Origin of the sequence: Roseburia sp. AM23-20, assembly GCF_003470905.1 — a bacterium.
Lineage (GTDB): Bacteria > Bacillota > Clostridia > Lachnospirales > Lachnospiraceae > Roseburia > Roseburia rectibacter.
Genome location: NZ_QRHS01000017.1, coordinates 1 through 57,671, shown reverse-complemented (window position 1 = coordinate 57,671; position 57,671 = coordinate 1). Strand labels below are relative to the sequence as shown.

At 41.9% G+C, this 57,671-nt stretch carries 49 protein-coding genes (1 of these 49 running past the window's edge); 41 read left to right on the top strand and 8 right to left on the bottom strand.

Annotated features, from left to right (window positions below):
- Nucleotides 1-224, top strand: partial view of a class I SAM-dependent methyltransferase gene (locus DW650_RS13060; protein ID WP_118210165.1) — the end only. Its footprint begins 940 nt before the window's first position; 224 of the gene's 1,164 nt are visible here — the last part of the coding sequence; its start codon lies beyond the left edge, outside the window; its stop codon occupies nt 222-224.
- Nucleotides 225-283: 59 nt separating this feature from the next.
- Here DW650_RS13060 and DW650_RS13055 read toward each other — a convergent pair whose 3' ends face one another.
- The gene (locus tag DW650_RS13055; RefSeq protein WP_118210164.1) at nt 284-730 is read right to left on the bottom strand and encodes a CYTH domain-containing protein; all 447 of its coding nucleotides are present in this window, start codon (nt 728-730) and stop codon (nt 284-286) included.
- Nucleotides 731-1,388: 658 nt separating this feature from the next.
- Between DW650_RS13055 and DW650_RS13050 the strand changes: the two genes are divergently transcribed.
- A complete protein-coding gene (locus tag DW650_RS13050) occupies nt 1,389-1,949 on the top strand; it encodes a DJ-1 family glyoxalase III (RefSeq protein ID WP_118210163.1) in 561 nt (186 codons plus the stop codon).
- A 107-nt stretch (nt 1,950-2,056) separates the two neighbouring features.
- Here DW650_RS13050 and DW650_RS13045 read toward each other — a convergent pair whose 3' ends face one another.
- The gene (locus DW650_RS13045; RefSeq protein ID WP_015559764.1) at nt 2,057-2,278 is read right to left on the bottom strand and encodes an alpha/beta-type small acid-soluble spore protein; all 222 of its coding nucleotides are present in this window, start codon (nt 2,276-2,278) and stop codon (nt 2,057-2,059) included.
- Between the two features lie 250 nt (nt 2,279-2,528).
- On the opposite strand from DW650_RS13045, the gene DW650_RS13040 reads away from it, so the two are divergent.
- The 9 genes from DW650_RS13040 to DW650_RS13000 all read left to right on the top strand — a co-directional run bounded on the left by DW650_RS13040 (nt 2,529) and on the right by DW650_RS13000 (nt 12,423).
- Nucleotides 2,529-2,990 (top strand): GtrA family protein, encoded by a 462-nt coding sequence (locus DW650_RS13040; RefSeq protein WP_117921003.1) that lies wholly within the window; start codon nt 2,529-2,531, stop codon nt 2,988-2,990.
- Nucleotides 2,991-3,057: 67 nt separating this feature from the next.
- The gene (locus tag DW650_RS13035) at nt 3,058-4,035 is read left to right on the top strand and encodes a glycosyltransferase family 2 protein (RefSeq protein WP_118210162.1); all 978 of its coding nucleotides are present in this window, start codon (nt 3,058-3,060) and stop codon (nt 4,033-4,035) included.
- A gap of 8 nt (nt 4,036-4,043) precedes the next feature.
- Nucleotides 4,044-4,988: a glycosyltransferase family 2 protein gene (locus tag DW650_RS13030; RefSeq protein ID WP_118210161.1), complete on the top strand. Its 945-nt coding sequence runs from the start codon at nt 4,044-4,046 to the stop codon at nt 4,986-4,988.
- A 26-nt stretch (nt 4,989-5,014) separates the two neighbouring features.
- Nucleotides 5,015-7,048, top strand: coding sequence for an InlB B-repeat-containing protein (locus DW650_RS13025; protein WP_118210160.1), 2,034 nt, complete (start codon nt 5,015-5,017; stop codon nt 7,046-7,048).
- A gap of 135 nt (nt 7,049-7,183) precedes the next feature.
- Nucleotides 7,184-8,278, top strand: a complete 1,095-nt coding sequence (locus tag DW650_RS13020) for a DUF3048 domain-containing protein (protein WP_243102959.1) — start codon at nt 7,184-7,186, stop codon at nt 8,276-8,278.
- 121 nt (nt 8,279-8,399) lie between these two features.
- On the top strand, nt 8,400-9,131 hold the full coding sequence (locus tag DW650_RS13015; protein WP_243102958.1) for a toxin-antitoxin system, toxin component: 732 nt from the start codon (nt 8,400-8,402) through the stop codon (nt 9,129-9,131).
- Between the two features lie 11 nt (nt 9,132-9,142).
- A complete protein-coding gene (locus DW650_RS13010; protein ID WP_117920998.1) occupies nt 9,143-10,276 on the top strand; it encodes a hypothetical protein in 1,134 nt (377 codons plus the stop codon).
- A complete protein-coding gene (locus DW650_RS13005) occupies nt 10,266-11,345 on the top strand; it encodes a hypothetical protein (RefSeq protein WP_117920997.1) in 1,080 nt (359 codons plus the stop codon). Before DW650_RS13010 ends, DW650_RS13005 begins: the two co-directional genes overlap by 11 nt.
- Nucleotides 11,346-11,388: 43 nt before the next feature.
- Nucleotides 11,389-12,423: an acyltransferase gene (locus DW650_RS13000; RefSeq protein ID WP_118210158.1), complete on the top strand. Its 1,035-nt coding sequence runs from the start codon at nt 11,389-11,391 to the stop codon at nt 12,421-12,423.
- Nucleotides 12,424-12,507: 84 nt separating this feature from the next.
- Here DW650_RS13000 and DW650_RS12995 read toward each other — a convergent pair whose 3' ends face one another.
- The 3 genes from DW650_RS12995 to DW650_RS12985 all read right to left on the bottom strand — a co-directional run bounded on the left by DW650_RS12995 (nt 12,508) and on the right by DW650_RS12985 (nt 15,658).
- Nucleotides 12,508-13,554, bottom strand: a complete 1,047-nt coding sequence (locus DW650_RS12995; protein ID WP_118210157.1) for an acyltransferase family protein — start codon at nt 13,552-13,554, stop codon at nt 12,508-12,510.
- 113 nt (nt 13,555-13,667) lie between these two features.
- Complete coding sequence (locus DW650_RS12990; protein ID WP_117920995.1) at nt 13,668-14,687, bottom strand: hypothetical protein; 1,020 nt, start codon at nt 14,685-14,687, stop codon at nt 13,668-13,670.
- 17 nt (nt 14,688-14,704) lie between these two features.
- Nucleotides 14,705-15,658, bottom strand: coding sequence for a GT-D fold domain-containing protein (locus tag DW650_RS12985; protein WP_117920994.1), 954 nt, complete (start codon nt 15,656-15,658; stop codon nt 14,705-14,707).
- Between the two features lie 177 nt (nt 15,659-15,835).
- Here DW650_RS12985 and DW650_RS12980 point away from each other — a divergent pair, with 177 nt between their 5' ends.
- The 9 genes from DW650_RS12980 to DW650_RS12940 all read left to right on the top strand — a co-directional run bounded on the left by DW650_RS12980 (nt 15,836) and on the right by DW650_RS12940 (nt 27,445).
- Nucleotides 15,836-17,446 carry a glucosyltransferase domain-containing protein gene (locus DW650_RS12980; RefSeq protein ID WP_118210156.1) on the top strand — a complete coding sequence of 537 codons (1,611 nt, stop codon included), beginning with the start codon at nt 15,836-15,838 and terminating at the stop codon, nt 17,444-17,446.
- An 11-nt stretch (nt 17,447-17,457) separates the two neighbouring features.
- Nucleotides 17,458-18,318, top strand: a complete 861-nt coding sequence (locus tag DW650_RS12975; protein WP_118210155.1) for a UbiA prenyltransferase family protein — start codon at nt 17,458-17,460, stop codon at nt 18,316-18,318.
- 61 nt (nt 18,319-18,379) lie between these two features.
- Nucleotides 18,380-20,080 (top strand): hypothetical protein, encoded by a 1,701-nt coding sequence (locus DW650_RS12970; RefSeq protein WP_118210154.1) that lies wholly within the window; start codon nt 18,380-18,382, stop codon nt 20,078-20,080.
- Between the two features lie 56 nt (nt 20,081-20,136).
- On the top strand, nt 20,137-21,039 hold the full coding sequence (locus tag DW650_RS12965; RefSeq protein ID WP_118210153.1) for an alpha-1,2-fucosyltransferase: 903 nt from the start codon (nt 20,137-20,139) through the stop codon (nt 21,037-21,039).
- Nucleotides 21,040-21,052: 13 nt separating this feature from the next.
- On the top strand, nt 21,053-22,798 hold the full coding sequence (locus DW650_RS12960) for an ABC transporter ATP-binding protein (RefSeq protein WP_117920989.1): 1,746 nt from the start codon (nt 21,053-21,055) through the stop codon (nt 22,796-22,798).
- A complete protein-coding gene (locus DW650_RS12955; RefSeq protein WP_117920988.1) occupies nt 22,795-23,628 on the top strand; it encodes a Nodulation protein Z (NodZ) in 834 nt (277 codons plus the stop codon). Before DW650_RS12960 ends, DW650_RS12955 begins: the two co-directional genes overlap by 4 nt.
- Nucleotides 23,629-23,692: 64 nt before the next feature.
- A complete protein-coding gene (locus DW650_RS12950; protein ID WP_118210152.1) occupies nt 23,693-24,421 on the top strand; it encodes a WecB/TagA/CpsF family glycosyltransferase in 729 nt (242 codons plus the stop codon).
- A 117-nt stretch (nt 24,422-24,538) separates the two neighbouring features.
- Nucleotides 24,539-26,413, top strand: coding sequence for an asparagine synthase (glutamine-hydrolyzing) (gene asnB, locus DW650_RS12945; protein ID WP_117920986.1), 1,875 nt, complete (start codon nt 24,539-24,541; stop codon nt 26,411-26,413).
- A gap of 3 nt (nt 26,414-26,416) precedes the next feature.
- On the top strand, nt 26,417-27,445 hold the full coding sequence (locus tag DW650_RS12940) for an acyltransferase family protein (RefSeq protein WP_118210151.1): 1,029 nt from the start codon (nt 26,417-26,419) through the stop codon (nt 27,443-27,445).
- 397 nt (nt 27,446-27,842) lie between these two features.
- On the opposite strand, the gene DW650_RS12935 is transcribed toward DW650_RS12940, so the two are convergent.
- Complete coding sequence (locus DW650_RS12935) at nt 27,843-28,721, bottom strand: helix-turn-helix transcriptional regulator (RefSeq protein WP_118210150.1); 879 nt, start codon at nt 28,719-28,721, stop codon at nt 27,843-27,845.
- Nucleotides 28,722-28,849: 128 nt separating this feature from the next.
- On the opposite strand from DW650_RS12935, the gene gmd reads away from it, so the two are divergent.
- From gmd to DW650_RS12910, 5 genes are all read left to right on the top strand, one after another.
- Nucleotides 28,850-29,884, top strand: a complete 1,035-nt coding sequence (gmd, locus tag DW650_RS12930) for a GDP-mannose 4,6-dehydratase (protein WP_117920983.1) — start codon at nt 28,850-28,852, stop codon at nt 29,882-29,884.
- 105 nt (nt 29,885-29,989) lie between these two features.
- Nucleotides 29,990-30,931: a GDP-L-fucose synthase gene (gene fcl, locus DW650_RS12925; RefSeq protein ID WP_118210149.1), complete on the top strand. Its 942-nt coding sequence runs from the start codon at nt 29,990-29,992 to the stop codon at nt 30,929-30,931.
- A gap of 116 nt (nt 30,932-31,047) precedes the next feature.
- Nucleotides 31,048-32,385 carry a sugar phosphate nucleotidyltransferase gene (locus DW650_RS12920; RefSeq protein WP_117920981.1) on the top strand — a complete coding sequence of 446 codons (1,338 nt, stop codon included), beginning with the start codon at nt 31,048-31,050 and terminating at the stop codon, nt 32,383-32,385.
- A 373-nt stretch (nt 32,386-32,758) separates the two neighbouring features.
- Complete coding sequence (locus DW650_RS12915; protein ID WP_117920980.1) at nt 32,759-33,133, top strand: BlaI/MecI/CopY family transcriptional regulator; 375 nt, start codon at nt 32,759-32,761, stop codon at nt 33,131-33,133.
- Complete coding sequence (locus DW650_RS12910) at nt 33,120-34,532, top strand: M56 family metallopeptidase (protein WP_118210148.1); 1,413 nt, start codon at nt 33,120-33,122, stop codon at nt 34,530-34,532. The genes DW650_RS12915 and DW650_RS12910 overlap by 14 nt, the downstream gene beginning before the upstream one ends.
- A 137-nt stretch (nt 34,533-34,669) precedes the next feature.
- On the opposite strand, the gene DW650_RS12905 is transcribed toward DW650_RS12910, so the two are convergent.
- The gene (locus tag DW650_RS12905; protein WP_118210147.1) at nt 34,670-35,593 is read right to left on the bottom strand and encodes a ComEC/Rec2 family competence protein; all 924 of its coding nucleotides are present in this window, start codon (nt 35,591-35,593) and stop codon (nt 34,670-34,672) included.
- Between the two features lie 171 nt (nt 35,594-35,764).
- Here DW650_RS12905 and DW650_RS12900 point away from each other — a divergent pair, with 171 nt between their 5' ends.
- From DW650_RS12900 to DW650_RS12835, 14 genes are all read left to right on the top strand, one after another.
- On the top strand, nt 35,765-36,949 hold the full coding sequence (locus tag DW650_RS12900) for a nucleotide sugar dehydrogenase (protein WP_118210146.1): 1,185 nt from the start codon (nt 35,765-35,767) through the stop codon (nt 36,947-36,949).
- Between the two features lie 15 nt (nt 36,950-36,964).
- Nucleotides 36,965-39,448, top strand: a complete 2,484-nt coding sequence (locus DW650_RS12895; protein ID WP_118210145.1) for a glycosyltransferase family 2 protein — start codon at nt 36,965-36,967, stop codon at nt 39,446-39,448.
- A gap of 31 nt (nt 39,449-39,479) precedes the next feature.
- Nucleotides 39,480-39,680 carry a hypothetical protein gene (locus DW650_RS12890; protein WP_006855882.1) on the top strand — a complete coding sequence of 67 codons (201 nt, stop codon included), beginning with the start codon at nt 39,480-39,482 and terminating at the stop codon, nt 39,678-39,680.
- Nucleotides 39,681-39,682: 2 nt separating this feature from the next.
- Complete coding sequence (locus tag DW650_RS12885; RefSeq protein WP_118210183.1) at nt 39,683-41,623, top strand: glycosyltransferase family 2 protein; 1,941 nt, start codon at nt 39,683-39,685, stop codon at nt 41,621-41,623.
- Between the two features lie 11 nt (nt 41,624-41,634).
- Complete coding sequence (locus DW650_RS12880; protein WP_118210144.1) at nt 41,635-42,591, top strand: glycosyltransferase family 2 protein; 957 nt, start codon at nt 41,635-41,637, stop codon at nt 42,589-42,591.
- A 147-nt stretch (nt 42,592-42,738) separates the two neighbouring features.
- The gene (locus DW650_RS12875; RefSeq protein WP_118210143.1) at nt 42,739-44,157 is read left to right on the top strand and encodes an undecaprenyl-phosphate glucose phosphotransferase; all 1,419 of its coding nucleotides are present in this window, start codon (nt 42,739-42,741) and stop codon (nt 44,155-44,157) included.
- A gap of 12 nt (nt 44,158-44,169) precedes the next feature.
- Nucleotides 44,170-45,273 carry an LCP family protein gene (locus tag DW650_RS12870; RefSeq protein ID WP_118210142.1) on the top strand — a complete coding sequence of 368 codons (1,104 nt, stop codon included), beginning with the start codon at nt 44,170-44,172 and terminating at the stop codon, nt 45,271-45,273.
- On the top strand, nt 45,273-46,244 hold the full coding sequence (locus tag DW650_RS12865) for a glycosyltransferase family 2 protein (RefSeq protein WP_118210141.1): 972 nt from the start codon (nt 45,273-45,275) through the stop codon (nt 46,242-46,244). Before DW650_RS12870 ends, DW650_RS12865 begins: the two co-directional genes overlap by 1 nt.
- 3 nt (nt 46,245-46,247) lie before the next feature.
- Nucleotides 46,248-47,630 (top strand): DUF6056 family protein, encoded by a 1,383-nt coding sequence (locus tag DW650_RS12860; protein ID WP_118210140.1) that lies wholly within the window; start codon nt 46,248-46,250, stop codon nt 47,628-47,630.
- 110 nt (nt 47,631-47,740) lie between these two features.
- Nucleotides 47,741-49,297 (top strand): S1C family serine protease, encoded by a 1,557-nt coding sequence (locus DW650_RS12855; RefSeq protein WP_118210139.1) that lies wholly within the window; start codon nt 47,741-47,743, stop codon nt 49,295-49,297.
- Nucleotides 49,298-49,503: 206 nt separating this feature from the next.
- Nucleotides 49,504-50,829, top strand: a complete 1,326-nt coding sequence (locus DW650_RS12850; RefSeq protein ID WP_243102957.1) for a hypothetical protein — start codon at nt 49,504-49,506, stop codon at nt 50,827-50,829.
- Nucleotides 50,830-50,921: 92 nt separating this feature from the next.
- Entirely contained in the window at nt 50,922-52,115 is a 1,194-nt protein-coding gene (locus DW650_RS12845) for a Mur ligase family protein (protein WP_243102956.1), read from the top strand.
- A gap of 229 nt (nt 52,116-52,344) precedes the next feature.
- Complete coding sequence (locus DW650_RS12840) at nt 52,345-53,682, top strand: replication-associated recombination protein A (protein ID WP_118210136.1); 1,338 nt, start codon at nt 52,345-52,347, stop codon at nt 53,680-53,682.
- 31 nt (nt 53,683-53,713) lie between these two features.
- Nucleotides 53,714-55,000, top strand: coding sequence for an aminotransferase class I/II-fold pyridoxal phosphate-dependent enzyme (locus tag DW650_RS12835; protein ID WP_118210135.1), 1,287 nt, complete (start codon nt 53,714-53,716; stop codon nt 54,998-55,000).
- Between the two features lie 140 nt (nt 55,001-55,140).
- Here the strand turns inward: DW650_RS12835 and DW650_RS12830 are convergent, their stop codons facing one another.
- On the bottom strand, nt 55,141-55,779 hold the full coding sequence (locus tag DW650_RS12830) for a hypothetical protein (protein ID WP_117921040.1): 639 nt from the start codon (nt 55,777-55,779) through the stop codon (nt 55,141-55,143).
- Between the two features lie 154 nt (nt 55,780-55,933).
- On the opposite strand from DW650_RS12830, the gene ispE reads away from it, so the two are divergent.
- Together ispE and DW650_RS12820 are read left to right on the top strand one after the other, a co-directional pair.
- A complete protein-coding gene (gene ispE / locus DW650_RS12825) occupies nt 55,934-56,812 on the top strand; it encodes a 4-(cytidine 5'-diphospho)-2-C-methyl-D-erythritol kinase (RefSeq protein ID WP_118210134.1) in 879 nt (292 codons plus the stop codon).
- Nucleotides 56,813-56,838: 26 nt separating this feature from the next.
- Nucleotides 56,839-57,513, top strand: a complete 675-nt coding sequence (locus tag DW650_RS12820; protein WP_186900142.1) for a GntR family transcriptional regulator — start codon at nt 56,839-56,841, stop codon at nt 57,511-57,513.
- Nucleotides 57,514-57,671: the final 158 nt, after the last annotated feature.

Below are 57,671 nucleotides of genomic sequence, written 5' to 3'. Positions count from 1 at the left end.
CGATCCGTGCAAACCTGTTAGAGGCATGCGGATACAAAACACAGCTTTTAGAGTTTGTCGATTTTGCGCATACGCCAAAGAATATTCTGATCCGTGCAGTACAGAAGAAAGTTGTGCCGCGTGCGGTAAAACAAAATTATCTCACAGAAGTGGAAAATATGATGGAGGAGTTTCATTTTACACCGACGTTGTACAGACTGCTCAAAGACAGCAAAAAAATATAAAAAGTAAAAATGGGTGTGGCTGTTTTGCCACACCCATTTTAAATGCAGATAACGAAGTGTCAGGAAAGTCTGCTTAACTGGCTGTTATGATATTTGCCGGAGAATGTTACATCTTCCCCAAACCATTCCGGGGGAGTAAAGCTGTTTGCTTCTTCTTCAGTCTCAAACTCTACTTCTGCGAGCAGCAGTGGGGCTAAATCTCCTTCAAATACATCCAGTTCGATCGTGTATTTTGGTGCAAGCGGGATCAGATAGCGGCGCTTTTTGATCAGCCTGCCATCAATTTTTTCTTTCAGATGAAGAAATGCTTCCTCATTCAAAGGCAGATTATATTCTTCGCGCACCATCATTCCCTTGCCTTTGTAGGTTAGAATATAATCGTCATTGGAACGGCGGATACGCACGACCGGGTTAGTGTTTAAGTAGCCCTGTTCGATCACTTTACAGGCATACTGTTCTAAGTGGTCAGGTAAGGTTTTTACCAGATATTTGCGTTCGATTTCCATGGTAGAGAACTCCTTTTTGTTATTTGTGAAATGATTTTAAAGGGATGTAGGAAAACAACATCGCTGTATATTATTATACCAGTTGTGCAGGTAAGAAAAAAGAAGATTTCGATAGAGGTTACAAAGAGACAAAGAAAAATATTTACAAATATAATAGTTGATTTCGCATGAAAGTGGAAGGCTTTCAATTGGGTGGCACGCACCTAAATAAACCAGTAGCAGTATTAACAAAGATAAAGGTCTTGCGTAAGCAGGACCTTTTTACGTAGGAGAAAAATGACAGTTAATTCAAGACTTTCTGATAGTGAACTATTGGATGCAATTTATAGAGCTGCATATGAGTACTCTAAATTAATTGGTAATTCCTAAAAATATAGATGAGTTTATGAAACGAAAATATAAGATAGTATTAGTATTACAAAAAAGTAAGTCACAGGAAAAGTACGGAATGGTTACAGCAGAGATAAAAGGAGGGACTTTTAAAAGATATGCATAAGGAGTTTCCAGATAATTTGAAGGAATTAATTACTATAGATAAATAAGAGCATACATGCAGAAAACAGGTAGCCATTGACCACAAAAAAACAGTTTGTTATACTTTATTTAAATTATTAAGCTGAATGTGATACCGTACATAAAAGAAAGGCAGGCAATATTTATGAGTAAAATTGGAATTTTCATGGCAGACGGCTGTGAGGAAATTGAAGGACTTACCGTAGTTGATATTGTGCGTCGTGCAAAAATGGAGATCGTTATGATCTCTGTCACCGGGAAAAAAGAAGTAACAAGCTCCCACGGAGTTACTTTTTTAGCAGATGTACTTGCAGAAGAAACAGGATATGAGGATTTGGATGGAATCGTGCTTCCGGGTGGAATGCCGGGAACTATACATCTGCTGGAAAATGAAACTGTCAATGCGGTGATCCGCAAGTTCGCAGATGAAGGAAAGTTAGTTGCCGCAATCTGTGCAGCTCCGAGTGTATTAGGTGCAGCAGGGCTGTTAGAAGGAAAGCATGCAACCTGTCATCCTGGATTTGAAGAAAAATTAACCGGTGCGACAACCAGCGAGGACGAGGTCGTAGTAGACGGCAACATCATCACAAGCCGCGGCATGGGAACAGCGATTCCATTTGCATTTGAGATCGTGCGTTACTTTACCGATGATGAAACGGTAGAGCATGTCCGTCAGGGGCTTGTGTACCGTGCAAATGAAAAATAACGGATCGCAGGCATCAGGCACAGAACAGATCATCGTGAATAAATAGAAAAAGTCTCCACATCACGCCATGGATGTGGAGGCTTTTTTACTTCCGGCAAGTTGTTTTTTTACTTGCCTGACATCTGCTCTTCCTGTTTCATGATCATTTTTTTGACCATCTCGCCGCCGATGCTTCCTGCCTGTGCAGAAGTAAGGTCACCGTTGTAACCTTCTTTTAACGGCACACCGATCTCGCTTGCTACTTCCTGTTTAAAACGGTTCATAGCTTCTTTTGCCTGTGGTACAGCCATTTTGCTGGTGTTAGAACCAGAATTGTTAGATCCACTCATGGATTTCACCTCCGTAAATTAATCTGTTGTTTGTTGTAACTATTTAGAATAGTTACTGTTTGGTATTAGGATTTACAAGTAAGAATTACTGTATGTCCTAATCCTATTATTTACAAAGAGAGGAAAAATATGATGGAAAATTCTGAGAAAATCGGGAACCTGCAAATGATTCAGGTTCGTTGACAGCAGACCATGAATACTCTATAATTAAAAAGTTATGATAGAGCTGCACGAAAGAACGGAGGAATATATGGATACAAAGAAACAGGATATATTTGACCGGCTGATGCATCTGCCTGTTTTAAATATTTTTGAACCATTTTATAAAAAACATAAGGAAATGCTATTATATTTATTTTTTGGCGGATTGACATTTGTGATAAGTGTTATCACATATGCCTTTTTTAATGTTTCACTTGGAATGAATGAGCTTGTTGCCAACATTTTTTCCTGGATCTTAGCAGTTTTATTTGCTTTTTTTACGAACCGTATCTGGGTATTTGATGGAAAGACGAATGGAGCAAAAGAATTTTTTGTACAGATGATGAACTTTTTTGGCGGACGTGTTGCAACGCTGCTTGTGGAAGAAGTGATACTTTTTGTGTTTATCACAGAGCTTGGATTTGGAAGTATGGCGGTTAAGATAGCGGCACAGATTATTGTAATCATATTGAATTATGTGATCAGTAAATTGTGGGTTTTCCGGAAATAAAAAGGTATATCCGGGTAAGGAGCAGAATCGAAGGGTATGTCTGTGCAGAGAAAAAGGGAGAATGTCAATGAAGGCAATCTTATATATTGTAATTCCGTGCTATAATGAAGAAGAAGTTTTACCGGTAACTTCCGGTCTTTTTTTAGAGGAATTATTGTTGTTGATTAAGAAGGAAAAGATAAGTCAAAAGAGCCGTATCCTTTTTGTGAATGACGGGAGCAGGGATCGCACATGGGAGATCATAGAGAAACTTGCCAGAGAAAATCCTTATTTTATCGGAATAAGCCAGAGCCGCAACAGGGGACATCAGAATGCGGTTCTTGCGGGACTGATGGAGGCAAAAGATGTCGCTGACATCACAATCTCAATTGACTGTGATGGACAGGATGATATTGCGACAATGGAAGCAATGGTAGATGCTTATTATGATGGTGCAGAAGTGGTTTATGGAGTCAGAAGTAAGCGCGATACGGATACTTTCTTCAAGAGGCTTACGGCACAGGCATTTTATAAAATTTTAATATGGATGGGGGTGGAGACCATTTACAATCATGCGGATTACCGCCTGGTTTCGGCGAGGGTTTTAAAAGAATTTGCCGGATTTAAGGAGGTAAATCTGTTTTTACGGGGAATGATCCCTCTGGTTGGATTTAAGAGCACAAGTGTTTTTTATGAGAGGCACGCGCGGATTGCGGGCAGATCACATTACCCACTTGCAAAGATGGTCAATCTCGCGATTGATGGAATCACAAGTTTAAGTGTAAAACCGCTGCGTCTTATTTCTGGTATTGGTATCGGAGTATCTGTATTAAGTTTTATTGGCGTTTTGTGGGCGGTCATTACACAGATCTGCGGCAGAACTGTGACCGGATGGGCAAGTACGATCTGTGTGATCTGTTTTATGGGAGGTGTACAGCTCGTCTGTCTTGGCGTGCTGGGTGAATATATTGGAAAAATCTATATGGAAGTCAAGGCGAGACCACGTTATATCATCAGCGAACGAACATGGATCAAACAAGATAAGAATGAGGAAAAAGGAGAATAGAGAAACATATGAAAATTTCATTGATTATTCCGTGTTATAACGAGCAGGAAGCGTTACCGATTTTTTATCGGGAAACAAAAAAAGTGATGCAGTCCATGGACTGTGATTATGAGATGATTTTTGTCAATGATGGATCAAAGGATGGTACACTGGGGCTTTTGAAAGAGTTCGCAAAAGAAGATGATCATGTGACTTATATCGGATTTTCCAGAAATTTTGGCAAGGAAGCTGCAATGTATGCCGGATTTTGTAATGTGACCGGTGATTATGCAGCCGTGATGGATGCAGATATGCAGGATCCACCGGCATTATTGCCGCAGATGCTCGATATTTTGGAGAATCAGGAATATGACAGTGTGGCAACACGCCGTGCAACAAGAAAAGGAGAGCCGGTGATCAGAAGCTGGTTTGCAAGAAGATTTTACAGTCTGATCAATAAGATCTCAGATGCAGACATTGTAGATGGTGCGAGAGATTTCCGGCTGATGAAACGCAGTATGGTTGATGCGATCGTTGAGATGGGAGAGTATAACCGTTTTTCGAAAGGTATTTTCGGGTGGATAGGGTTTAAGACATACTGGCTTCCATACGAAAATGTCAATCGCGTTGCCGGAGAAACAAAATGGAGTTTCTGGAAGTTATTTAAATATGCGATCGATGGTGTGATTAATTTTTCACAGGCTCCGCTTTCCATAGCATCCTGGTTTGGGATGTTTATGACATTTGTATCGTTTGTAGCAGTTGTGTTTATCGTTATCCGAAAACTGGTCTTTGGAGATCCGGTGGATGGCTGGGCGTCAACGGTATGTATTATCACGTTGATCGGCGGCATACAGTTATTCTGTATGGGGATTATGGGACAGTATATCGCAAAGACATATCTGGAAGTCAAAAAAAGACCGCACTATATCGTTTCGGATACGAACCGTGAGGATATGGAAAAGGTTAAATAAGGTATAAACGAAACAGGAGGTCAGGTATGAAAAAAAGAGTATTGGCAATGTTTATGGCTGCCTTAGTCTCTGTGGGGACTGTGCTTGCACCGGCAGACATGGGGAGTGCTTACGCAGCAGAGGTAACGCAGGAAGAAACGGAGGAAAGTGCTGCCGAGGCTTTGCTTGAGAATGAAACACCGGGAGTAACAGTCGAAACAGAAACCTCTGAAACGGAAGAAATACAGACGACAGAGGGGAAAGAAATACCGGAAACACAGATGGTTGAAGAAACATCTGAAACCAAAGAAGCAGCAGAGACACAGACAGTCGAAGTAATTGCTGAAACCGAAGAAACGGTGGATGTGCAGACAACAGGGGAGAATGAAGCAAGATCAGCCACACTTTCGGAGATGCCGACGGGTCTTCTGCCGTTTGAAGCAGTTGGTGAAATCACACTGGATCGCGAAACTGCGGAAGAGGAAGAAGCAGAAAATATTTTAAAATCATCTGCTTATTATAACAGTACCTGGGAAAAATATGGAAGTTATTATTTTTATAATCAGTTAAGCAGTAAGGAAAAGGCATACTGGGATGCTTTGAATAAAGTTTGTTTAAAGTATATGACAACACAGGCAGATGCAGCAAAATACAATATCAGTGGGACAACTTACTATTATATTGATATAGTAGGCAGCAGTTCGCTGTCATTATCGCAGATGGAGGAGGTATATCAGATCTTCCGTTATTCAAATCCACAGTACTATTTCTTAAAGAGTGCATACTTAAAAAATGGAACTTATGGTATTGCAGGCTGTGTTTATCCTGCATTTGCAAATGGTTCCGCACGTGCAGCTGCAACAAAAAAAGTGCAGAGTCAGGTTTCATCCTGGCAGAAGAAGATCGATGCATGTTCAACAGATGAGAAAAAGGTAAAAATGATCCATGATCTGATCATTGATAAAGTGGAATATAACCAGACCTTATATGATAATAATTTTAAAGATGAGGATACGGCATATTCCCAGTCTGCCTACAGTGTATTTTGCACAGATCTGACGGTATGTGCGGGATATTCACAGGCATTTGAGATGATGTGCAATGGCTCAGGAATCGATGCCGTAGCAGTAACAAGTTACTATCACGAGTGGAATAAAGTGCGTCTTAACGATTCCTGGTACAATGTAGACTGTACATGGGATGATGCGGACGGAACCATTTACTATGGTTATTTTGAAAGAAGCGATAATTATTATGATACAGTAAATTATAGTTCCTATGTTTTCCATGCGGAAGAAGATATCTGGGAGGGGTACCTGCCGGCATGTACGATCGATTCCGGGGCGACATCCACAGCACCGGGAACGATTGCCGCAATCACTCAGACAGTAGCAAAGCCAGTTATTTCAGCGTCGGTAAGCGGTACCTCCTATAAAGTAAAAATAACATCGAAAACATCTGGGGCAGTTATTTATTATACCACAGACGGAAGTGAGCCAAATGCGGCATATTCAAAGGGCACACGTTATACGGGAGCATTTACAGTTTCCCCTGGTAAGACGGTGAAGGCAGTTGCAGTCTGCAATAAATATGCGGACAGCAGTGTTTCATCGAAGAAACTCGCAAAGCTGACAACTTATAAGATCACATTCAAGAGCAATGGCGGCAAGGGAAGCATGAGCAAGCAGAGCATGGCAAAAGGTGTTTCCACCGCGATCTCAAAAAATAAGTTTTCAAAAAAATATTACACGTTTGCGGGCTGGAAGACCAAGGCGAACGGAAAAGGAAAGTCTTATAAAAATAAACAGAAGATCAAGCTCACAAAGAACATTACCCTGTACGCACAGTGGAAACTCACAAAATATAAGATCACCTATAAGCTAAACGGTGGAAAAAATGCGAAGAAGAATCCGACTGCATATACATACAAGACCTCGACGATCAAACTGAAAAATCCGACAAGAAAAGGGTATGTATTTAAGGGATGGTATTTAGATAAGAAATTTAAAAAGAAAGTTACTGTCATCAATAAAGGAAGCAGCGGAAATAAGACACTGTATGCAAAGTGGAAAAAGAAGTAATTTATGAATTACAGCTTTTTACCTTAAGGTTTTCTTAAAACGTGAAAATAAGATGGTAAAAAAGTCTTAAAGGGTGGTATAATAACAGAAACGGTGCGCAAAATGCACAAATAATTACTTTGAGAGGTATTTAGTTTGAAGAGAAGAGCGATTTTAATGCTGACTGCACTTGCAATGACAGTATCCATTACAGCATGCGGCAGCAAAAACACAGACGAGACGGCAGCTGATTCGACAGAGGTTGCCATGACAGAAGCAGGAACAGAGGAAACCGAGACTGAAAGTGAGGAAGTGCTTCCAGAGGGGATGTATCGCAGCGAGCTGACAAACGAACTGATCGATGAGAGTCTTAAAAATCAGAGACCGATCGCAGTTATGGTGGACAATGAGTCTATTGCATTGCCACATTATGGATTATCCCAGGCAGATGTTGTTTATGAGATGATGAACAGTACATTAAACGGCAGGATCACCAGATTTATGGTACTTGTCAAAGACTGGGAGAATATCAAACAGTTAGGAAGCATCCGGAGTGTGCGCCCGACGAATATACTGATCGCATCTGAGTGGAATGCAGTCATCTGTCATGACGGAGGTCCTTTCTATATTGATGAATATATGGCAGATCCGAGTGTAGATAATTTTAGTGGTACTTTCTCCCGTGTGGATAACGGTAAATCAAGAGAGTATACCGAATATATCTTACCGGGCGATCTGGACAAGAACTTTGAGAACAGCGGTGTGTCCAAAGAATATACCTCCTATTATGAGGGACCACATTATCAGTTCGCAAGTGAGAGCAATCCGGTAGATCTTTCTTCTGCATCCGATGCAATCGATGCCAATACCGTGGATCTTCCGTTCCCACACAATGGTTCTTATTTAGAGTACAATGCGGATGACCAGCTTTACTACTACTCAGAGTATGGTAAAGCACATGTAGATCCGGGCAATGACAACAAACAGCTTTGCTTTAAGAATCTTCTGATCCAGAGCTGCGGATATACACAGTATGATGAACACGGTTATCTGATCTTTGACTGTGTCAGTCAGGGTGGAGGATATTATGTGACCAACGGAAAAGCAATTCCGGTTACATGGAAAAAAGAGAAAATGACTTCCCCGACACGTTATTATGATGCGGCAGGTAATGAGATTAAGATCAATACAGGTAAGACTTATGTCGGATTTGTTCCGGTAGATGACTGGCTTGATCTTGTAATTGAATAAGCAGATTGAAAAAATCCGTATTTCAGAAATGAAGTACGGATTTTTTTATATTGTTTTTAGGCTTTTAAAATCATGTGTTTTGCGGTAAAATGAAAAATATATGTAGTCAGAAAGCAGAATTTTGGCAGAAGCAAATGAATGGAAAGAAAACGGAGAAGCTGTAGTGGATAAAAGTACATTTGAGACGGACAGAGAATATACGGTATGGGAGATACTGAAGGGAAACCTTAAAGTATGGTGGCTGATGCTTGTTGGAGCACTGGCAGGAGCAATGCTTTTGGGTGGGTATAAATATTATTCAAACCGTTCTTATATTTCTGAAAAAAATTATGAGGATGATTACCGTGTTATGGCATCTTTATTTGTGGAGGAATACAGTACAGAGAGTGCTGCAGAGCGTGTTGGAACCGTGATCACAGTGGCAGGCAGCCGCAGTACCTATGAGAAGATGAAACAGTTAAGCGGATATGATATGGAATATCTGGCATATCAGGATATGTTTGATTTAGAGCAGAATACTTCTTCGGCTGTGATCACAGTGCATGTGAAATACCCAAGAACCTATGGAACATTTTCATTGGAAAATGAAAGTGATGCCCTGAAATTTGCCGGATATCTGTTAGAGGCAATAGAAGATACGGTACAGGAGAGTATTGGTAAAAACGGAGTACATGTATTAGATGCGCCATATGTGGCAGATGTTCAGCAGAGATATCTTGCTTATGCGCCTACTATACAGGAATTTAAACAGGAAGTTGCAAAAGCAGCAGTGGCGGGGATATTTTTCGGAATCCTAATAGAGGTGGCAATTTATGCAGGAATATGTGTGTCTGGCAAAAAGAGAGGAATATAGAGGGATAGCAAATGAATACGGTAAGAACATTTTTAAAAAATGCTGACGTAAAAAAAATCGGAGTTGTCTCTTTTTATGCCTATTTTGCAATCAACGTACTGATGAAAGCATTTTCCTACGATCATGGTGACAATATCTATAAATATTTTTTTTATACAGCGATCTTGTTCTGGGGCATCAAAATGATATTTACGACATATACCATGCGGGAAGTATTCTGGATCGCAGGTATGATGGGAATCGGAGTGATGCTTTCCGTGATCACAAGACAGAACATGTGGCTGCTGTCGATCATGACGGTGGCAGCGATGAAGAACTGTCGTTTTTCTGTGATTGCACAGATCGCAGTGTGGATCCGTTGTGTGGCAGCAGTGATACTGGTGGGAGGTTCTTTGATTGGAATTTTTAATATCGGAGAACAGACTAAACTTGATTCGGGCTATGTGGAACAGCATGTTTACGGATTTGCAATGGGGGAACCGAATACAGCGTTTCTGACGATATTTTTGGCGTTACTTCTGGTATTGTATTATAATTATGAAAGATTAAATATACTGTGGTTTGCTGTGACTTCGCTGATCGCACTTGTTTTTTACAAGATGACATTTTGCAGGACGGGTGTGCTTGTATTCTTTTTCTGCTGGGGGCTGATCTTATTTGAAAAGATTGTAAAAAATAAAAAAATAAAGTCTGTACTGGTGTGCTCTGTGTCGGTCGGTGCAGCATTTTCCCTGCTTACAACACTTTTTTATGATGGAAATAATGCATTGCTTTATAAGATCAATCATCTCGTTTCGGGAAGAGTTTATATCATGAATACTTATTATAAAGATCAGGGATTGTCTCTGTTTCCACGTACGCAGGCAGTTTTTTATACGAGTTATCATGGACTGATCGACAACAGCTATATGAATGTGACATTTTACGCAGGTATTCTTGTGGCGGTACTGTTCTTTGTGATCATCTTTAAAACTATGATAAGACTGTACCGGATGGAGTGCTATAAAGAACTTGTAATGATAGGAACTTTAGCATTGTATGGCGTGTTAGAGCAGTTTGTGTTAAATGGATTTATGAATATATTTTTACTTCTGTGCGGAATGTTATTATATCCGGGCATAGTGGAGGAAAAACATGAAAAATAATATTTATGTGTTAAATCAAAGACAGGATGAGACATTTGATGCAGCAGGCAAAGCAATGCGGGATGTGTTTTCTGTGCTTGCAGATAAAAATGCAAAGATTATCTGGAGCGTACCAAAACACTGCAGTAAATATTTAAAGCTGTTAGATCTGCCATATCTGGTTTTGTTTTTACTGTTTCACGTGAACAAAAACGACAATGTATTTTATTCGATTCCGGAGAATCATTTAAAAATCCGTCTGTTAAAAAGCCTGCAGCGTGTAAAAAAATACCGGATCATCTGTTTTGTCAACGATCTGAATGCATTCCGCTATGACGGACAGACCGATGGAGATCCCGGTGAGGTAAGGGCGCTTGCAGCAGCAGATAAAATTCTTGCACCGAATGTCAATACTGTTTCCATGTTAAAGAAAAACGGTATTTCTTCGGACATGATACCGGTCGGAATCTGGGATTACCGGATGAATGAGACACAGATCGCTAAAATCCGTGAAATATCGCATGCACACAAAAAAGAAAATGAAGTAAAAATTGCATTTGCCGGCAATTTAAACAAATCAGAATTTTTATCTGTCATGGAGATACCTTCTGATGTCAGAATGGAATTATGGGGAAAACTTGATCCGGAGCGTGAAAAAACGCTGGCAGATGGGTGTTATTATCACGGAATATTGTCTTCCGATGAGATACCGTTCGCAGTTGCGGAGATGGATTATGGATTAGTCTGGGATGGCAGCGGAAAAGATGAGATCGAAGGCGGCCTGGGTGAATACCTTCGATACAACAATTCACACAAATGTGCACTTTACCTTGCGTCAGGTCTTCCTGTTATCGTATGGAGTCAGTCAGGAATGGCATATTTTGTAAAAGAGCATGCCTGCGGTATCGTTATTGACCGTCTCAGCGATCTGGATCAGGTACTCCGTGAAGCAGATTATGAAAAAGTGAAAGAGGCAGCACTTACCGTTGCCCCGAAACTGTGGGAGGGCTATTACTTAAGCAAAGCGATAGATACAGCTTCATCAAAGCACAGGATTGAAGCAACCGGGAAGGCGGATAAGGATATGTAAGTGTTTTGTTTATTCCATTATACACAAAGGAGAAAAGTTAGTTATGAAAAAGAAATATTACCTTGAAGCCATCCGCATTGCTGCGATCCTGATGGTCATGTACAATCATTCTGCAGCATTTATGTCATTTTCTGTTCAAAGTGGCGTCGAATATGCAATATCGTTTTTCCTTTCCATGATATGCAAAGGTGCGGTACCACTGTTTTTCATGGTATCCGGTGCACTTCTGCTCGGAAAAAATGAGAGTGGAAAAGACTTATTCCAAAAAAGGATTCTTCGCATGATTTTCGTAATCGTGCTGTTTTCATTTTTATATTATCTGAAACTGGTATTAAAAGGAGAGCGTCCGTTTACACCGTTTTCTTTCCTTTTATCCCTGCCATCAGATCTTGTTTATCTGCCATACTGGTTTTTATACAGTTATCTTGGCGTGCTCACTATTTTACCGATATTACGTCCGCTGGCACAGAATATGACAAAAAATACCTTCTGGTATCTGATCATTCTGCAGTTATTGCTTGATTGCCTGAAAACTACAGCGTGGGTATTGTGGGGATATGGACTCTGCGGATACTATAATTTCGGCGGACTGTTCCAGTATGTTATTTTTTATCCGCTGATCGGATATGGGTTAGATCAGTATTTCAGTGAGAAAAAATTTGTGACGCCGCAGAATATAGGAAGAAACCTGGCTGTGATCGCTGCGGCAGTTTTCACGCAGATGATGGTATATAAAGATTACCTTTCCGTTGGAAATTACCAGGAAGTATATCTTGGCACATGGCTGTCTGTCCCGGTCATTGTGATCTTCTTAAATGCAAAACTTCTCTTTCAGGAAGAACGTCTGTCTGAGCACACGAAAAAAGTTCTGGGATGTGTCGGAAGCTGTGTATTCGGATGTTATCTTTTAGGTGGATTTATCGGAACAGGGGGAAGACTGGATATCATTGCAAATACATTAACCCCTGTGATCGGAATGCTGCCGGCGTACATCATTGAGATCCTGATTGCTTTTCTGATCGAAGTGGCAGTTACGCTGGTTTTGAAGAAATTACCGGTATTCCGGAAATTATTGTAGGAAATGTAATTAGCAGGATTTTGGAAAAAAGAGGTGTGCCGGGAAATTCCGGAACACCTCTTTTTGTCTTTTAAGTGAACATCATCAGGCAAGAAAATACGCCATTAACTTTTCTGCTACAGTTCTTACCACATTTGCACCCCACATTACCACGCGGTTGACCACATCCACGATCCATGGCTCTAAATGTCCGATCGTCGCTTTACGTACTTCATTGAGCAGACATGCAATTCCCATGATCGCAAGCACATAACCGATCGCAGGAAATACTAAAAACCATGATCCTGCATAAGGTTTAAGATCGATCCATTTCAGCAGAAATGTCTGTACCGTTCCGTCTAACACATAAATGGCAAGTACATTTCCTGCAGCACGGTTGATAAAACGGCTGTGAAAATGAATCTCCCGAAACAGCAGCAATACCATGACAGAACCGAATATAATGAAGATCGAGCAGTCACGGCAGAAGGTCGTATAGAGTTTTCCACGAAGAAATGTCAGCGAACTGTCCGCAAGGAAAATAAAGCCAATGCTAAGAAGCAGCCCTGAAAGAAGGCGATGAACATTGTGGCTGCGGTTATGATAGAGTGAAAGGTAACGTCCGAGCAGATAGATCATAACCATGTGAACTAACCCTTTTCCACCGTCCTGCATGATCTCAAAAAATCCGAAAGTAGGGATCACAGAGAAAAGAAGCAGCAATATGGCAAGCAGCTTCCTAAAGTTTTCCTTTGATAGTTTTTCCGGGATCTGGTTTAAAAACGGTGTTAAAAAGCAGAGGAAAAAGTAGCAGCTGATAAACCAGTAATATCTTGAAATTACAGGAATACAGGATTTAATCAGTGATTTTATGCCAAAATTGCCGACGGCGATCGTACCAAATACCGTAAAAAAGATGATCATGAGATCAAGCCGGATCAGTTTTTTGAAATCAAAACGGATACCAAAATAACCGGAAATTAATATAAAACAGGTAACTCCCATGTTAAAAATGGAATTGACCAGTACATGGATCTCTGTGTTAAGCAGTGATACAGATGTATCAATACCTCCGAAAGTGTGCATCATCAGGATACCAAAGATGCATAATAAACGTAATAATTCAAAATTCGAAGAACGTTCTTTGGACATGATGTCTCCATTTCTGCCCGTGCTGCGGGGCATTAGAAATTTTTGCACAGATTATGTTTTGTATGGTGTTCTGTGCATTTTTTGCAGCAGAGTATTACAGATCTATACAAAGATCATGCTTTCTGGCTGCGTCTGATCTTTAGTTTCTGCTGCCACTTTGTATTGCCGTGTTTGATATCCGCAAGTCTGCCGCGGCATTTTAACATATAGGTCACAAACTTGGCATGTGCGGAATAAGACTGGTTTTCATAGATTCCTTCCATGAAGATTTTTGTGATATCAACAAAGTGAAGATTCAAAAACCAGGTTTTTTCGTGTCCGTCGATCGTATAACAATAAGGTCTGCCGTTTTCCCAGTGAAGATTTTTCACACTTAAGCGTTTGATATATTCATACTGGTGTTCTAAGTAGCCGGAAGATTCGCCGACAGAATTATCAAATACGCTGTGGTTCGCATCGTCTTGTAACAGGTTTAAATATTCGCCTTCCGGAAGAGATGAAACCCAAAGGTGCAGCAATGCCATCTCGCCGACACCACCGTACATGCCGAATTTGCGGTGGACATCCCATTTTTTCATCAGGATATCTTTATGATTTGCATACATATCGATACAGAAATCCGTAAATTCACGAAGACCTTCCGTGGTAAAATAGGAAAATCCTGCGCAGGTTTTCCATTTTAGACCGTTACCTTCTTCAAGCATTGCAAAATCCTGTAAAAGCGGAGTCTCGGCAGCTACCTTGCAGTGACGGAACGGTTCATATTCACTGACATTTAAATAAAGCAGAACATCACTGTCGATGATGACACATTCTTCAAAGGAGTTGCGCTCTAAATACTCTAATATAAGGAAGAAACGTTTGAAGATTCCTTCTGCCCACGCAGTCGGATAGGTAGAAAGATTTTCAAAAACAGAGTGGAACTTTGTCCATTTTTCAGTGATGAAATCATTCGCATTATGCCAGTCGTCACACCAGGCTTTGTTGTATTCATCGCCTAACAAAACAACTTTTTCATTATATTTTTTTGCCTGTGCAATACAGTATTTTAAATATTCCTGGTTCTTTTTTCCGGCAGCCTGTGCCTTTTCTCCGGTTTCATGGTGAACCATAACAGGAATAATCTTACTCATAATAATTGTCCCCCTTATTATTCTTTTTTCCAGTAAGTGCCGCCTTCTACGTCGCTGCTTCCGGTCGGTACTTCGCTTGCCATCGGATAATGCCAGTAATCGTTATACATGGCAACGATATCCGGTTCTTCCTCGTCCCAGCGTCTTCCTTTTAAACCAAACAATATCTGCAGGCATCCACCGAGATGAATTGCCTGTTTTCCCATTTTTTTGATATGGGCAGCTAATGGATAACCGTAAGCTCCACAGCCGAGCAGGGCGATGTCAAAATCGATTTTTTCGCATTCCCTGCACATATAATCGAGCGCGTCAAACCATGTGGCAAAACGTGCATCTGTAGCATTGCCTGCGGTCTGCACTGCTTTTAAAGTTTTTAATTCAAATTCAGGCAGAATGTCTGTACCAGGAAAGAGTTTATCAAAGTGTTTATACTGGTTTTGAATTGACTCTTCAAATGGATGAATGACAAGTACCTTTTTCCCGGCAAGGGCAGCAGACCATGGATTATTGCTGCGCCATGGTTCTAAGGAGATCAGCCGGCAGGTTGCAGATAAATCTTTACAGTATCTGCGGATATAATAATCCTCACAGGCATTCTGCCACAAACCTAGGATATCCGTCTGCCTGCAGGCATCTTTCATGATATCGTTAAAACGGGGAAGAAGTGCAGGATCATTTGGGAAAAAGCCGGCGCAGGTAAAAAGCTGTTCGCAGGCTTTTTCTTTTTTGGATTCCATGTGAAATTCATCCACGCGCATGTTAAAAAGCTCGACAGCACCAAAACGTCCCATCATAAATGGCTTGCCGGAACCAATCAGGTCTGCCGTATATTTATTTAATGTATCCGTATCATAGAACGGTTTGCCGACATAATGCCGGTAAAGAAAATCTGAGTCATCTGTTGCCTGCCGCAGTTTGTTGCGCAGACAGTATTTTAACTGATAATAAGAGGCTCCGAGGATCGTACCCATCTTAAGAACACTCCTTTCTGATTGCAGTACATAGATATAAACATCATAAACAATGCTTCCTGCGGTGTCAAGAAAAATGGAACAGGCAGAGGAATCTACTGTTTGACACTCACTATATATATTTGATACAATAAAGAGTAAATGAAGTTGAGAAAGTAACAGATAGAGGAAAACGTTATGAATACGATTAAATGGAAAATGCCGGATCAGTATCTGACCGAGTGGTACCGGAATCTTTCGGGAGCGGTAAAGACAGCTTTTTATGCTGCGTTTGTGGCAGGGCTTGCAGCACATTTGTATCAGTTCACCAATAAATTATATAACTATGATGAACTTGCAAATACACCCGGAGGTATCGGACTTAGCACAGAACAGGGAAGATGGCTGTTAAACTGGATGGGACAGTTTATGCATTCGGTATTTGGAGGTTCTTATTCACTGCCTCTTTTTAACGGGATCTTTGCACTTTTGTTCCTTGCATTATCAGCAGGAATGATCGTTTCCATCTTTCAGGTGAAAAACAGGCTGACCGCAGGACTTATCGGAGGACTTATGACGGTATTTCCGGCAGTTGTGTCCATGTATTTTTTTATGTTTCTGTCACTTTATTATGCGATCGGTATATTTTTCAGCGTGCTTGCTGCGTGGCTGACTGTGAAATATCCGAAAAATATCATTGCAGACATAGCAGCAGTTTTAATGGCTGCCTGTTCACTGGGTGTATATCAGGCATATTTTCCGGATACTGTATGTATCCTGCTTATGGTAGTGATCTTAAAGGCAGGATTTGGCGGCGTAAAAGAGAAAACACAATGGAAAGAATTTTTTCTTATGGTCGTCCGATTTTTAGTTGTGATGGCAGCAGGTATTGTAGTTTATTTTCTTATTAATAAGGCAGTACTTGCAGTAACGCATATACAGCTTACGAGTTATCAGGGTGGCGATACGATGGGAAAGATCACGTTTACGCAGCTCATTGATGCAGTGAAGCAGTGTTATACTTCGTTTTTTGATCTGGGATATTCGGATGTTATGGGGATTAACTATAACCGGACCATAAAACGTCTGATCAAAGTGATGTGGCTGTTATTTGCAGCTGGTATCGGAGCATATCTGGTTTTAAAGAAAAAGGAATATTTAAATAAGGTAATTGCTCTGTGCGGCATATTGGTATTTCCGGCAGCAATGTTTTTGATCTATGTGATGGCACCGAATTCTTATTGTTATACACTGATGGCATATCCGGTTGTATTTTTCTTTATATTTTTCCTGCTCTGGATGGATGCATGTTTGTGGAACCTGAAACTGCAGGCACCGGTTAAGAGTATAGCAGGCTGGGTATCGGCACTGCTTACAGCAGCATTGGTAATTGTGTTTGTCTGGTATGCAAATGGAAATTATATGGCACTTGAATATACGAAATATCATGATTTTTCCTATGTACAGACTTTGATCACAAAAATACGCAGTGTGGAGGATTATTCCCAGGATAAAGCTGTGATCGTGGTTGGAACACAGATCTCAGACAGCACAGGCAGTATGGGAAGCCTGATCGGTGATACGTTTATCGTTGGTGGAAAAGCAGATACTAATTTAGGGTATAATTCACTGCTGTATCTGATGTCTGACTACCTTGGATTTTCACCATATTATGGCACTTATGAGGAGATTCAGAGCTGGATGCAGAGAGAAGCGGTGAAAGAAATGCCGGCTTATCCTGCAGATGGCTCCATTCAGGTTATCGACGATACGATCATTGTAAAATTGTCTGATTATGAAATGAATTAAGGAACGATTGGATGAAAAAATATTTATATCTTATGAGAGTACATCATTATATCAAAAACATACTGATTTTTATGCCGCTGATCTTCAGCGGCAATCTCACAGACCGCCGGAAATTTATGGCAACATTACTTGGAATGATCGCATTTTCGCTGGTCACATCCGCTGTCTATATTATTAATGATATCAGGGATGCGGAAAAAGACCGGATGCATCCGACGAAGAAAAAACGTCCGATCGCTTCCGGCGCAGTCACACCGGTGCATGCTGTGATACTGATGGCAGTCATTCTGATCGTGGCAATGGTTTTACTGGCAGTATCAGATGCAACAGCAGGCAGTTATACACTTGTGCTGTTATATCTGTTTATTAATGTGGCATACAGTATGGGACTTAAGGATGTACCGCTTTTGGATGTGACCATCCTTGCTTCCGGATTTTTGCTCCGTGTACTCTTTGGTGCAGTGCTGACTGGAACGGAAGTATCTGAATGGCAGTATCTGACTGTACTTTCCGGCGCATTTTATTTCAGCCTTGGAAAGAGACGAAACGAACTGCAGAAGAAAAAAGACGGGGATACGAGGAAGGTACTTAAATATTATACGAGAGATTTTCTTGACAAGAACATGTATATGTGTCTTGCCCTGCTCAATACATTTTATGCTCTATGGTGTAAGGATATTACCAATGCAGGAATGAAATATGCAATGTGGACTGTACCGATCGTGATCTTAATCTGCATGAAATATAGTCTGACGGTTGAGGGCAATTCTGAGGGAGATCCGGTTGAGGTGCTTTTACATGATAAGGTGCTGATGGCGCTCTGTGTTGTTTACGGTATTGTAATGGTAGCTATGCTTTATTCCGGAGTATAGTCTGCAGGCTGTTGAAAAAGTATGGTTAGTTAGTAGAAAAGAGCTTGGAAATGAGGTTTTTATGAAACGAACATATAAATTTGGCTGGATCATTTTGATCGCACTGATTCCGCTGTTGCCATTATCGGGCTGGAATTACAGCATTGATGTCAGCGATGTCGGTTTTAATCTGAATCAGTATCGTTTTTGTTTTACAGATATGGACAGTACTTATCTTCCTTTGTTTCTGACGAATATTTTAGGCGGCTGTCTGTTAAGATTATTTGAAGTGCTGCATATACCGGCATATATCGGTATGGAGGCTGCATGGGCAGCAGTCTGTTTTTATCTTTGCTTCTTATCTTACCGGCTCTATGTAAGATATCGCAGGGATACATTGATACTTCCGGCACTTGCGTTTGCTATGGTGTTTGCAAAATGTAATTTTCATTTCTTTATTTATAATACGGCAGTTGCATTTATGGCACTGACGGGATTGTATTTTCTCATCCGGGCGGTCAATGATAAAAAGTCATGGATGCTCTTTTTTGCAGCAGCATTTTTTATGCTGGCTTCTTTCTGCAAGATATCTTCCCTATTGCAATTTGCTGTATTTGCAGTTCTTTTTTATGATCTTTATCGGAAAAAGGATGTGGCATATTTTGTACGTCAGGTGTTATGGTGCGTGGCAGGTGTTTTGTGCAGTTTTGCAGCAGGACTTGTGCTCATGTACAAAACATGTGGGATCAGCACTTATTTTCAGATGGTTGCAGACATGTTTCTCTATGCGGGAAACTCAAATGACGGACATACAATCGGCAACATGGTGGTGATCAATTTCAAGGGAACTGTGCGTGGAATGTTGTTACTTGCCGTGATCTATGTTATTTATCTGGCAGCAGCAAAAATAAAAAGGCTTGCGCCGGTTATTGGATATGGTATGATCGCTGTGGCAGTGCTTTTGCTGGCAGGAGCAGTTTTAGGCGCAGATCAGATTGCAGGATTATCGATCCTGTACCGTGTGCTTGGAGATTATCTGAATGCAGTTGCAGTGATAAAAGCCATGATGTATGTATGTGCAGTTCTGATCTTAAGAGACAAAGAAACTTCGGAAGAATTTAAAATACTTACATTAGCATCCTGTGCGCTTGCAGTCCTGATGCCGATCGGTTCAAATGTGGGAATCACACATCTGTGTAATGAAGCGTTTTATATTCTGCCATATATTTTGATCTGTGCTGGAGAGAAAATCAGAAAGTCAGAGAACAATAGAAAAATTGTTGTGATTATATTCACAATATGGTGCGTGATATTAACTGCGTCACAGAGTCTATATATGACAAAGGCATACGTAAGAGATAAAGAACAAAAGCAGCAGTTTACACTTGATGAACTGCGTGGCATCAGGTATGATACAGCTATTGTCCTGCCAATGGAAGAAGTGGTAAACTTTATAAAATCATATGGCGGGGAAAGCGATAAAATGGTTGCCTGTGGTGCAATTCCGATATTACATTATCTGACAGGAAGAGCACCATATATTACAGGCTGCGGCGGCTGGATCGAGACAGATTATGTCACGGCAGAAGAGATAAAACAGCAGCTTGATGCATCGGCAGAGTCAGACAGCGGCGGAAAAACAATGCCGCTTGTGGTTTTTAATAAAACAGCGCTTGACAAACCGTCGGAAAAGACGGACGTGGTTTTGTCATTTGTAAAGAAATATTCTTACCAGCAGGTATTTGAAAATGAAGAATATAAAGTGTATGCAAAGAAAAATTGAAGTATATGGGCAGTTGAACCACCGGATATTACAGAAAAGTATGAGGTAACAGAGAAATGATAGCAGTAAAAATTGGAGACGGCATGGGTAACCAGCTGTTTAATTATGCCTGCGGCTATGCCCAGGCAAGGCGGGAGAACGATTCACTGCTTCTTGATATTTCGGAATGTGATAATTCCACTCTGCGGGATTTTGAGCTTGACAAGTTTCATCTGAAATATGATAAAAAGGAATCATTTCCAAATCATAATTTAGGTCAGAAGATTTACAAGAACATAAGACGTGCGTTAAAATATCATGTGATCAAAGAACGCGAGGTGTATCATAACCGTGGCCACCGTTATGATGTGAATGATATTGATCCGGGAGTATATAAGAAAAAATTTATACGTGATAAATATCTGTATGGTTATTGGCAGCATCTTGCTTATTTTGAAGAATATTTAGACGAGATCACTGCGATGATGACGCCGGCTTATGAGCAGAGTGAGACAGTGAAAAAGTTACAGGAAGAGTTCAAAAAGATGCCAACCTGCGCCGTGCACGTCAGAGGCGGGGATATCATGGGACCTGCCGGTATTTATTTTAAACATGCCATAGAGCGGATGGAACAGGAAAAACCGGGTGTGCGGTATATCGTGTTTACCAATGATATGGAGCGTGCAAGGGAAGCACTTGCCTCCATATTAGAAAGTCAGAAACAGGAAGCAGGCGGGGATCAGCTGAAAAATGAAGTGTGTCAGATGGAAAACAGGCTGAAGTTTGTCACGCAGCTTGGAAAATTTTCTGACGTGGACGAATTTTTCCTGATGGCAGCATGCCAGAACCAGATATTGTCAAACAGTACATTTTCGACATGGGCAGCTTATCTGAATCAGAATCCGGATAAGACGGTCATTATGCCGGATGATCTTTTAAGTGAGCGGATGTGTCAGAAAAACTGGATAATTTTAAAATAAGAAAGGCAAAAGAATGAAAGATTTGGTAAAAAGTGTATTAAAAGTTTTTGACGGAAAACAGAAGCGGAAACTTGTCGGAATGATGTTTCTGATACTGATCAATTCCGGCGTCAGCCTGCTTGGTGTTTCTGTGTTATCCCCGTTTATCACAGCGGTAATGAATCCGGAACAGTTATTAAAAAATGATATCATACGTTCTGTTTATGATGGATTTCATATGCAGAATACAAATCAGCTGATCACATTTTTATGTGTGCTGATCATTATTGTGTATATTGCCAAAAATGCATTTATTATTTTCATCAATAATATGCTGTATTGTTTTTCCTATTATGGAAAGCGCGAGATGCAGGATCGTATGATGAAATATTATATCAGCAGGGATTATACATTTTTTCTGAATCATAACAGTGCAGAGCTGATGCGTGATATCAATACAGATCCGGAAATGTTTTATGCGGCGGTATTAAATATGCTTCAGCTTATGTCAGAGCTCTGTGTCAGCCTGATCTTAGTCGGATATCTACTGGTAAAAGATGCCCTGCTTACTTTAGGTGTTGCATTTGCAATGGTTATTATGGTGTTTATCTTTATGAAAAAACTGCGCCGTACCTTAGCGCGTTTCGGTGATGACAGAAGAAAATACAATGCCAATATCTTACAGTGCATGCAGCAGGCGTTTGGTGGCATCAAAGAGATCAAGATTGCAAACCGTGAGGCATATTTTGAAGGGGAATTTGTAAAGCAGAACGGTCTTTATACGTATGTGATCAAACAGAACTCTTTCTTAAGTTCCATTCCAAAGCCGATCATGGAAGCACTCTGCATCACAGGACTGATGGCAGCGATCGTTGTCCGTATCAATGCAACTTCCACAAGCCCGGAGCAGTTTGTCGGAACACTTGCGGTGTTTGCAGCGGCAGCATTTGCCCTGCTTCCTTCGGCAAATAAAATGTCAGAATATTTAGGATCGATCATCCATAATGGTGTCGTGATCCACAAGATCGGCGAGGAGTACGCAGCGATCCGTGACATGGAGATCCAGACAGAAAAAGAAGAAAACTACAAAAAAGTAACCTTGGACAAAGAAATCAAAGTCGAAGACATGACCTTCCATTACCCGGACACAGAGGATGCTGTATTATCCCATGTAAATGTGACAATTCCAAAGAACAAGTCCGTTGCATTTATTGGACCATCCGGTGCAGGAAAGACCACGATGGTCGATCTGATCCTTGGAGTTTTAAAACCACAGGCAGGAAAAATCACGGTAGATGGAATGGATATCAAAGAATCTTATCGTGGATGGCATGACAAAATCGGTTATATTCCGCAGACAATCTATATGTTAGACGATACGATCCGCAACAATATTGCATTTGGAAGGACAGAAGGCATTGATGATGCAGATATCTGGGAAGCCTTAAAACAGGCGCAGCTGGATGAATTTGTGAAGTCACTGGATGAAGGGCTTGATACAATGATCGGAGAAGCAGGTGTCCGCTTATCCGGTGGACAGCGTCAGCGTATCGGTATTGCGCGGGCACTTTACCGCAGACCGGAAGTGCTTGTCCTTGACGAGGCAACTTCCGCACTGGATACGGAAACAGAGGCTGCTGTCATGGAAGCAATCGACAGCCTGCAGGGAAAAATGACAATGCTTATCATTGCACACCGTCTGTCTACCATTAAAAACTGTGATATGGTATATCAGGTAGAGGGCGGAAGTGTGACAAGGAAAGAAAAGGAAAGCGTATGAGTAGTGAACCGATGATAATTATAGAACCGTGTGCAGGGCTTGGAAACAGGCTGCTTGGTTTAGGATCTGCCTATGCAGTGGCAAAGAAATTAGACCGTAAACTGGTCGTGATGTGGAAACGTGAAGTCGGATGCAATATCCGTTTTCAGGAATTATTTGATCTGCCGTTTGAAGTCGTTGAGATCAGTGAGAATGGTCTCAAAAAAGAGCCGGTAGCACAGATACTTGGAGACCGTGCCAAAAAGAAATGGAGAAATTCGGCAGACCGTTTTCTGGAGTGTGATGAGGTGGAAAAAATCAAAGAGCGGGAAGGATATGAGGGATTATTCCGCCTGATCGAACAGACTCCGGTTATTTATTTAAAGGCATTTGGACCGATCTGCGAAGTTACAGCAGAGAGTTATTCCTTTGTAAAACCAAGTAAAAATATTGAAGAAAAGGGTGCATATCTGTTCCGGGAACTGACCGGGCAATGCGTGGGGGTACATGTCAGAAGAACCGATCATACGGAGGCGATCGCAAACAGTCCGCTGGCACTCTTTGCCGAACGAATGAAAAAAGAACTGGAAACAGCAGCAGACACCAGCTTTTTTGTAGCAACCGATGATAAAGAAGTGCGCAGGGAGTTAAAAGAATTACTGCCGGACGCAAAACTGATTTTCCCACAGTCGGATGTGATCGACCGCGATTCGAAAGAGGGAATTGAGGAGGCATTTATTGAAATGCTTGCGTTGTCAAAGTGCAGAAAGATTTTAGGAAGTTATAATAGTACATTCAGTTTACTGCCATCGTATATTGGTAATATACCGCTTGAGACGGTGCACAAGTAAATGCGGGAATGTTTTTGACAAAGATACTGTCATTTAGAAAAGACAGTGCAGGGACGGAGAAAATATGGAACTTACGACATGCAATATTTTAGGTCTTGATATCCTTGTGACGGATATGAAAAAGACCATAAATCTGATCGAGCAGAATATAGAGCAGTTGAGAGGGCAGTATATCTGTGTGGGAAACGTGCATACGACAGTGATGGCGCACGATGATCCGCAGTATCATACTGTACAGGCAGGTGCGGCATTTGTCCTGCCGGATGGCGGACCACTTTCCGGTTACAGCAGGAAACACGGATTCCCGGATGCAGAGCGTGTGACAGGACCGGATCTGATGCTTGCATTATTTGCACGCGATAACGGACTGAAACATTATTTTTACGGAAGCAGTGAAGAGACGCTTTCACTGTTAAAAGAAAAACTGACGGAAAAATATCCGCATCTGCAGATTGCGGGAATGGTATCGCCGCCATTTCGTGAATTATCCGAAGAGGAGGATAAAGAAATGGTGGGTAAGATCAATGCGTCCGGAGCAGATATTATCTGGGTGGGATTAGGTGCTCCGAAACAGGAAAAGTGGATGTATGCACACAAAGACCGTGTCAATGGCGTGATGATCGGTGTTGGAGCCGGATTTGATTATCATGCAGGAAATATTAAGCGTGCACCGGGCTGGATGCAGAAATTAAGTTTAGAATGGCTGTATCGTCTCATGCAGGATCCGAAGAGACTGTTTAAACGCTATCTGGTAACCAATACACGTTATCTGTGGCTGATTCACCGGAAATAGTTGTGAAATATAAATTTGAGATATAAAAGTATGGAATTGTTACAATTTTTGTAACTATACAAGAATGGAGATCAGTGTGAAAAATGGAATTTTTCGCACACGGGAATGGAGAGTAGTATGTGTGGAATTTACGGTGTAGTCAATAAAAAGATAGACCGGGAACTGGCAATGAAATGTTTAAATACGATGATCCATCGTGGACCAGATGGCTATGGATTGTGGCAGGAGGACGGTGTGACATTAGGACACCGCAGACTGTCGATCCTAGATCTTTCAAATGCCGGGAGTCAGCCGATGTCCTATGCCAATGAACGTTACTGGATGACATTTAACGGTGAGATCTATAACTTTATCGAGATCAGGGACGAATTGCAGAAAAAAGGATATACATTCCGCAGTGCCAGTGATTCCGAGGTGATCATGGCTTCATTCTGCGAGTGGGGTGAAGCATGCGTAGACCGTTTCAATGGCATGTGGACATTTGCTATCTGGGATAAACAGACAAAACAGCTTTTTATTTCCAGAGACCGTTTCGGGGTAAAACCGTTATTTTATGCTGAACTGCCGGATGGCGGTTTTGCATTTGCATCGGAGATGAAAGTTATTCTGCCGTTACTTCCGAAAGTGGAGGCAAATAAGCCGATGTTTGACCGTTATTTTGCGGACAACCATTATGAATCACAGCCGGAGTGTCTGATCCGTGGAATCAAACGTTTCCCGGCGGGGCACAATGCATGGGTAAAAGATGGGAAAATCATCCTGAAGCGTTACTGGAATACCTTAGACCATCTGATCTGTGTACCGGATTCCTATGAGGAGCAGGTAGAGCAGTTTCGTGAGCTGTTTTTAGATGCCTGCAAGATCCGTATGAGAAGTGACGTGACACTTGGTACCGGACTTTCCGGTGGTCTTGACTCCTCTGCTGTCATCTGTGCGATGTCTTATATTTCAAAGAATATGACAGATGAACGCACCAACAATGACTGGCAGCACGCCTATGTGGCATGTTTTCCGGGAACAGCACAGGATGAGACAAAATATGCAAAACAGGTTACGGATTTTCTTGGAATCAGCCACACCTTTATGAATATCGATTCCGCAGTGTCTGAGCGTGAGTTTTTGCGGCAGCTATACTGTTTCGAGGAACTCTGGGGCAATCCGCAGGTGCCGATGATGGAACTTTACAAGAAAGAGAGAGAACTTGGAACCACAGTTTCCCTTGATGGGCATGCAGCGGACGAACTGTTTGCGGGATATGGGTTTGACGTATTAAAAGCGTACCCGGATGCAAAGACAAAAGAAGAGATCGACATGATCACGACTGCATATCTAAATCAGGATGCGGAAGATGGAGTGAGTCAGCAGTCTGCTGCATTTAAAAAGCAGAGAAATAAACTCTATCGCGAGTATATGCTGAAATATCATGCCAAAAAACTGCTCGGCAGGGAGACTGTAAAGAGTGCATATTCGGATCATCCCAACTGGAACCAACTGGATAATCTCAATAAAACATTATTTGTTTCCACACATGAGACGATCCTGCCGACACTTTTACGTAACTATGACAGGGACAGTATGGCAGCCGGAGTTGAGATCCGTATGCCGTTTCTGGATTACCGGATCGTGGAATTTGCATTTTCCATTGGCTGGCGTTCAAAACTTCATGGCGGTTTTTCAAAATCGATCGTCCGTGATGCAGGTGCGTCTTTTATGCCAAAAGAGATTGCTTACCGCCGTACCAAGCTGGGATTTAATGCACCGATCCTTGACTGGATGCGTGGACCATACCGGGAGTTTTTTGAAGATACTGTGGCATCGGCAGATTTTGCAAACTGCAGCCTGATCGATGATCCCGCAAAAGTGCGCAGTGACCTTTCCGATTTTCTTGCAGGTAAAAATGCTACGTTTCATCAGGCGGCAGATATCTGGAACAGGATTCAGCCGTATCTGTGGGAGCGTGCACTGATCAAACAGGATTGGATACAGGAGTAAACAATGAAACGATATCAATATCTGGATGTGGCAAGGGGATTTGGACTTTTACTTGTCATCATTTCACATAGCTGCGGACTGAGCCGCTTTCTGATCAATTATTATATTCCGCTGTTTTTTGTGGTGTCGGGATATATTTATAAAGAAGGCAGAAGTTATAAAGAAAATATTTCTCACAAGGCAAAGCGCCTTTTGATACCATATTTTGGTTACAGTGCAGTACTTTTAGTAATCTATGCGTTAATGGGAAGGACATTTGCAGAGACAAAAGAGTCTGTATTTGGGATACTTTATTCCAGATACTGCCTATATGATACAACCGTTGTAACAGATAACGTTTACCTGTTTACGGTGGCAAATGGTGCGATGTGGTATCTGACAGCATTTTTTGCAGCAAGTCTTGTGTATCATCTGGTGATCGACCGCTGCCTTGCGGATAAGAAGTTCCTGATCGGTACGCTGATCGTTTTAACTGCGATCACCATGGCACTTGCTGACATTCCGGTACTCCTTCCGTGGAGCATTGATCTTGCCTGTGTTGGAACCCTCTTCATGATCGCAGGAACCCTGCTCGGCAGAACGCAGTTTTTCGAAAAGAAATGGAACATTCCACTGATCGTGGCAGTTCTTGTTATCTACATCCTGACAAGCTGCCTTGATCCTGGTATTAACATGTCCATCCGCGAATACGGCATCTACGGAGCGCTCAGTGTACCATTCTTTATCATTGTAGGACTTACGGGCTCACTGCTCTGCATCTGGTTTGGAAAACTGATCGAAAACACCGCCCCAGGCAGATTCATCGCCTACGTCGGAAAAAATACGATCTTCCTGCTCGCCTTCCACATATTTGCCTTAGAAGTTGTTGAGCGTATCGCATCAAAATTCATCACAATCCCTGCACCGGGCGGCGCAGCAGTACCATTCGTACTGTATCACGCACTGCGCATCACAGTTGCAGTCTTAGGATGTCTTGCAGCTTCGGAATTATTGAACCGCATAAAAAAAAGCCTGCAGCAGAAGAATGTATAGAGTTTGTTCGCATTAAACCGTCTGCAGCAGAAGAATGTATAGAGCCAGTTCGCATTAAACCGCCTGCGCCGGAAGAATGTATAGAGCCAGTTTGTATTAAACTGTCTGCAGCAGAAGAATGTATAGAGTCCGTTCACATTAAACAGCCTGCGCCGAAAAATCAGGTAGAGATAGGTCGCGTTGAAACGCCTGTTGAAATATGACAATATAGCCAGATGGGTGGGAGAGTTTTAAAAGAAGGTGCTGGGGAGCCGCCGGTCCTTAGGGAGCGTATTTTGCTCCCTTAGTACCGTTGCGAGCGACACGCAGCGCAAGCGTGCCTTCTTATAAAACCCTCCCGCCCACCTGGCTTTTGTAATCCTACCCAGGCGTTTCCCCGCGTCCGAGCCACCCACTTCTACCAGCGTTTCCGGTACTCTGATGCCGTACACCCCTCCATCTTCCGGAACACCTTATTAAAATAACTCGCATCATCAATGCCGCAAAGGTGCGCAATCTCTTCAATGGAAGAATTGCTGTACCGGAGCAGTTCCTTGGCATTATTGATCTTTTTTGCCAGGACATACTGGATGATCGTCGTTCCAAATTCTTTTTTAAATTCCCGTGAAAGATAATATTTACTGATAAAAAACTGTTCTGCGAGCTGGTCTAAGGAGATATTTTCCGTATAATGATCGTCCAGATAGTGCAGAATTGTTTTGAGTTTATCTGAGAGCAGCTCATTTTTTTCGTTGGACTCGGTACAGATGAGCGTTAAAATATGAATGATCTGCTGGGCAGTCAAAAGATCGGTGTCATCGGTTGGTTCTTCGTTGTAACGGATGATATTCTCTATCGAGGTAATCAGTTCTGTGAAATGAGCAGAGCGGAAATGCCAGTTATGGTGCTCCCTGAAATAGGTATAATATGCTTTGACCTGGGGACCGTTGAAATGAATCCAGAGCAGTTCCCAGGGGTCTTCATCCGTACTTATGTGGGTGTATTCTCCAGAACAGTCGAGAAAAAAACAGTCCCCTGTGTGGGCAGTCCTAGAGATCATACCACCCTCGGATAATGGTTCCCGATAGGTGACTTCGCCACTGCCGGAGAGCACGACAAAAAACAGGTAGGAATTAAGCTCACTGCGTCGGCTTAAGTGTGATTTCAGACTTTTTAAATAGCCGGCTTCCTGTATATAAAAGAAGTTCTGGCGGGTAAATGCAGAGGGAGTATTGATGACGCTTCGCGTATTTGTAACTTCGGAGGTTTTGTATTTTTCAAAAAATAATTTTTTCATAGCAATATAATACTATTTTAGACCAATATATTCAATTGTAAAATGCAAAAAATTAGATTAATCTATACAACGGCTTAAAAATTTGATATTAGCAAAATAATTATAGAATTCATAAAAGGAGAGATGAAATGAGTAAAAAAGCATTGATCACAGGTGTAACAGGACAGGATGGAAGCTACCTTGCAGAGCTTCTTTTGGAAAAAGGATATGAAGTACATGGTATGGTACGCCGTTCTTCCGTAGAAAAGAGAGAGCGTATTGACCATTTAGAGGGCAATCCGAACTTTACCGTTCATTATGGAGATCTTTCCGATTCTTTAAGTCTGGTACGTCTGATCGGAAGCATTAAACCGGATGAGATTTATAACCTTGCTGCACAGAGCCATGTTGGTGTCAGCTTTGATGTGCCGGAATATACAGCAGATGTTGTCGCAACCGGAGTACTCCGCGTACTTGAGGCAGTACGAATCTGTGGATTAGAGAAGACCTGCCGTATCTATCAGGCTTCCACATCTGAGTTATACGGGAAAGTAGAAGAGGTTCCACAGCGCGAGACAACACCATTCCACCCATACAGCCCATATGCAGTTGCAAAACAGTACGGTTTCTGGATCGTAAAAGAGTACCGTGAGGCATACAATATGTTCTGCTGCAACGGTATCTTATTTAACCATGAGTCAGAGCGCCGCGGTGAGACTTTCGTAACAAGAAAGATTTCCCTTGCAGCAGCAAGAATCGCTCAGGGCAAACAGGATGTTCTTTACCTTGGAAACTTATCATCCCTGCGTGACTGGGGTTATGCAAAAGATTATGTTGAGTGTATGTGGCTGATCTTACAGAATGAGAAACCGGAAGATTTTGTTATTGCAACCGGCGAGCAGCACTCTGTACGTGAATTCTGTGAGCATGCATTCCGTGAAGCAGGTATTGAATTAGAGTTTAAGGGTGAAGGAATGGATGAAGTCGGAATCGACAAAGCAACCGGAAAAACAGTTATCAAAGTATCACCGGAGTTCTATCGTCCGACCGATGTTGTAAATCTCTGGGGAGATCCGACAAAAGCAAAAACAGAGCTTGGCTGGAATCCGACAAAGACTACTTTTGAGGAACTTGTAAAGATCATGGTAGCTCATGACATGGAGCTTGTAAAAAACGAGAAATAATATATTTGGAGAAAAGTGTGAAAAATAAAATTTTTCACACACAAGTTTGTGCTTGCGCTCAAACTTGTTATGCCTTGAGAAACAGGCAGGAATGGAGAAAAGATCATGGAAAAAGATGCAAAAATATATGTTGCCGGACACAGAGGAATGGTAGGTTCCGCAATTGTCCGTCAGCTTGAAAAAGAAGGATATACAAATATTATCACAAGAACACATAAAGAGTTAGATCTCTGCCGTCAGGATGCTGTTGAGACATTCTTTGCAGAGGAAAAACCGGATTATGTATTCCTTGCAGCCGCAAAAGTAGGCGGTATTATGGCAAACAGCGAAGCACTTGCTGATTTTATGTATGACAATATGGTTCTTGAGATGAATGTGATCCATGAGGCATGGAAAAATGGATGCAAAAAACTGATGTTTTTAGGTTCTTCCTGCATTTATCCGCGTATGGCACCACAGCCGATGAAAGAGAGCTGCCTTCTGACAAGTGAACTGGAGAAAACAAATGAGGCATATGCACTTGCTAAGATCAGTGGCCTGAAATACTGTGAATTTTTAAACCGTCAGTACGGAACCGATTATATTTCCGTAATGCCGACAAACCTTTACGGACCAAACGATAACTATCATCCACAGCACAGCCATGTGCTGCCGGCATTGATCCGCCGTTTCCATGAGGCAAAAGAGGCAGGATTAAAAGAAGTAACCTGCTGGGGAACCGGTACACCGCTTCGTGAGTTTCTTTATGTAGATGATCTTGCAGATGCCTGTGTATATCTGATGAACCATTACAGTGGAAATGAGACTGTAAACCTTGGTACCGGCAAAGAGCTGACCATCAAAGAACTGACAGAACTGGTAGCGAAAGTAGTCGGATTTGAGGGTGAGATCAAATGGGATACTACAAAACCGGACGGAACACCGAGAAAACTTCTTGATGTAAGCAAATTAGAAGGACTCGGATGGAAGTATAAAACAGAGTTAGAGGAAGGAATCCGTCTGACTTATGACGATTTCCTGCACAATCCAATGCGTGCAGAACGCTAAGAGAGCAATGTGAAAAATAAGATTTTTCACATGCAAGATTTGCGCTTACGCACAAACTTGAGATGCAAATAAAAACGTTGTTTTTATTGAAAGACAGCGCAAGAATGGAGAATAACATGTATATTGTTTTATTATCAGGCGGTTCCGGAAAACGTCTCTGGCCGTTATCAAACGATCTGTGTTCCAAGCAGTATATTAAGTTAATGAATCCGGATGAAGCAGAACATTCGGCTAGTACGGAAAAATGTTCCATGTTACAGCGGGTGTTCGGGCAGCTTAAGGCGGCATCACTTTCTGAGAATACGATCGTGTGTGCCAGCGATTCCCAGGTGGAACTCATTGAAAGCCAGTTAGACGGACAGGCAGAAGTTGCTGTTGAGCCGATGCGCCGGAACACATTCCCGGCTGTCATGTTGTCCTGTGCATATCTGCTATCAAACAAGGGGGCAAAACCGGATGATGTGGTCGCATTTCTTCCGGTAGATCCGTACACCACGGTAGAGTTTTTTTATAAGATCAAATCTTTAGGTGAGTATATCGAAAAACAGGATGGTGTGATCGGACTGCTTGGCGGAGTACCGACATATCCATCTACCAAATATGGATATATCGTTCCTGAAAAAAATGAGTCTGAGCCGTTTGCGGTAAAAGGATTCCGCGAAAAACCGGATGAAGCAACTGCACAGGAACTTGTGGACATGGGTGCACTCTGGAATTGTGGTGTGTTCTGTTTCAAATTAAATATGGCTGCACAGTGGCTGGAAAAATACGGTGTTACGACAAACTATGATGAGATGGTTACCGATTACGAAAAACTGCCGAAACAGAGTTTTGACTATGAAGTGTTAGAACACTGGAAAAACATTGTTGCGGTTCAATACGATGGGATCTGGAAAGATCTTGGAACATGGAATACCCTGACTGAGGAGATGAACGAGCAGAGTATTGGAGATGTGACCTGGGACAAGACCTGTGAAAACAGCCATGCCATCAATGTGCTCGGTGTTCCGATGGTAGTCATGGGTGCGAAAAATATGGTGATCGTTGCCTCACATGATGGTATTTTAGTGGCAGATAAACATCAGAGCTCCTATATCAAAGACTGCCTTGAAAATATCCCGGATGAATCCAGATTTGAGGAACGCCGCTGGGGTACGATCAAGACGATCGATAACAACGACGAGGATGGAATACACAGTGTAACAAAACGTATTAAGATCCTGGCAGGAAAGACGATGCCATATCATACACATGCGAGACATACAGAGACGATCACCGTTATTTCCGGTATGGGAAAACTTATTCTCGAGGGAACAGAGGTAGATCTGCTTGCAGGTTCTACGGTAAGCATTGCATCCGGAAAGAAACATTCCATCAAGGCTCTCGGTTCGGATCTGCGTCTGATCGAAGTAAGTCTCGGTGTTACCTGTGATGATGAGCAGGTTCTAGGCTAAAAGTAGTTACTGTTCACAGGCAGGCATTTTCTGAACTGAAAATGCCGTATGATACAGTGGGGGCAGCAGATTTTGCCGATTTGGAATGCGAAGCATCGGCAAAATCCGTTACTGGAACGAGGTACGAGTGAACAGTAACTAAAAGTATGAAGATTATCTGAATAAAAAAGATAAATGTAGCATTTTGGCTAAAAATGTTTTATAATTAAAAATGTATATACGTCTTTCTTTGAAAAACAGGAGATTTATAAACAGAATCTCTGGTATCAGGAAAAACATAAAAAAATAAAAAAAATATTGAAAACGGCATAAAAAGATGATATGTTGTTTACGGACGTAGTAATCACTGCGCGAGAAGAAAGGAGATTGGTTCATGGATACGAACGATATTTCAGCATGCGAAAGACTTGTCATGAAAGTTATCTGGGATTCCACTGAGGATCTGGCATTACAGGATATCATGAACAGAGTAAATCAGGAGAACGGAAAAAGCTGGAAGCCACAGACGGTTTCTACTTTTCTGGCAAGACTGGTTAAGAAATCATTTTTAACAGTTTACCGCAAGGGAAGATATTCATTCTATCAGCCTGCAGTAAGCAAAGAAGATTTCTGGAAAGCAACCGTACAGGAGAACGCAAGATACTTTGATAAGGGAGATATGGCTGCATTTGCATGCCACCTTTGCGAAGATGCACTTACTAAGGAAGAGATTCAGGTACTCAAGAAAAAATTAGATGAACTTAATTAGTCAGATATTTTTGATTATCCTGATCGCCTGTTTTACAGGTACGGTCAGTCTGGGGTTCTGGAAGTTATTTCAGCCATTATTACTGAAACTGGACCCCAGATTGATATATGTGACATTACGGTTTGTATGCATGATGTATATAGTTCCGTTTGGATATCTGATCGTCAGACTGACATGGCGGGGATATCTGCGGGCAGATAGCATATGGAAACCTAATTTTGAGATGGCAGGAGACATGGATCTCGTGTTTGGAATAGCCGGGATCATCTGGCTGATATTCCTGATCAAAAATGTCGCAGATGGCGTGATTGAATTTATCCGCTGGAAAAGACTCTGCAGATATAGGATACCTGTGGCAGATGAGCAGGTTTTAGCAGAGTTTTCGAAAGTAAAAAATATGCTCCATATCCATCGGAAGATAGGACTTTACTATAGTAATTCCATTCAGAGTCCAATGGTGACAGGAGTATTCCAATACAATATCTTATTACCGAAGGATCACTACAGTAAAGAAGAACTGACGGTGATCTTTTGTCATGAATTGGTACATTGTAAGCATAATGACCCTTTCTTTAAAATTTGCAGCATTTATATCGGTGCGATGCAGCATATGACCTCCGGAGCAAAACATATTCTGTCATGGATCAATGAGTGGAGTGAGTGTGCCTGTGATGTATCGGCAGTCTGTGCATTGCGTGATGTGACAACGCCCAAACGTTATTTTGAAGTGATCGTAGATCTGATGGAACGTATGCCGGAGGATTCAAAGCCGGATTATATTTTTTCTACCCTATATGAGAGCCAACAGAGTTTGGAAAGGAGAATAGAGTATATGAAAAAATATGTGAAAGCCAGAAGAGGGGCAAAAATATCAGCATTTGCATTATCATTTTTGTTTGTGGTAACATCAATAACTACGACTTATGCAGCAAGTTACGGAGTAGCGGGTGTGCATGACGAATTGTATCAGGAGGCAGAAGGAACACAGGGTGAGTTATCTGAGACACCGGAATTAAAAGAGGTATTTGTTCCGGCATCTGAGAATAACGACTATTCCCGTATCAAATATGCAAGACCGGATCTCAGTCCGGTAGCACCTATACTCAGTTCCGGTGAAATGGCGACTTTTAACTGGACGGTAGAGCCTGGAACACGTTACTGTTCCGGTAAATTTAAAGTGTCAAGCGGGCAGAAGATAGCACTTTCCGCTTCAATAGCACCGGGTACACAGACCTGTTGGATCGGTATCATGGATCCCCACAATAATGTGCGTTATGTAGAGGGAAAAAGTGCATTATCACATACGTTTTCTATTTCTGAAACCGGAAAATACCGTGTGTTTGTGCAGAACCGTGGAACAAAGAATGTAACATCAAGTGGAAGTTATTATTTCCAGTAGAAGATTCATAATATAAAAAGAAAGAGGTGAAACACCTCTTATCTTTTACAACAATATCACTACAACTGAAATCGACGTTTGATAACAATTTACATCGAAAAAATATGATCGGACGAAATCCGGGAGATCTTATCAGACTATTTCAAAGTAACAGAATTAGGAGCGGTAGAAAAATCAAATACCGTTCCTTTTTTCTGCAGAAAAGCTTTTAGGGAACTGGCAGGAAAATCAGGATTTTCCGTGATGGAGGACGGTGCGTCAATAAAAGCGCAGGCTGCACCTGCTGCCTCATAAAATTCATCCGAGAATGACCAGTTTCCATGATGACCGGTCTGGATATAATCACAGGAAATGTCATCCCGGTAAGTACTTAGAAGATAGTCATTCATATCGTATTTGATATCAGAACAGAATAACATGCTGTTTGTCGTACCGCTGATCTTAAAAAGCAAAGAAGCATTGTTCTGGTAGTCTTTTTCATCTCCTATATTGGAAATTACGGAGTCATCCCATGCATTAAAAACAGAGAGAGTCAGATCACCGGCAAGTGCGATATTATCGCCGCGTTTTAAATGAGTGACATTGCCGGCATCTTTTGTCAGGGCATGGAACGTCTCCATGACTGTGATATCATCATAGGGTTCACCGGCAGCTTCGATAAAATCATAATCAAAACCATTGTCGTAAATAGCTTTTATGGTAATATCTCCCGGATTGGAATAAATGACATTAAATGCACCGGCATGATCCTGGTGTGGATGGGAAATGATCCATGCGTCCACGGTGTTGTTATGTTCTGCGATCACATTCCGGACAGCGTCGGCATTGCCTGCCCAGCCTCCATCGATGATGATTAAGGTGTCATTGTTTGTGATCGTATAAAAGGTACCCTGAACGCCGGTTGCATCTGCATATTGTGTGATAAGATATTCGGTATCGGGATCAGGTATGTGTCCGGTGGAGTCCATACGGCCTTTCTGGTAGGAAAACCATGCAGCAAGACCGATCAGCAGGGTAAATAAGATTAAAAGCAGTGTACTTAAGTATATTCTTTTTTTCATAAATGCTCCATTCCAAGATTGTTTTTTTCTTTCTACATTAGCAAAAAAATGTGCTGTTGTAAATTGTACAGATTGGTTAAAATCTCAAACTTGCATGATATTACAGAAAATGGTACTATAAAACAATATGGAGTATTTTTGACTTTTAAATGGAAAGGCAGGAGAAATACGATGAAAATTGCAATCGCGGGAACAGGATATGTTGGTTTATCAAATGCGATTTTATTGGCGCAGCATCATGAGGTGACTGCAGTAGATATTATAAAAGAAAAGGTGGAGATGATCAATCAGCGCAGATCACCGCTTGTGGATCGTGAGATTGAGGATTATCTTGCAAATGCAAAACTTGACCTGACTGCGACGTGCGATGGTGTGCATGCATATGCAAATGCAGATTATGTTATTATCTCAACACCGACGAATTATGATGAAAAGAAAAATTATTTTGATACATCATCCGTAGAAGAAGTATTAGAGCTGGTTTTAAAAGTGAATCCGCATGCTGTGATCGTTATCAAATCCACGATCCCGGTCGGCTATACACAGTCTGTATGTGAGAAATACCACACAGACCGTATCCTTTTTTCACCGGAGTTTCTGCGGGAAGGACAGGCATTAAAAGATAATCTGTATCCGTCAAGGATTATCGTCGGTTCAAAAGAAGGAAGCAGCGAGATGAAAAAGGCAGCGGAGACGTTTGCACATCTGCTGCAGGAAGGGGCGATCAAAGAGGATATCCCGACACTTATGACAAATCTCACAGAAGCAGAGGCAGTAAAACTTTTTGCAAACACATATCTTGCGCTCCGCGTTTCTTTTTTCAATGAACTTGATACGTTTGCGGCAATGAAAGGACTTGATGCGAAACAGATCATTGAGGGAATCGGACTCGATCCGAGAATCGGAATGCAGTATAACAATCCTTCTTTTGGATATGGTGGTTATTGTCTGCCGAAAGATACCAAGCAGCTGTTAGCAAACTATGACAATGTACCGAATAACATCGTCGGTGCGATCGTAGATGCCAATCGTACGAGAAAAGATTTTATCGCAGAGCAGATCCTTGAGAAAAATCCGGATACAGTTGGTATTTACCGCCTTGCAATGAAAGCAAATTCGGATAATTACAGACAGAGCTCTATTTTAGGTGTAATGGAGCGTATTCGTGCAAAGGGTGTAAATATTGTCATTTTTGATCCGTCATTAAAAACAGATACGTTTGAAAATTCCAAAGTGATCCGTGATTTTAATGAATTTTGCAGCATGAGTGATGTGATCGTGGCAAACCGTATGGATGCAATGTTATCAGATGTAAAAGAAAAAGTGTATACGAGAGACATTTATTTCAGAGACTGATTGGAAGGACTGCATATGGATACACATAAATTTTTTGTGGAGAAACTCAGATTTCATCTGAATGAGCCGGATATGCTTGTGTTAGTCGGCTGGTTTTATGACGGAAAAGCCGCCGGCAGAGAGGTTATGGCTTATCTGGATGGTGAAAAACTGCCGGTTACCCTTACAGTAAACAAAGGTGCTGAGGTTCGCCAGAAATACCTTGGAACGATCAATGAGATCAATGAGGAAGTCGTAGGAATCGTGACACTGCCAAAAGACTGGCGTGAAAGAAAGAAATTTGAGATTTTTACGGATGATGGGGAAAAGAAAAAAAGAGCGTATGCCGTTTCAACAAAAAAACTGCGCGTGCGGGAGAGCAGACTGGAATATTATATTGAAAACTGTCACCGTGATGAGGATACTGTAACTGTGACCGGCTGGTGTATGGGAGCAGGGGAAGTGAATCTTTATCTGCTGGATCAGCGCAGACAGAAACTTCAGGTAAAAACGGATCATTATTTCAGAAAAGATCTTCTTTCGGTATTCCCGGAATGTGACACGCAGGCAAAACCAGGGTTTATGATCCAGGCGTCGGTGAAAAGACAGGTGGATGATAAAAAGTTTTTCCTTGAAATGCGAAATGCAGAACATTATTCCCGCACCCGGTTAAGAAAGTGGGATGATGGCGGCAGATGGCAGTATGTTCTGGAAAAATCACAGGATGCATTCCGCTATTTAGAACGTAACGGACTGGCTGCAACGATTCATAAGATCGAGACGAAATTAGCGGGCAGATCGGAGACATCCTATGATGCGTGGTGCAAAAAATACGATGCAGGTAAAGAAGAACTTGACGAACAGAGAAAACATGTATTTTCTTATCAGCCGCTATTTTCCATCGTTGTACCGTTATACCGGACAAAACCGGAATATTTACAGGAAATGATCGAATCGGTGCAGGCACAGACTTATGGCAACTGGCAGTTATGCTTAGCAGACGGCAGTCTCTCCGGGGATGATGAGGACAGACAGAAGGATTCCTTTGTGACGGAGCTGACACCGGTTTTAGAGAAATATGCAAAGGCGGATGCAAGGATCACTTTTACGACGCTTCAAAAGAACCTCGGTATTTCCGGCAATACGAACGCAGCACTTGCAATGGCAGCAGGTGATTATATTGTTCTGGCAGATCATGATGATATTGTTCCTGCAAATGCACTTTATGAGCTGGCAGATGCCCTGAATCAGGATCAGAGTATTGATGTTTTATATTCGGATGAAGATAAGATCAGCATGGATGGAAAAAAGCGGTTTGAACCTCATTTTAAACCGGATTTTGATCTGGATCTTCTGTGCAGTGTCAATTATATCTGCCATCTGTTTGCAGCAAAGAAGGAACTTGTGGATATGACAGGTGGATTTTGCAGTGAATATGACGGGGCGCAGGATCTTGACTTTATATTAAAATGTTGTGAGAATGCGAAAAATATCAGACATATTCCAAAGATTTTGTATCACTGGAGATGTCATATGCAGTCTACGGCTGCAAATCCGGAGAGCAAGCTGTACGCTTTTGAGGCAGGAAGACGCGCGATAGAGGCACATTATGACAGGATGGAAATTCCTGCAACTGTGGAGAATGCAGCATTTTACGGGATGTACCGGACAAAATATGACTGGAAGGAAAAACCTCTGGTATCGGTCATTATTCCGAATAAAGATCATAAGAAAGACCTTGAAAAATGTATGAATTCTATCCTCGGAAAAAACACGTATCCGAACATTGAGTTTATTATTGTGGAAAATAACAGTACGGAACAGGAAACCTTTGATTACTACAAAGACCTTGAAGTGATGCATGAAAATGTACATGTCGTTTTCTATGAGGGAGGTTTTAATTATTCAAAGATCAATAATTTCGGCGCAGATGCTGCAAAGGGATCGTATCTGTTGCTCCTCAATAATGATACGGAGATGATCGATGGTGGCGCGGTCAATGAAATGTTAGGCTATTGCATGCGAGAGGATGTCGGGATTGTCGGCGCAAAGTTGTTATATGAGGATGAGACCATACAGCATGCCGGAGTCGTTTTGGGATTTGGAGGAACAGCCGGACACGCATTTATCGGCAAACCGCGGTATGATACCGGTTATTTTGGCAGAATTTTATGTGCACAGGATTATTCGGCTGTAACGGCTGCCTGTATGATGATAAAACGCAGTGTGTTTGATGAAGTCGGTGGACTGACAGAAGAACTTGCAGTTGCATTTAATGATGTGGATTTTTGTCTGAAAGTCAGGAAAGCAGGAAAACTTGTGGTCTACGATCCGTATGCAGAGTGGTTCCATTATGAATCGAAATCCAGAGGATATGAGGATTCACCGGAGAAAGTGGAACGGTTTAATGACGAGGTGGATATACTGCTTCGTTCATGGAGAGAGATCATTGAGCAGGGGGATCCGTATTATAATCCGAATCTGACACTGGATAATTCAGATTTTTCCCTGCGCAGATAGGAAGTAAAAAAGGAGAGAGGCAGAAGTTCCTATGATGAAAGTATTTATTTGCCCGGAATGCGGATGGATGCGTGTTGTATCAAGACGCAAAGACGTGGAGTGCTTTAAATGTGGAAACGAGCAGATGACGCTGGCAAAGGTGGATTTTGATGCATTTACCTCAATGTCGGAGGAGGAACGAAAGGATTACGCAAACGGATGGCTTTATATCCATCAGAAAGCGAAAAAATAAACATGAAATCAATTTTTCAGAAAATAACCATTCAGAAAGTTGTGAAAGGATTACGCTATCTGAAGCATTATGGATGGAAAGAATTTGTGATACGTCTTCAGGAAAAAATGGAGGCGGAAAATGTTCCGTATGAGCCATGGTATGAAAAACATAAGGCAGCAGCGGATCAGCTTGAAAAACAAAAAAAGCAGGCAGAAAAATGGAAAGATGCGCCAAAGATCAGTATTGTGGTGCCGATTTACCGGACACCGGAAACTTTTCTTCGAGGGATGATCGAGTCGGTGCAGGCGCAGACTTATGGAAACTGGCAGTTGTGTCTTGCGGATGGCAGTGGATCTGCGGAGGAAGAAACAGATCTTAGATCATCAGTTGTACAGCGTGTTGCAGCCGAATATGCATCGGCAGATGTACGGATCAGGTATCAGTGTCTTAACAAAAATCTGGGGATCGCAGGAAATACAAATGCAGCGATCGCATTAGCAGATGGAGACTGGATCGCATTTATGGATCATGATGACCTGCTTGCACCGGATGCTCTGTTTGAGCTGGTAAAGATGATAAGACAGGGATTTCATAATGAAGACGGACTGGCAGCAACAATCTATCAGGAAGCCGGCAGTGACTATGAAATGATCTACACGGATGAAGATAAGGTTGATATGGATGGTAAAACACATTTTCAGCCGCATTTAAAGCCGGATTTTAATATTGATCTGCTCCGGTCAAATAACTACATTACGCATTTCCTTGCGGTAAAACGATCCCTTCTTGAAAGAGTGGGTGGCATCCGCCCTGATTTTGACGGGGCGCAGGATTATGATTTTATTCTCCGCTGTGCAGAACAGGCGAGAGCAATTGGTCATATCCCAAGGATACTGTATCACTGGAGATGTCATAAAGAGTCGACTGCTGAGAATCCTTTCTCAAAACAATATGCAGTTGATGCGGGAAAGCGTGCGATCGGGGAGCATTTAAAGCGGCTTGGTGTGGATGCGGTTGTGACACCGACGAAGGATATGGGATTTTATGAGGTAGAATATGCTCTGACAGAGAAACCACTTGTGTCGGTCATCATACCAAGTAAGGATGAGGTGGAAACCTTACAGAAATGTATTGCTGCGATTGAAAAGTCTTCTTATGGTAATTATGAAGTTATCGTGGTGGAGAATAACAGTTGTGAGGAGACATTCGATTACTATAAAAATATTGCACCGGAAGAAAATATGGTTGATGGAATACGCTGCATGGAAGGAAAACTTGCCGGTGGACAGCGCATCTGTGTTGCGGTTTACACGGAAGGCTTTAATTATTCCAGATTAAATAACTTTGGCGTAAAATTTGCAGAGGGCAGTTATTATCTCCTGATGAACAATGATATTGAAATGATCGGAAATGACTGGATGAAACGGATGTTAGAAAACTGCCTGCGAAAAGAAACAGGAGTTGTCGGTGTAAAACTGTTTTACCCGGATCATACGATCCAGCATGCCGGAATCGTGGTCGGGATCGGCGGAAATGCACGTGGAATCGGAGACAATATGTTTGTCGGACTCGCCGGAGAGCGCAGCGGTTATATGCATAAGGCATCGATCCAGCTGGATTACAGTGCAGTTACGGCAGCATGTCTGATGGTGAAGAGAGAGATTTACGAGCAGGCAGGCGGCTTTGAGGAGCAGCTTGCGGTTGCGTTTAATGATGTGGATTTCTGCTTAAAAGTGCGCAGACTTGGAAAATTAGTTGTCTATGATCCGCATGTCCAGGCATATCATTACGAGTCGAAATCCCGTGGCGCGGAGGATTCGGCAGAAAAAACAGCGCGTTTCCAGCGCGAGATCGAATATATGAGAAATCACTGGATCGGTATCTTAAAAAATGGAGATCCGTATTATAATCCAAACTTTTCTTCGGTTTATAATAATTATTCACTGAAGGATAACAGTTGAAGGGAGGATGGATGACGGAAGTTACGATTATCATTCCGAATTATAACGGAAAAAAACTTTTGGAAAACTGCATAAAAACACTGGAACGGCAGACCTGCCGGGAATTTAAACTGCTTGTGATCGATAATGGCTCCACAGATGGAAGCACTTTAGTTACATCGGAAAGCCTGGATATGGAAATGGTCGCACTGCCGGAAAATACCGGGTTCTGTGGAGCGGTAAACCTTGGTTTTAAAATGACGGAAACACCCTATGCAATCCTTTTGAATAACGATACAGAGGCAGAACCACATTTTGTGGAGGAACTGCTAAAAGGAATCAGGCAGTCGGAACATATTTTTTCCTGTGGAGCGCAGATGCTTGATTTCAGACAGCGGGATCTGATTGATAATGCAGGAGACCTTTATACGCTGCCAGGCTGGGCAGTGGCACGGGGAAAAGGCAGACCGGCTGCAGATTATGGAAAACCAGAGGAAGTATTTTCCTGTTGTGGCGGCGCGGCCATTTACCGGATGTCTGTGTTAAAGAAGATCGGTGTGCTGGATGAAAATCATTTTGCCTATCTGGAGGATCTTGATCTTGGATACCGTGCAAAAATCGCAGGATATCGCAATTGTTATATTCCGGGGGCGAAGGTGTATCATGTCGGAAGTGCTACGACAGGCTCACGCTATAATGAAAAAAAAGTATTTCTTGCTGCACGCAACTCCATGTATGTGATCTATAAAAATATGCCGGTGTTGCAGCTTTTGATCAATCTGCCGTTTTTACTGGCAGGTGTTCTGGTCAAGTGGCTGTTTTTCTGCAGAAAAGGATTTGGTCATTGTTATCTGAAAGGGATCACAGAAGGAATTACGCAGTGTAAAAAATGCAGAAAAGTTCGTTTTAAGGCGGGGAATCTTCGCAATTATGTAAAAATTGAGTGGGAACTCATTACAAATATATTTCGTGTGTTATCGCACAGATAACAGGAAAAATCGTTTGAGCGTCAAAGAATAATAAAGAAATAATTAAGAAATTGTGACAAGAGTTTTAAGAAAAAGAAGTTGTGCTTTATGGAAAATTATTGTATTATTATTTTTATGGTAGCTTGAAAATGAAAAAAGGATGACATTATGATAAAAGATAATCAACAGCATTTTAACAGACTGCATGTGATCATAGATGCGTTTGTCATTGCGGTATCATATATCATAGCATGGTGGCTGAAGTTTTCGAGCGGTATTTTGGACTCACCGGGCGGTGCATTGTCTTTGGGATTTTACATGAGGGCACTGGTCGTAATCATTCCATTGTATCTGATCTTGTATTATGCGTTTAATCTTTATGCGCCAAAGAGGGTACAGGGACGGCGGTTGGAGTTTTCCAATATCGTGATGGCGAATATTGTAGGTTTTCTGTTGATTTTTACAGTATTGTACAACCTGCAGTCTTATGTGGAGCAGTTTCGAAATTTCTCACGTGAGATGTTCTTTTATTTCTTTGCGATCAACACGGTATTAGAAGAGGTATTACGTCTGCTGATACGTCAGTTTCTGCGCACGATACGCAAAAACGGCTATAACCTTAAGCATGTTCTACTTGTGGGATATTCGCGTGCCGCTGAGCAGTATATAGACCGGATACAGCTGAATCCGCAGTGGGGGTACAATGTCAGGGGGATTTTAGACGACAATATAGCGAGAGGGACAACTTATAAGGGGATAAAGGTCATTGGAAGTATTGGCAATCTGCTTTATATTCTGCCGGAGAATAAATTAGATGAGATTGCGATCACACTTGGACTTGAAGAATATTATAAGTTGGAGAAGATCGTTGCGGAATGTGAAAAATCCGGAGTTCATACCAAATTTATTCCAGATTATGGAAATATCATTCCGACAAAGCCGTATACGGAGGATCTTTTAGGACTTCCTGTTATCAATATCCGTTATGTGCCGTTGTCAAATACGTTTAATGCACTTGTAAAACGGTGTATGGACATTATTGGCTCACTGCTCTGTATCGTGTTTTTTTCGCCAATTATGCTGCTTACCGCAATAGCAGTCAAGGTGACTTCAAAAGGACCGCTGATCTTTAAACAGGAGCGTGTCGGACTGCACAATGAGCCATTCCGCATGTATAAGTTCCGCACCATGTATGTGCAGACAGAGGAAGAAGAACGCAAGGGCTGGACACATAAAGATGATCCGCGGATCACAAAGATCGGCAGATTCCTGCGCAAGACAAGCTTGGATGAATTTCCACAGTTATTTAATGTGTTAAAAGGCGATATGAGTCTTGTGGGACCAAGACCGGAACGGCCACAGTATGTGGAAAAATTCCGGGAAGAGATACCGCGTTATATGATCAAACATCAGGTGCGTCCCGGTATGACCGGATGGGCACAGGTCAATGGATACCGGGGTGACACATCCATACGCAAGCGGATCGAGCATGATCTTTATTATATTGAAAACTGGACGATAGGGCTGGATATTAAGATCCTGTTTCTTACCGTCTTCAAAGGTTTTATAAATAAAAATGCATATTAGGAGAAAACATTTATGAGTAAAACAGTACAGGGAAGAAATGGGGCACATAGCAGGAATGGAAAAAGAAAGAAAAAGCAGAAAAACAGAATCATCATTGTTGTGATAGAGATTTTTGTTTTACTGATTCTTGCAGCAGTGCTGTTTGTCACAGTAAAACTTTCAAAGATTGAGAAGGACACAAGCTTCAATAAAGAAGATATCGAGGTAAATGAGGGATTATCTTCGGAGTCACAGGAAATCATGGCAGGTTATACAACAATCGCACTGTTTGGTCTTGATAACCGTTCAAACGGTAATCTCTCCAAAGGTAACAGTGATGTTATCATGATCGCAAGTATCAATAATGATACACATGCGGTAAAGCTGGTATCTGTATATCGAGACAGTTATCTGGATATCGGAGGCGGTACTTTTAAGAAATGTAATTCCGCATATGCAAAAGGTGGTCCGGAGCAGGCAATTACCATGTTAAATAAAAACCTGGATATGGACATTACCGATTATGTAACAGTGGACTTTAATGCAGTTGTTGAATGTGTAGATCTTCTGGGCGGAGTTACGATCCCGGAGGTGTCTGATGAAGAGGCTGTGCTGATGCATGGTTATATGGATGAGATCAATAAACTGACCAAAAATAATTCCAAGTACTTATCTGGTGGCGGAACAAATGTAGAGATGGATGGTGTTCAGGCATGTGCGTATGCGCGTATCCGTTATACTGCAGGAGATGATTATAAGCGTACAGAACGTCAGCGTACCGTTCTTACTGCAATGGTACAGAAAGCGCAGAAGGCAAATCTTACTACGATCAACAGCCTGATCGACGAATTATTTGGTGATATCAAGACAAGTTTTTCAAATACAGAGCTGATCTCTCTGGCTGCACAGGTATTTAATTACAGCCTTGGCGAGACAACAGGATTCCCATTTGAGAAGAATACGACAACACTTGGAAATAAGGGAAGCGTTGTTGTACCATGTGATCTTGAATCCAATGTAAAACAGCTTCATGTATTTTTATACGATGATAATGAATATGCACCGACCGATACAGTCAAGAATAACAGTGCTCAGATTGTCAATGATACCGGATTCCATCAGGGAGAAGGATATTAATGAAAGCAGATCTGATCATACCGACTTACAGACCGGATGACACATTTTGTCTGCTCCTGCAAAAACTGCAGGAGCAGACCTTTGTCGTTCATAGGGTTCTTATTTTAAATACAGAAGAAGCATTATGGAGAGAGGCTGTAGCAAAGTATCCAATTGAACAGTGCCTGCAGGCACTTCCATGTGAATATACACTGTATCATGTCAGCAAAGAAACATTTGACCATGGTGGAACGAGAATGTATGGCGCAGATCATTCCGATGCAGATGTTGTTATTTTTATGACACAGGATGCAGTCCCTGCAGATGCAGATCTGATTGAACGGCTGGCAGCAGGCTTAGAGGAACCGGATACAGCAGTCTGTTATGCAAGACAGCTTCCAAATGAGAACTGCCGCATTGTAGAGCGCTATACAAGATCTTTTAATTATCCGGATAAAAGCAGAAAAAAAGGAAAAGATGATATAAAAGAACTTGGCATTAAAACATTTTTCTGCTCTGATGTATGTGCAGCTTACAGGGTGGATCTGTTTCGTGAGCTTGGAGGATTCGAGTCACCGGTTATTTTTAATGAAGATATGTTTTTTGCGGCAAAAGCAGTTTTTGCAGGATATTATGTAAAATATGAAGCGGACGCGAAAGTGATTCATTCCCACAATTATACAGTAAAACAGCAGTTCCACCGGAATTTTGATCTGGCTGTCTCACAGACCATGCATCCTGAGATATTTGAACAGATCAGTTCGGAAGCGGAGGGAATGAAGCTGGTAAAGAGTACCATGAAGTATTTGTGCTCGATTGGAAAGCCACATCTTATTTTTGAACTTGGAATCATGTGTGTTGGAAAATATGCTGGATACTGGCTGGGAAAAAGATATAAAAAGCTGAGCAGAAAACAGATTTTAAAGTGCACGATGAGTCCGGATTACTGGAGACGTTTGTGGAAACAGGAAGTATCAGACGGGAATAGGTAAATTATGAAAGAGACTTCTAAAAAAGTTTTATTTTGGGCATTGATGTTTATGGGAGTATTCCTCCTGCTGACGCAGGTGGGGTATTCCGATGGCGACGATGCCTTTTTTTATCAGTATACACATGAAATGGGATTTTTGGAATATCTGAGCTGGCGTTATACGACATGGGTGGGAAGAATGTCCGGAGAAGCGATGGTATATGCTGCGTTTACACTGGGAATCTGGTTCTGGCGTGTTGTAAATGCCATGATGATCGTACTTCTTCCCTGCGGTGTTCTGAAACTGGCAGAAAAAGCAGCGGGGATTCGTACAGAAAGATTTCTGGCGGGACCGACGCTTACAGTGGTGTGCGGTTATCTTCTGATGGCGATTATGACCGTTGGATATGCGGCAATATGGATCAACGGATCTATTTTTTACACCTGGTCATTTACCTGTGGGATCTGGGCTCTGATCCCGGTTGCAGATATTGTGTTTGATACGGGAGTGGGAAACTCAAAACATTTTTTCTATTCCATCCCCTGTGCGATTCTTGCAAGCATGTCAATCGAACAGATGGCAGCGGTACTGCTGACGTTTGAGGTGCTGGCAGTACTGGTGGCTGCCGTCAGGCAATATGGATGTAAAAAACATCCGGGGAAAAATGAACGGATCAGAAATATCCTTCTTATTGCACAGGCTGCGGTGACTGTCGTGGCATTTATCATTCTGTTTTTGGCACCGGGAAATGATATCCGGGTTGTATCGGAAGTGCAGAACTGGATGCCGCAGTATAATGAACTCTCATTTGGGCAGCATTTTTTTATTACTGTGCAATGGCTGGTGTCTTCTTTTGCAAATGAGAACCGCCTGTTGTTAGCAGGAATCTGGTTGACGGGAATCCTGCATATTTTATGTAAAAATGAAAGAAAAACATCAGATCTGGTATGTGTGACTGGGGCAGGTCTGTTTTTACTCACTGCAATACTTCCATTTTTTGGTATCGAAATATTTTCAGACTGTGGGCTTCATATTAAGGATATTACAGTGCGGCTTGATCAGGTACCACGGATCGAAGATATGCAGGCGGCAAACTGGTTTGCAATGTGCTGGTGGATTGTGGCACTTTTATTTACCTGCATATTGATATGGAAAGTTTCAAAACACAGTGTAGTACTTGTGCTGGCATGGCTTGGTGGAATTGCAAGTGAAGCAATCATGCATTTTTCGCCGACGATCTATGCGTCCGGTGCAAGGGTTTATTATCTGACAGACTGGATGTGTATGTTTATCATGCTGGCTCTGGCATTTAAAATCCCTGAAAAAAAATGGCGGGATCTGTTTTATTCCATTATGGCAGGTCTTGGTGTCTGGAATATTTTGCATCAGATCATAAATTACATTTGAAAATAAAAACATATTTTTTTGATTGTTTTGTCACAAATAGAACACAATTTCTCTGTACACTCATAATCAGAAAAGGAAAAGAAATTCCGAATACGAAAGGAGAAATCGTTATGGATGGTAACAATTATAACAATAACAACAATCAGAATGGGTCTTCGGATTCCTTCTATTCATACAATAACGGAAGCCAGAACAGCCAGCAGACAGAACACACGAATGAAGGAAACGTAAACCATTACCAGAATTCTTATCAGAACAGCAGTTCATATTCACAGAACACAGGATATCAGCAGGGTGGTGCATATCAGAATGGCACATATCAGAATACCGGCTATCAGCAGAATGGTACTTACCAGAATACCGGATATCAAAATGGAGGATATCAGAATACTGGCAATGCATTTTATCAGAATGCACAGCCGACCGGCAAAAAGCAGAAAAAGAAAAGAGAAAAAAAACCGGGTGGATTTGGAACAAAACTTGCAAAATGCGCAGCTATTGCTTTAGTATTTGGATTGGTATCCGGTACTGCATTTGAGGGCGTACATCTTGTATCTTCCAAGGCATTTGGAAATGATGAGAGCGTGGCAGAGAGCAGTGGCAGTCAGAATTCACTGACAAAGGCAGACAGCAAGGTGGAGGCAACTTCCACATCATCGAATTACGTTGCAACGGATGTATCTGATATTGTATCATCCGTAATGCCGTCCATCGTGGCAATCACAAATGTGAGCGAGACCGAATACCAGAGTTTCTGGGGCGGTATGCCACAGACGTATGAGAGCACAAGCTGTGGATCAGGTATCATCGTAAGCCAGGATGATGAGTACCTTTACATTGCAACCAATAACCATGTGGTAAACGGTGCAAACAGCCTGACAGTTACCTTTAACGATGAGTCAACCGTCAGCGCAGAGGTAAAGGGTACAGATCCATCCACTGACCTTGCAGTCATCCGTGTCGCTTTAAGCAGCATTGAGAGTGACACCATGAATAACATCAAAGTAGCTACACTTGGTGATTCCGACAGCTTAAAAGTTGGTAATTCCTGTATCGCGATCGGTAATGCACTTGGTTATGGACAGTCTGTAACTGTTGGTTATATCAGTGCATTGAACCGTCAGGTATCCGTCGGTGATTCAGAGAGTGATACGAGTTATACCGCAGAACTGATCCAGACAGATGCAGCTATCAACCCTGGTAACAGTGGTGGTGCATTACTCAGTGCAAACGGTGAGGTCATCGGTATCAACTCTGTAAAATATTCTGATACTTCGGTAGAGGGTATCGGATATGCGATCCCGATCAATACGGCAGCACCTATTATCAATGATCTGATCACGAAAGAAAAAGTAGATGAATCTGACAGTGCATACCTTGGTATTGCAGGCGTCGATGTGACAGATGATGTTGCAAAGACATATAATATGCCATCCGGTGTTTATGTTGCACAGGTAACAAGTGGTTCCGCAGCAGAGCAGGCTGGCATCCAGAAAGGTGATATCATCACAGAATTCGATGGAAAACAGATCGGTTCCATGGAAGAACTGTCATCTACAATGGAGTATTATAAAGCAGGTACAACCGTTGATGTGAAGATTCAGCGTTCTACGAATGGTGAATATCAGGAGCAGACGATTTCTGTTACACTTGGCAAGAAAAATTAATTGAATGACCGTATAGGGAGTGGGCGAAAAGCCCACTCCTTTTTTGGTGGACGCTGTTTGTGCGTCCCTCTGCTATCGACTTTTACAAGGATGTGTGCTATGATATTTTAGAGTCTGCTTTGCAGTGTGGATGTTTATAGCGGACGGTTATTTCATATAATAAAAATAGGTCTGGGACGTATCGCGTCTGGAATGGAGGATTTACGTTGTCAAAGTTTGAGGATTTCAGAAATCAATATGATTCTTTTTTATATAAAGATTATTCGGTGGAGTATAGCGAAAATGCATATCGTATCGTGTATCACTTTGAGATACCGGGACTGTGTGAATTTCAGTCAAAATGGGAGTTTCCGGCTGCGGAGCGCGTGGATGAGACAATCTTAAATGCACTTGCGTTTCACCTTGGAATGGCAGAGACGATCAGTTACTGGAAATGTGCCTGTCCGAAACAGTTAGAGATACTTTGTGGAACACTTTCCGCTGAACAGAAAAAATGGTGGAAAAAGTTATACTATAACGGACTTGGTGAGTTTATGTACCGTAATGGGATCGTGGTTTCAGAGGAAGATCTTGTAACGATCGAGTGTGAAGAGAAAAAAGATGTACCGATCCATGATACACATTCCTATGACGGATGTCTGGTATCAGTCGGAGGTGGAAAGGATTCGGTTGTTTCGCTGGAAGTATTAAAGGGAGAGAAGATCACCACATACAGTATCAACGGTAATGCGACTACGAAAAACGTCATTGCAGTCTGTGATCATAAACAGGGAGATTATGCTGCAAAGCGTATCCTTGATAAAAAAATATTAGAGCTCAATGCAGAAGGGTATTTAAACGGACATATCCCGTTTTCTGCTGTTGTGGCATTTTCATCCTTTATTTCAGCATTTTTGAGTGGCAACCGCTATATCGTGCTTTCGAATGAGACGAGTGCAAATGAGACAACGGTAAAGGATTCTTTTGTCAACCATCAGTATTCAAAGAGTTTTGAATTTGAGCAGGATTTTGTATCATATATCAAAGAAGTGACGGATTCAGATATCCACTATTTCAGTCTTCTTCGTCCGCTCACCGAGATGCAGATCGCATGGCTGTTTTCAAAGTGTAAGAATTATCATGAGGTATTTCGGAGCTGTAATGCGGGAAGTAAGCAGGGAATCTGGTGCTGCAACTGCCCGAAATGTTTATTTGTCTATATTATTTTAACACCGTTTTTATCACAGGAAGAACTGGTACACATTTTTGGAGAGAATCTGTTAGAAAAAGACTCACTGGATCTTGATTTCAGGGAACTGACAGGAATTGAGGAGAATAAACCATTTGAATGTGTGGGAACAAGACGTGAAGTCCTGGTTGCATTAAAAACATTTGTAAACCGCGGTGGAAAAAGCCTTTTAACAGAGCGTTATAAAGAGACGATTGAGGCTGCACCGGGAGAGTTAGACGGGATGCTTTCTGAATGGGTATCTGAAAATCAGGTGCCGGAGCATTTTTTAGAAGTCTTAAAAGAATTTATGAGCCGGGCATAGGGCATAAAAGCCGGAAATGAATTTTAAAGTAAAAAAGAAATTGCAGGATGCACCCAAATAGAATATGCGTACATGGAGAAATGGAGATAAAAATGGACATCATCAGCGAGTTGGATGGAAAACGGATTTTGATCTGGGGATACGGCAGAGAAGGAAAAGCGACAGAGCACTTCTTGGAAAGATGTGTAAAACCGGCATCTGTGGATATATTTGAAGGAAAAAGAGAAGAGATCAATGAGGATGCGTATGATTTTATCATAAAGAGTCCTGGCATTGTGATGAAGGAAGAAAATCCGAAATATACTTCAGAAACAGAATTGTTTTTGCAGCAGTTTCGTGACCAGGTGATCGGAATCACAGGCACAAAAGGAAAAAGCACGACATCTGCCATGCTTTATACCGTTTTAAAAGCATGCAGCGGCAGACCGGTGCTGCTTCTCGGAAATATCGGACAGCCTTGTCTTGATTATTTTGAGGAAGTGACAGAAGATACGATCATTGTCTATGAGATGTCCTGCCACCAGCTTGCGCATACGAATGTGTCACCGCATATTGCAATCTTTTTAAATCTCTATGAGGAACACCTTGACTATTATGGGACGGTAGAAAAATATTTTGAGGCAAAAAGCCATATTGCAGCGTATCAGAAAAGTGGAGACTTTTTCTTTGTCGGGGAAAATGTACCGAAGATTGAGACAAAAGCGGAAAAGACAGTGCTTCATCAGCCGAAAGATGTGCATTATAAACTGAGACTTGCCGGGGAGCATAACCAGTATGATGCGCAGTTTGTAGAACATGTGGCGGAATTGCTTGGATGTGAAAAAGAGGCGGTGTTAAAGAGCATGGCAGAGTTTGAGGGATTGCCGCACCGGCTGCAGTATATTGGCACCTACAGAGGAGTCAGATACTTTGACGATTCCATCTCAACAATTCCGGAGGCTGCCATAAATGCAGCAATGAGTATTCCGGATGCAAAGACTATTTTGATCGGAGGCATGGACCGTGGGATCAATTATGATCTTCTGATCACATTTATCAGGGAACACAGGGAATTTCAGTTTATCTGTGCATATGCATCCGGTAAACGTATTTTCGGGGAAGTTGGTGACTGTGAGAACTGTGTTTATGTGGAAGATTTAGAGCAGGCAGTTGAGGCAGCAGTGCAGATGACAGAGCCGGGAGGTGCCTGTATTCTCTCACCGGCAGCAGCATCTTATGGTTATTTTAAAAACTTTGAGGAACGTGGAGAGGCATTTCAGAAGTACGTATATGCTTTTGCACAGTAAAGTGACAGATTTTCAGAGAAAATCATACAGAACGGAGAAAATAATTTTACGTCTTGCAAAAGCGTATATTTTCCTGTATGGTAATAGATGAATGAATTTTTGAAAAATTGATCTGTCATATTTGCAGGAAGTAATGCAAAAAAATAAATATTTAGACGTAAAAATGCAGGATTGCAGAAAGAAAAATGCAAAAAGAGCAAATGTATGTGTCAGAAAGACAGGTTGAAACATGGATTTATTCGAATATATGAGAGAACAGAAAAAAGAAACGGAATCGCCGCTTGCATCGCGTCTGCGTCCGGCAACTTTAGATGAGATGGTAGGACAGCAGCATATTATCGGGAAGGACAAGTTACTGTACCGCGCGATCAAGGCGGATAAGCTAAGTTCCATTATCCTCTACGGACCTCCGGGAACCGGCAAGACAACACTTGCAAAGGTCATTGCGAACTCTACAAGTGCTGAATTTCTGCAGATGAATGCAACTTCCGCAGGCAAAAAAGACATGGAAGATGTTATTTCCAAGGCGAAGAATAACATGGGGATGTTTGGAAAAAAGACGATCCTGTTTATTGATGAGATCCACCGTTTTAATAAGGGACAGCAGGATTATCTTCTGCCGTTTGTGGAGGACGGAACCATCATTCTGATCGGTGCAACGACCGAGAATCCTTATTTTGAAGTAAACGGTGCTCTTCTTTCGCGTTCGATCATTTTTGAACTGAAAAGTCTGGAAAAAGAGGATATTAAAACTCTTATTTTAAGGGCAGTAAACGATGAGAAAAAGGGTATGGGCGCATACCATGCCGTCATTGATGAGGACGCATTGGATTTTCTTGCAGATATTTCAAATGGCGATGCACGTGCAGCATTGACCGCGGTAGAACTTGGAATACTGACAACGGAACGCAGTAAGGACGGGTTCATACATATCACGCTTTCCGTTGCTTCCGAATGTATACAGAAACGTGTGGTAAAGTACGATAAGTCCGGTGATAACCATTACGATACGGTATCCGCGTTTATCAAAAGCATGCGCGGCTCTGATCCGGACGCGGCAGTCTATTATTTAGCAAGAATGCTGTATGCGGGGGAGGATATCAAATTTATCGCAAGAAGGATCATGATCTGTGCATCGGAGGATGTGAGCAATGCAGATCCGATGGCACTTGTTGTTGCAACGTCGGCAGCACAGGCAGTAGAGCGTATCGGGATGCCGGAAGCGCAGATCATATTAGCCCAGGCAGTCACTTATGTGGCGAGCGCGCCAAAGAGCAATTCCGCAGTCAATGCGATCAGTGAGGCGATGGAAACAGTGAAAAATACTATGACAGCACCGGTTCCGTCCCACTTGCAGGATGCCCATTACAAATCATCATCCAAACTCGGTCACGGCATAGGATATAAATATGCGCATGATTATCCGAATCATTATGTAGAACAGCAGTATCTGCCGGACGGACTGACTGACCGGAAGTTCTACAGACCGTCAGAGAACGGTTATGAACAGCAGATCAGGGAATATTTCCATAAGATAAAAGGGGAATATTCCATGAATGATAAATAATGTATAGAAAACCAAGAGGAGGAAGCAAACAATGCAAGCTTACCAGGAAATGACAAAGGAAGAACTGTTAGCCGAAAAAAAATCACTCGAGGCAGAGTACAAGAAATTCCAGCAGCGCGGATTAAAACTTGATATGTCCAGAGGAAAGCCATCCCAGGAGCAGCTTGATCTGTCTATGGGAATGATGGATGTTTTAGCATCTTATGTGGACTTAACCTGCGAAGATGGAACAGACTGCCGTAACTATGGTGTGCTTGACGGTATCCATGAGGCGAAAGTGCTCATCGGCGATATGATCGAGTGTAATCCGGACAATATCATTATCTATGGTAACTCCAGTTTAAATATCATGTATGATACGATTGCACGTTCCATGACACACGGTGTTATGGGAAATACTCCATGGTGCAAGTTAGATAAAGTAAAATTCTTATGTCCGGTTCCGGGATATGACAGACATTTTGCCATCACAGAATATTTCGGCATTGAGATGATCAATGTGCCGATGCTGCCAACAGGTCCGGATATGGATATGGTAGAGGATTTAGTCAGCAAAGATGAGTCGATCAAAGGTATCTGGTGTGTTCCAAAATATTCTAATCCGCAGGGTATCACATATTCCGATGAGACAGTACGCCGTTTTGCAAGATTGAAACCGGCTGCAAAAGATTTCCGTATCTACTGGGACAATGCTTACTGCGTACATCATTTATATGATATCGACCAGGATCATCTGATCGAGATCCTTGCAGAATGTAAGCGTGCAGGAAACCCGGATATGGTATACAAATTCTGTTCCACCAGCAAGATCACATTCCCTGGTTCCGGTGTTGCTGCGATCGCAACTTCCGCAAATAACTTAGAGGATATCAAGAAACAGTTGAAGGTTCAGACCATCGGTCATGACAAGGTAAACCAGCTCCGTCATGTACGTTTCTTTAAGAACATTCATGGTATCACAGAGCATATGCGTAAACACGCAGCATCCTTACGTCCGAAGTTTGAAATGATCACAGACATGTTTGATAAAGAACTTGGCGGTTTAGGCGTAGGTACCTGGTATAAACCAAAGGGAGGTTATTTCATCACATATGAGACTTTAGACGGCTGTGCAAAGAATGTTGTTGCAAAAGCGAAAAAAGCAGGTGTTGTAATGACTCCGGCAGGTGCGCCGTTCCCATATGGAAAAGATCCGAAAGATTCCGTGATCCGTATCGCACCGTCTTATCCAAGTTTAGAGGATCTGACAACAGCAGCAGAGATCTTTGTTGTCTGCGTGAAATTAGCAAGCATTGAAAAAATCTTAGAAGAGAAATAAAAAAGCAGAGAAATAGAAAACATAAAACATAAAAGCAGCAATATGCAGAATGTTATAATAAAAAACTGCAGGAATCATGAAAATATGATCCCTGCAGTTTTTTATGAGATACATCAGATGTGATGTCTGTTTTGTAGAAATTAGTTTTCTGTCTCAGTTCCGGCAGTTTCTGTGGTAGAACCATTTTTCCATTTGTCAAATTTCTCTAAAACTGCATCATAGGTGCGTTTAGAGATATCCGGGAGATCTTTTCCCCAGGATTTGGTTGCATCATCAAAGCCTTTTTTGAATGCGTCGATCAGAAGATCCGCTTTTTCAGGATCATTGCCGGAAAGTGCTTTTGCAAAATCAAGGATACGGTCAGAAGTCTGTTCTACACCCCAGTATCCATCTTCTGCGATATCTGCCTGTGCCTGTTTCTGGGTCTCTTCGTCAACGGTAAAGTTGCCTTCTGCTAAGAAGCTCCACATGGAATCAGCATTTGCAATGGCTGTGCCCTGTTTGGTCATCATTTTTTCGACCAGACTGCGTAACTGGGAAGTACGCTGTTTAGCATCTGCTTTTAATTTTTCTACCATTTTATAGTCTGTTTTCTTGGTGACGGTGTTTTTGTCAGTTTGAGAAGATTTCTCATATACAACACCGGTTTCCGTCTTATCCGTGGTAGTTGTTTTGTCTGCTGTCTCAGAAACTTTCTTGGAAGCCTGACTTGTCTGATAGCTGTTAAATGTTGAAGTTACGCTGTTAATTGCATTCATATCCATAAATAATTCCTCCATTCCAGTAAATGAATGACTGATTTGTTCATGCATTTTTTTCTGTAAGGTATATCGGCTTTTCGGGAAAAATAATTTAGATGGAATTGACCTTTTGGTCTTAAAATGTTAAGATTTATGTTGTATACAAAAAACAACGAAAATACATAATGATGGTATGGGGATTATGAAGGAAATATCAGTAAAAGCACTTGCAAAAATTAACCTTGGACTTGATGTTGTACGCAGACGTGAAGATGGATATCATGAAGTGAAAATGGTTATGCAGACGATACATCTGTTTGATCGTCTTGAAATGAAAAAGACCGCAGGCGGGATCACAATGACAACGAACCTGTCTTTTTTGCCGACCAATGAAAATAATCTGGTTTATACGGCAGCAAAACTTCTGATCGATGAATTTCAGATCAAGGACGGCATCGATGTAAAACTGCACAAGCATATTCCGGTTGCAGCCGGGATGGCAGGAGGAAGTACAGATGCTGCAGCAGTGCTTTATGGTATGAACCGGATGTTTGAACTTGGACTGTCTAAGGAGGAGCTGATGCAGCGCGGAGTTAAGATCGGAGCGGATGTTCCTTACTGTATTATGCGTGGAACCGCGCTTGCAGAGGGAATCGGTGAGAAACTTACAGCACTGCCTCCGATGGTAAAATGTCCGGTGCTGATCGCAAAACCACAGATTTCTGTATCGACGAAGTTTGTATATGAGAATCTCAGACTGGATGAAAACACTGTTCATCCGGATATTGACCGGCTGGTTGAGGATATCATACAGAAAAATCTTGCAGCTGTTACCGCAGATATGGGAAATGTTTTAGAAACAGTAACAATCCCGAATTATCCGGTAATTGCAGAAATCAAAGAACATATGATGGTGCATGGGGCTGCAGGGGCAATGATGAGCGGGAGCGGTCCGACCGTATTCGGATTGTTTGATGATAAAGAGAAAGCGGTTGCAGCATATGAGGCGATGCAGGCATCCGGACTGGCAAAACAGGTTTACCTGACCAGTATTTACAACAACATGAGATAAGCGAAGAAATGGAGGAAGACAGGTTTATGACAGACGATTTGACGCTGAATATGGATGCGTATCTGCCTCTTCGGGATGTGGTGTTTAATACACTGCGCGAGGCAATCTTAAAAGGAGAGTTAAAACCCGGAGAGCGTCTGATGGAATTGCAGCTTGCTGCAAAGTTAGGCGTCAGCCGTACACCAATCCGTGAGGCAATCCGTATGTTAGAGCAGGAAGGACTTGCGGTCACAATTCCGAGAAAAGGTGCGGAAGTAGCCAAAATGACGGAAAAGGATATGGAGGATGTGCTTCAGATCCGTGACGCCTTAGATGAACTTGCTGCATCGATCGCATGTGAACAGATGACGAAAGAACAGTTAGATACCCTGACAGAAACAATGCATGAGTTTGAGGAATCTACCAAGTCAAAAGATTTAAAAAAGATCGCGGCAGCAGATGTAAAGTTTCATGATATTATTTATCAGGCGACCGGCAATCCAAAACTTGTTAATATGCTCAATAATTTAAGAGAGCAGATGTACCGCTATCGCGTCGAGTATTTAAAGGATGAAAGAAATTATCCGACATTGATGCGGGAGCATAATGAGATCGTGGAAGGACTTATGACAAAGGATAAAGTGCGTGTGACAGAAGCGATGCACAAACATGTCAAAAATCAGGTCGTGGCAGTCAAGGAAATGATACGTGAGCAGGAGTAGCTGCTTCGCAAAAGTTGTATAATCCGTGGAAAATCGCATAGAATAAGAAACAGAAATGAGGATAAGCGTTTGCTTATCCTTTTTTGCTGCCACTAAATACTGGTTTGTTGAGATATGTGTCGCCCGTCCAAATGGTGAGTCGTAGGTTTGTGAATGGC

What these genes read in the sequence shown, in the direction of transcription:
- DW650_RS13055 (WP_118210164.1), bottom strand. Translation starts at nt 730, where the DNA reads ATGGAAATCGAACGCAAATATCTGGTAAAAACCTTACCTGACCACTTA.
- DW650_RS12970 (WP_118210154.1), top strand. Translation starts at nt 18,380, where the DNA reads ATGAAACGAACATATAAATTTGGCTGGATCATTTTGATCGCACTGATT.
- asnB (WP_117920986.1), top strand. Translation starts at nt 24,539, where the DNA reads ATGTGTGGAATTTACGGTGTAGTCAATAAAAAGATAGACCGGGAACTG.
- DW650_RS13000 (WP_118210158.1), top strand. Translation starts at nt 11,389, where the DNA reads ATGAAAAAGAAATATTACCTTGAAGCCATCCGCATTGCTGCGATCCTG.
- DW650_RS13035 (WP_118210162.1), top strand. Translation starts at nt 3,058, where the DNA reads ATGAAGGCAATCTTATATATTGTAATTCCGTGCTATAATGAAGAAGAA.
- DW650_RS12875 (WP_118210143.1), top strand. Translation starts at nt 42,739, where the DNA reads ATGATAAAAGATAATCAACAGCATTTTAACAGACTGCATGTGATCATA.
- DW650_RS12845 (WP_243102956.1), top strand. Translation starts at nt 50,922, where the DNA reads ATGGACATCATCAGCGAGTTGGATGGAAAACGGATTTTGATCTGGGGA.
- DW650_RS12995 (WP_118210157.1), bottom strand. Translation starts at nt 13,554, where the DNA reads ATGTCCAAAGAACGTTCTTCGAATTTTGAATTATTACGTTTATTATGC.
- DW650_RS12915 (WP_117920980.1), top strand. Translation starts at nt 32,759, where the DNA reads ATGGATACGAACGATATTTCAGCATGCGAAAGACTTGTCATGAAAGTT.
- DW650_RS12975 (WP_118210155.1), top strand. Translation starts at nt 17,458, where the DNA reads ATGAAAAAATATTTATATCTTATGAGAGTACATCATTATATCAAAAAC.
- DW650_RS12835 (WP_118210135.1), top strand. Translation starts at nt 53,714, where the DNA reads ATGCAAGCTTACCAGGAAATGACAAAGGAAGAACTGTTAGCCGAAAAA.
- DW650_RS13040 (WP_117921003.1), top strand. Translation starts at nt 2,529, where the DNA reads ATGGATACAAAGAAACAGGATATATTTGACCGGCTGATGCATCTGCCT.
- DW650_RS12860 (WP_118210140.1), top strand. Translation starts at nt 46,248, where the DNA reads ATGAAAGAGACTTCTAAAAAAGTTTTATTTTGGGCATTGATGTTTATG.
- DW650_RS12870 (WP_118210142.1), top strand. Translation starts at nt 44,170, where the DNA reads ATGAGTAAAACAGTACAGGGAAGAAATGGGGCACATAGCAGGAATGGA.
- fcl (WP_118210149.1), top strand. Translation starts at nt 29,990, where the DNA reads ATGGAAAAAGATGCAAAAATATATGTTGCCGGACACAGAGGAATGGTA.
- DW650_RS12830 (WP_117921040.1), bottom strand. Translation starts at nt 55,779, where the DNA reads ATGGAGGAATTATTTATGGATATGAATGCAATTAACAGCGTAACTTCA.
- DW650_RS12985 (WP_117920994.1), bottom strand. Translation starts at nt 15,658, where the DNA reads ATGGGTACGATCCTCGGAGCCTCTTATTATCAGTTAAAATACTGTCTG.
- DW650_RS12920 (WP_117920981.1), top strand. Translation starts at nt 31,048, where the DNA reads ATGTATATTGTTTTATTATCAGGCGGTTCCGGAAAACGTCTCTGGCCG.
- DW650_RS12865 (WP_118210141.1), top strand. Translation starts at nt 45,273, where the DNA reads ATGAAAGCAGATCTGATCATACCGACTTACAGACCGGATGACACATTT.
- DW650_RS12935 (WP_118210150.1), bottom strand. Translation starts at nt 28,721, where the DNA reads ATGAAAAAATTATTTTTTGAAAAATACAAAACCTCCGAAGTTACAAAT.
- DW650_RS12955 (WP_117920988.1), top strand. Translation starts at nt 22,795, where the DNA reads ATGAGTAGTGAACCGATGATAATTATAGAACCGTGTGCAGGGCTTGGA.
- DW650_RS12840 (WP_118210136.1), top strand. Translation starts at nt 52,345, where the DNA reads ATGGATTTATTCGAATATATGAGAGAACAGAAAAAAGAAACGGAATCG.
- DW650_RS13005 (WP_117920997.1), top strand. Translation starts at nt 10,266, where the DNA reads ATGAAAAATAATATTTATGTGTTAAATCAAAGACAGGATGAGACATTT.
- DW650_RS12910 (WP_118210148.1), top strand. Translation starts at nt 33,120, where the DNA reads ATGAACTTAATTAGTCAGATATTTTTGATTATCCTGATCGCCTGTTTT.
- DW650_RS13030 (WP_118210161.1), top strand. Translation starts at nt 4,044, where the DNA reads ATGAAAATTTCATTGATTATTCCGTGTTATAACGAGCAGGAAGCGTTA.
- DW650_RS12855 (WP_118210139.1), top strand. Translation starts at nt 47,741, where the DNA reads ATGGATGGTAACAATTATAACAATAACAACAATCAGAATGGGTCTTCG.
- DW650_RS12900 (WP_118210146.1), top strand. Translation starts at nt 35,765, where the DNA reads ATGAAAATTGCAATCGCGGGAACAGGATATGTTGGTTTATCAAATGCG.
- DW650_RS13050 (WP_118210163.1), top strand. Translation starts at nt 1,389, where the DNA reads ATGAGTAAAATTGGAATTTTCATGGCAGACGGCTGTGAGGAAATTGAA.
- DW650_RS12950 (WP_118210152.1), top strand. Translation starts at nt 23,693, where the DNA reads ATGGAACTTACGACATGCAATATTTTAGGTCTTGATATCCTTGTGACG.
- DW650_RS12940 (WP_118210151.1), top strand. Translation starts at nt 26,417, where the DNA reads ATGAAACGATATCAATATCTGGATGTGGCAAGGGGATTTGGACTTTTA.
- DW650_RS12990 (WP_117920995.1), bottom strand. Translation starts at nt 14,687, where the DNA reads ATGAGTAAGATTATTCCTGTTATGGTTCACCATGAAACCGGAGAAAAG.
- DW650_RS13010 (WP_117920998.1), top strand. Translation starts at nt 9,143, where the DNA reads ATGAATACGGTAAGAACATTTTTAAAAAATGCTGACGTAAAAAAAATC.
- DW650_RS13045 (WP_015559764.1), bottom strand. Translation starts at nt 2,278, where the DNA reads ATGAGTGGATCTAACAATTCTGGTTCTAACACCAGCAAAATGGCTGTA.
- DW650_RS13025 (WP_118210160.1), top strand. Translation starts at nt 5,015, where the DNA reads ATGAAAAAAAGAGTATTGGCAATGTTTATGGCTGCCTTAGTCTCTGTG.
- DW650_RS12885 (WP_118210183.1), top strand. Translation starts at nt 39,683, where the DNA reads ATGAAATCAATTTTTCAGAAAATAACCATTCAGAAAGTTGTGAAAGGA.
- DW650_RS12880 (WP_118210144.1), top strand. Translation starts at nt 41,635, where the DNA reads ATGACGGAAGTTACGATTATCATTCCGAATTATAACGGAAAAAAACTT.
- DW650_RS12820 (WP_186900142.1), top strand. Translation starts at nt 56,839, where the DNA reads ATGACAGACGATTTGACGCTGAATATGGATGCGTATCTGCCTCTTCGG.
- ispE (WP_118210134.1), top strand. Translation starts at nt 55,934, where the DNA reads ATGGGGATTATGAAGGAAATATCAGTAAAAGCACTTGCAAAAATTAAC.
- gmd (WP_117920983.1), top strand. Translation starts at nt 28,850, where the DNA reads ATGAGTAAAAAAGCATTGATCACAGGTGTAACAGGACAGGATGGAAGC.
- DW650_RS12895 (WP_118210145.1), top strand. Translation starts at nt 36,965, where the DNA reads ATGGATACACATAAATTTTTTGTGGAGAAACTCAGATTTCATCTGAAT.
- DW650_RS12965 (WP_118210153.1), top strand. Translation starts at nt 20,137, where the DNA reads ATGATAGCAGTAAAAATTGGAGACGGCATGGGTAACCAGCTGTTTAAT.
- DW650_RS12890 (WP_006855882.1), top strand. Translation starts at nt 39,480, where the DNA reads ATGATGAAAGTATTTATTTGCCCGGAATGCGGATGGATGCGTGTTGTA.
- DW650_RS12980 (WP_118210156.1), top strand. Translation starts at nt 15,836, where the DNA reads ATGAATACGATTAAATGGAAAATGCCGGATCAGTATCTGACCGAGTGG.
- DW650_RS12905 (WP_118210147.1), bottom strand. Translation starts at nt 35,593, where the DNA reads ATGAAAAAAAGAATATACTTAAGTACACTGCTTTTAATCTTATTTACC.
- DW650_RS12960 (WP_117920989.1), top strand. Translation starts at nt 21,053, where the DNA reads ATGAAAGATTTGGTAAAAAGTGTATTAAAAGTTTTTGACGGAAAACAG.